Genomic DNA, 57,671 nt, shown 5'->3' with positions numbered 1-57,671 from the left:
CGCCCGCAGGCGCCGAGAAGGCATGGACGCGATCGTATCGATCAATCGCAACGACGGGGAGCCCGCGATGCGCGGACCCCACCCGACGGGGCCGTCAGGAGGCCGGCTGGGCCACCTCGCCGCCGGCGGTCTCGGCGAGGATCCGCTCGGCGACCTCCTTCATGGTCAGCCGGTGGTCCATCGCCGTGCGCTGGATCCACTTGAACGCCTGCGGCTCGGTCATCCCGTAGGTGGTCATCAACGCGCCCTTGGCGCGCTCCACGGTCTTGCGGATCTCCAGCCGGTCGGTCAGGCCGGCGACCTCGGCCTCCAGCGCGGCGACCTCCGAGTACCGGGACAGCGCGATCTCCACCGCCGGCACCAGGTCGCTCTTCTGGAACGGCTTCACCAGGTACGCCATAGCGCCGGCCGCCCGGGCCCGCTCCACCAGGTCACGCTGGCTGAACGCGGTCAGGATGATCACCGGGGCGATCCGGGCGCCGGCGATCCGCTCGGCGGCGGCCAGCCCGTCCATGATCGGCATTTTGATGTCGAGGATGACCAGGTCGGGCTTCAGTTCCTCGGCGAGGCGGACCGCGGTCTCGCCGTCGCCGGCCTCGCCGACGACGTCGTAGCCCTCCTCGACCAGCATCTCGGCCAGGTCCAGCCGGATGAGCGCCTCGTCCTCGGCGATCAATACCCGCCTGCGCTCGGCATCCGTCTGCGTCTCGGCCACGAGCCACTCCCACCAGTCTGTGCCCGACACCGCCGTGCCGGGTGTCGCCGCCCCTAGCGTAGTGGGTAGTCTGTCAGGGCCGAACCACGGAAGCCCCTGTACTCCAACCGGAAGAGAGACGGAGCTCAAACCTCCGACAGTGTGGGTTCGAGTCCCACCGGGGGCACAGAAGTTGTCATACAGGCGTTCGAAGATGGGTGGGTGCATCCACCTGAGATCCGAGCGCGCGCCCGCCGCCTCTACCTCTCCGGGGCCACGGTTGCCGAAACCGCCCGCAGTGTCGGCCTCGCCTACGCGACGGTCCGTCAGTGGTGCAGGCATCGTCCTGAGCCGAAGCAGCAAGGCACCGCCTTCCGCTGTTTTCGCTGCGGTCCCGGTATCGGCAATTCGACAGACCCACATGCCTATGCCTATCTCCTGGGGCTTTACCTCGGAGATGGGCACCTCACCACCTCGAGTCGGGTTCCGGTCCTGAGGATCTCGTGCAGCAACGTGTGGCCGGGCCTTATCGAGGCTTGCGACTCCGCCATGCGAGCGGTCTTGGCGGCAAAAGTGCAACGGGTTCAGCAGCAGGGGTGCGTCAGCGTGCAGAGCTACGGCGTGCACTGGCCCTGCCTGCTGCCGCAGCACGGGCCGGGCAAAAAGCACGAGCGGCCCATCGTCCTCGCCGACTGGCAGCGCGAGATCGTCACCGCCCACCCCGGCGACTTCGTTCGCGGCCTCTTCCACTCCGACGGCTGCCGGTTCGCCAACCGGGTGACCGTGCGCGGCAAAGGCTACGTCTATCCCCGCTACATGTTCACCAACGAGTCGGCCGACATCATGGGGCTGTGCCAGTGGGCGCTGGGCCTGCTGGGCGTCGCCTGGCGGATGAGCCGCCGCAACTCGCTGTCGGTGGCCAGGCGCGAGGCGGTCGCCGCGCTGGACCGGCACGTCGGCCCGAAGTCCTGACCCCGCTGGGCGGGACCGCCGCCCGACCCGAGCACCCGTCGGTCAGGCGAGCGCGGCGAGCGCCTGCTCCAGGTCCGCCCGCAGGTCCTCCGGGTCCTCCAGGCCGACGGAGATCCGCAGCAGACCGCCGACCGGCTTGGCGTCGCCGGAGACCGGCCGGTGGGTGAGCGAGGCCGGGTGCTGGATGAGGGTGTCCACCCCGCCGAGGGAGACGGCGTGGGTGATCAGCCGGCACGCCCCGGCGACGGCTGCGGCGGCGGACGCGCCGCCGCGTACCTCGAAGGCGAGCAGGCTGCCGGTGCCGGCCATCTGCCGGCCGACGAGCCCGGCGGGGTCGTCGATGCCGGGGTGGTGCACGCGGGCTACGGCGGGGTGCCGGGCGAGCCAGCCGGCGAGCTTCTCGGCGCCGGCGGACTGGGCGCGGACCCGCACGGGCAGGGTCTGGAGGCCGCGGTGCAGCAGGTACGCGCCGAGGGGGTGCAGGATCGCGCCGGTGAGGGCGCGGACCTGGCGCAGCCGGGCGGCCCACTGGTCGTCGCAGGCGACGACGCCGGCGAGGACGTCGCCGTGGCCGCCGATGCTCTTGGTGGCACTGTGCAGGACGAGCGCGGCGCCGTGCCGGGCGGGTTGCTGGAGGACGGGGGTGGCGACGGTGTTGTCGACGAGCAGGGGCACGTCGCCGGCGGCGGTGGCGAGGGCGGCGATGTCGACGAGGTCGAGGGTGGGGTTGGCGGGGGTCTCGACGATGACGAGGGCGGTGTCGGGGCGGACGGCGGCGGCGACGCCGTCCGGGTGGGCCCAGGTGACCTCGGTGCCGAGCAGGCCGGTGGCGAGGACGTGGTCGGTGCCGCCGTAGAGGGGGCGGACGGCGACGATGTGGCGCTTCCCGTCCCGGGTGGCGGCGAGGACGGTGGCGGTGAGGGCGGCCATGCCGCTGGCGAAGGCGACGGCGGCGGCGGTGCCTTCGAGCTCGGCGAGGGCGGTCTCGAAGCGCGCGACGGTGGGGTTCCAGAGGCGTTGGTAGACGGCGCTGCCGCCGGGCGGGAGGGTGCCGCCGGTGGCGAGGAGCTCGTACGCGTCGCCGCCGTCGGTGACCGACGGCAGGGGGTTGGTGGTGGACAGGTCGATGGGTGGGACGTGGACGCCGAGGGCGGCCAGGTCGGCGCGGCCGGCGTGCACTGCTCTGGTGTCCACGGTCGTCATGCGGGAAGCGTCGAACATCAGAGCGAGAACCGGCAAGAGAATCGCAGAAGATTCTGTTTGGTGGTCTTTGACAACGCGATGATTCGGAGCAGGATGGTGGAATGCCCCTCGCACCGAATGATGTGCGGCCCTTCGCCGCCCTGGACGACGTCGATCGCGCGATCCTGACCGAGTTGGCCGTGGACGGCCGACTGCCGAACAACGCCCTGGCGGACCGGGTGGGGGTGGCGCCGTCGACATGCCTGACCCGGACCCGGTCGCTGCGGGAGTGCGGGGCGATCCGGGGGTTCCACGCGGAGGTGGACCCGGCGGCGGTGGGACTGCCGTTGCAGGCCCTGGTGTCGGTGCGGCTGACGGCGCACGAGCGGGCGGCGGTGGACGCGTTCCGGGCCCGGTCGGTGCGACTGCCCGGGGTGGTGTCGGTGTTCCACGTGGCGGGCGCGGAGGACTACGTGTTGCACGTGCGGGCGGCGTCCGGGGACGCGCTGCGGGACTTCGTGCTGGACCATCTCGCGGTGGACCCGGCGGTGCAGCACACCCAGACCAGCCTGATCTTCGAGCAGGCGCGCGGGATGGGTTGAGCCACACGTACCCGGCGAGGGGAACAATTCCGGCACGGGACGGGTTGGACGATCGCGTGATCAACGTACCGATGTCTGTTCTTGATCTTGCCCCGGTCGCGGCCGGCGCCACCGCCGGCGCGGCCCTGCGGCACACCACCGAGCTGGCCCGGCGCACGGAGGAGTTGGGCTACCGCCGGTTCTGGGTGGCCGAGCACCACAACATGCCGGCGATCGCGAGCTCCGCGCCGGCGGTGCTGCTCGCGCACCTGGCGGCGAACACCTCCACGATCCGACTGGGCTCGGGCGGGGTGATGCTGCCCAACCACGCCCCGCTGGTGGTGGCCGAGCAGTTCGGCACCCTCGAAGCGCTGCACCCGGGCCGGATCGACCTGGGGATCGGCCGGGCCCCGGGGACCGACCAGGTCACCGCGCTCGCGTTGCGCCGGACGATGGAGGGGCTGTCGGCCGAGGGGTTCCCCCGGGAACTGGCCGACCTGATGAACTACTTCTCCGGGGAGCGCCCGGGGCCGATCACGGCCACGCCGGGGCGGGGCCTGCAGCCCGCGGTCTGGCTGCTGGGGTCCAGCGGATTCAGCGCGCAGCTCGCCGGGCTGCTGGGGCTGCCGTTCTCGTTCGCGCACCACTTCAGCGCGCAGCACACGCTGCCGGCGCTGGCGCTGTACCGGCAGCACTTCCGGCCGTCGCGGTTCCTGGAGAAGCCGTACGCGATGGTGGCGGTGAACGCGGTCTGCGCGGACACCGACGAGCGGGCGGAGTGGCTGGCGGGGCCGAGCGTGCTGTCGTTCCTGAGGCTGCGCTCGGGGCGGCCGGAGCCCCTCGCCACGCCGGACGAGGCGGCGGCGTACCCGTACACGGAGGCGGAGCGGGAGTTCGCGCTCGCCCGGCGGGAGGGGCAGGCGCTGGGGTCGCCGGAGACGGTACGCCGGCAGCTCACCGGCCTGCTGGAGCGCACCGGCGCGGACGAGCTGATGCTGACCACGCTGGTGTACGACGTGGCCGACCGGGTGCGCTCGTACGAGCTGATCGCGGACAAGGTGGCGGGTGGACTGCGCCGGGCCGGGTGAAGCTGCGGGAAACGCCCGAAACACGGTCTTCATAACGGCGTCACCCCCGCGTCGCGGACGGCGCGTAACTTTGGTTCCGGTGGTGGTACGGCACTCCCCGGTCGGGACGGGTCGGGGGTGCCGCGGTGTGGTGCACCGGGCCGGAGCTGTGCGGATTCCGCGGCTGCGGCCCGGTGCCTGCCACCCGCCCTGCCGGTGTCCCCGGCGGGCAGGACGTCCAGCGCTCAGCGCAGGTAGATGTTCGGCACGGGCGGGGTTCCCATGCCGTCCCCGATGAAGAAGCCCGGGTGCGGCGGCTGGTTGTAGGCCGTGTTCTGCCACGCGATCGCGGTCCGGTACTGCGGGTCGTGCATCAGCGTGTGAATCCGGGTGCCGGTCGGGGTCGGGGTGCTGTAGATGCGCAGCGCGGTGCTGTCGCTGGTGCGCCAGACGACCTCCTCCCGCCAGTCGCCGAGGATGTCGCCGGACAGCGCCGGGGTCGACTTGGTGCCGTTGTTGGAGCTGACGCCGCTGCCGGTGAGCAGTCGGGTCTCGCCTGCGGTGCCGTACTTGTCGACCTTCGTGCCGTCGAGGAGTTCACGCACCGGGTCGCCGTCCCACCAGGCGAGGAAGTTCGCCGAGGACGGCTTACGGCCGACGTTCTGGCCCCTGGTGTCGGCGAGGCCGCCGACGGCGGAGGACCAGGACTCGGCGCCGGGGCTGCCGGCCCAGATGTCGGCGCAGACGCCCCGGCCGTTGTCGCCGGAGGCAGGGGTGGACCAGATGATCTGCCCGGTGCGGGCGTCGGCGAACCAGGAGCTGGGCTTGCTGGCGTCCTCGTCGACCTTGAAGATCTCCAGGCCGGCGCGGCCGGGGTCGAGGTCGCCGACGTGCAGGGCGTCGCCGTGGCCGTTGCCGGTGGAGTAGAGCAGCCGGCCGTTGTCGTCGATGGTGGCCGCGCCGTAGACGATCTCCTGCCGGCCGTCGGCGTCGACGTCGGCGACGGAGAGCTGGTGGTTGCCCTGGCCGGCGGCGGCGGAGTTGCCGGAGGCGTTGGAGTCGAACGTCCACCGCCTGGTGAGGGTGCCGTCGCGGAAGTCCCAGGCGGCGATGACGGCGCGGGTGTAGTAGCCCCGGGCCATGATCAGTGAGGGGCGCTGGCCGTCGAGGTAGGCGGTGCCGGCGAGGAACCGGTCGACCCGGTTGCCGTAGCTGTCGCCCCAGGAGGAGACGGTGCCGCGCGGCGGGTCGTAGTTGACGGTGGACAGGATCGCGCCGGTCCGGCCGTCGAACATGGTCAGGTACTCGGGGCCGGACAGGACGTACCCGCTGGAGTTGCGGTGGTCCGCCGAGGATGAGCCGACGAGCTGACCGGTGCCGGAGCGGGTGCCGTCGGCGGTCTTCATGGCCACCTCGGCCCGGCCGTCGCCGTCGTAGTCGTACACCTGGAACTGGGTGTAGTGGGCGCCGGCCCGGATGTTGCGCCCGAGGTCGATGCGCCACAGCCGGGCGCCGGTCAGGGTGTACGCGTCGACGAAGACGTTGCCCGTGTAGCCGGACTGGGAGTTGTCCTTGGCGTTGGACGGGTCCCACTTGAGCACAATCTCGTAGCGGCCGTCGCCGTCGAGGTCGCCGACGCTGGCGTCGTTGGCGGCGTAGGTGTACGCCTCCCCGGTCGGGGTGGTGCCCCCGGCCGGCGGCTGGATCGGCACGTCGAGGTAGCCGCCCGCGAACTGGAGCGCCGGCCCCGACGCCGCCTGCTCAACGCCGTTCACCACGGCCCGCACCGTGTACGCCGACCCGGCGGCGGCCCCGCTGTCGAGGTGGTTGGTGGCACCGGCGATCGGGCTGCCGTTGACCCTGGTCGAGCCCCGGTAGAGGTTGAACGACACCCCGGAGGTCTCGGTGCCCAGCAGCCGCCAGGAGACGAGGTTCCCGCTGCCGGAACGGACGCTGATCAGGCCCCGGTCGAGGTCCTCGACCTGCTTCGCCCCGGCGGGCGGGGTGGTGGGGGGCGGCGTGGTGGGCGGCGGCGCGGTGGTGGGCGGGGTGGTGGTGGGCGGGGTGGTCGTCGGGGTGGTCGTCGGGGTGGTCGTCGGGGTGGTGGCGCCGGTGCAGGTCGTGCCGTTCAGCGCGAAGCTCGCCGGGACGGGGTTGCTTGCGTCGTTCCACGAGGCGTTGAAGCCGAAGTTCGCGGTGCCGCCGGTGCCGATGGCGGCGTTGTAGCCGGCGTCGCGGGCGGTGACCTGGGCACCGGACTGGGTGACGGTGGCGTTCCACGCCTGGGCGACCTGCTGACCGGCGGCGTAGGACCAGGTGAGGGTCCAGCCGTTGACCGGGTCGCCGAGGTTGGTGACGGTGACATCGGCGCCGAAGCCGCCGCCCCACTGGTTGATGATCTTGTAATCGACGCGGCAGCCGGCGGCGGCCGAGGCCGCCACGGCGCCGAGGGTGCCGGCGGTCAGGGTGGTGGCGGTGAGGGCGGTGGCCGTCGCCGCGGCGAGCAGGACGGCGCGGCGACGGGATCTGCTGGGGTGCACGGGCGTGCCTCCGGGGAGGTCGGGCGCGCGGCGACGCGATGCCCGTCGGCCTGCCCTGGGCCGGCGGTGGCGGTGCGCCGCGCTGGGGTGGTGGGCGGACGCATTGACGTCCGTAGTTCGACTCCGCGCTGCACGAATGCTAGGACAACGCTTTCCGGCAGGCAACAGCCGTGCCCTTCCCGCCTGCCGGAAGCGCCCCCGAGCGGGCCTTGCCCTCGGCGGCGGGATTTGATCAACTCGGCGGATGGCTGAGCACATGGACCCCGAGGAGTTCCGCCGGGCCGGGCACGCGGCGGTGGACTGGATCGCCGACTACTGGGCGACGCTCGGGCAGCGCCCGGTCACCTCGCACGCCCCGCCGGGGACGCTGGCAGCCGCGCTGCCGACCGGCCCGACCACGCACGGCGAGCCGGTCGAGGCCCTGCTCGCCGACCTGGACGACCTGGTCACCCCGCACCTGACCCACTGGCAGCACCCGGGCTTCTTCGGCTACTTCCCGGCGAACACCTCCGGCCCGAGCGTGCTGGGCGACCTGATCAGCTCCGGGCTCGGCGTGCAGGGCATGCTGTGGGCGACCAGCCCGGCCTGCACCGAGCTGGAGACGGTGGTGCTGGACTGGCTGGCCGGGCTGCTCGACCTGCCGCAGCGATTCCGCTCCACCGGCAGCGGCGGCGGCGTGATCCAGGACTCCGCCTCCTCGGCGACCCTGGTGGCCACCCTCGCCGCGCTGCACCGGGCCGGCGGAGGCCGATGGCGGGCCGCCGGGATCGACCGCCGCTACCGCGCCTACACCTCCAGCCAGGGCCACTCGTCCATCGAGAAGGCGGCCCGGATCGCCGGGCTGGGCCTCGACGGGGTACGGGTGATCGACGTCGACCCGGAGACCCTGGCCATGCGCCCGGACGCGCTGCGCGAGGCGATCCGGGCGGACCTGGCCGCCGGCGACGTGCCCGCGATCGTGGTGGCCACGATCGGCACGACCTCCACCACCGCCGTCGACCCGCTGCCGGAGATCGGCGCGATCTGCGCGGAGCTCGGTGTCTGGCTGCACGTCGACGCCGCGTACGCCGGGGCGGCGGCGGTCTGCCCGGAGCTGCGCTGGTCGCACGTCGGTCTGGAGTACGCCGACTCGTACTGCTTCGACCCGCACAAGTGGCTGCTCACCGGCTTCGACTGCGACGCGTTCTGGGTGGCCGACTCCGGTGAGCTGATCGAGGCGCTGACGGTGCTGCCGGAGTACCTGCACAACGCGGCGACCGAGACCGGCGCGGTGATCGACTACCGGGACTGGCAGGTGCCGCTGGGGCGTCGGTTCCGCGCCCTGAAGCTGTGGTTCGTGCTGCGCTGGTACGGGGTGGAGGGGCTGCGGGCGCACATCCGCTCCGGGGTGGCCCTCGCCGACAGGTTCGCCGCCCGCGTCCGCGCCGACGACCGGTTCACGCTCGCCGCGCCGCACCCGTTCTCGCTGGTCTGCTTCCGGCTCACCGCCGGCGACGAGGCCGGCGTCGAACTGCTGTCCCGGGTCAACGCCACGGGCCGGGTGTTGCTCACCCACACCCGGGTCGCCGGCCGGTACACCCTGCGCCTTGCGGTCGGCTCGCCACTGACCACACAGGCGCACGTGGACGAGGCATGGGAGCTGCTCTCCACCATCGCGGGGACGATGCTGGAGGAGCCCGGAGCCAGCCGCTGAAGATCCGCGACAGCCTGACGGCACGCCGGGGGTGATACGCCTTCCAGGCGCTATGGAGCTGCCCGCACCAACGGGGCATCTTCGCGTCACGGTGGGCAGCGTCGGCCGAGGACATGCGCTACCGGTAGCGCAGACGGGGCAGCTCCATAGGCAGCCCGACAGCCCATGCAGCTGCCCTCCCATGGTCCTGAGGCACAGGGCAACGTCGAGGAGCGCCGGGCGACGCTTCGGCTCCACAGCCCGGCGAGGCGTACCCCCAGCTCTGCCGGACCGCCTCAGCGACCAGCGACCAGCGACCCTGAGTCCAGGGCCCAGGGCCCTCCGACCGTCAGCCCTCGGCGGTGGCGGTCACCGGGACGGGCCGCGACGGGGCGTCGTCCGCCACCGGGGCAGCCGAAGCAGCGACGGCGGCCTCGACCGTGGCGCGGGCGTCGCGGACGCGGCGCAGCGCGCGGACGGCCAGGACGATCGCGACGAGCCAGCCGGCGGCGAGGAGCCCGTAGACCAGCCACTGGGCCCCGCCGGGGAGGCCGCCGACGCGGATCAGGGTGCGGGCGTTGGTCAGCACGATCACGCCGCCGATGGTGGCGCCGAGGAGCTGGGCGGGGACGATCCGGACCAGCCAGGCGGCGATCGGGGCGGCGATCAGGCCGCCGATCAGCAGGGCTGCGACGGTCGGCAGCAGGAAACCCTCGGTGCCGAGGCCGATCAGGAAGCCGACGCTGGCCGCGCCCGCCACCACGAACTCGGCGGTGTCGACCGAGCCGATGACCTTGCGGGGCTCCATCCGGCCGGAGACCAGCAACGCCGGGGTGGCGACCGGACCCCATCCTCCGCCGCCGGTCGCGTCGACGAAGCCGGCGACCAGGCCGAGCGGGCCGAGGAACCGGCCGCGCAGCCCACCGGCGGCGCGGTTGACGCGCAGCGGTCGGGAGAAGCGCACCAGCAGGTACGCGCCGAGGGTGAACAGGATCGCGGCCATCCACGGCGCGGCGGCCTCGGTGGAGATGGAGCTGAGGACGGTGGCACCGGCGAACGCGCCGAGCGCGCCGGGAACGGCGATGCGGGAGACCACCCGCCAGTCGACGTTGCCGAACCGCCAGTGGGCCACCCCGGCGGCGAGCGTGGTGCCGATCTCGGCCAGGTGCACCGAGGCCGACGCGGCGGCCGGGGCGACCCCCGCGACGAGCAGCAGGGTGGACGAGGTCAGCCCGTAGGCCATGCCGAGCGAACCGTCGATCAGTTGCGCGACGAGCCCGACCAGGGCAAGGACCAGCAGCTTGCGCACGAGCGCCCCCTGACTTTGCGGCATATCCTATCGACTTGGTCGACAATGCGGCACGCGTCGACCCGGGTCAAGTCCCCGATCGGCTGATGGGACGCGCCGGACGGCCGCCACCGGTGGCGCGACCGGCGATCCGTGGCGGTGGCGGGTGCGCGGGTGGCGCCGGTCAGCTCCAGGCGCGCGGGTCGGCGGCCAGCTCGTTGACCCGCGCGGGGAGCGTTCCGTTGGCCACGTCCGCGACGGTGACCAGTTCGAGGATCTCCCGCTCGCTGGCCCGCAGGGCGATCCACACGTCCTGCAACGCCCGGGCGGCGCCGAGGTAGCCGAGCTGCTCCGGGCGCTGCCCCCGGACGTGTGCCAGTGGCCCGTCGATCACCCGGATCACCTCCGCCAGGGAAATGTCGGCGGCCGGCCGGGCCAGCCAGTACCCGCCCTCGGGGCCGCGCTGGGCGTGCACGATCCCGCCGCGGCGAAGTTGCAGCAGGATGCTCTCCAGGAACTTCGGCGGGATCTCCTGCGTCTTGGCGATCTGCTCGGCCGTCACCGGGCGGGCCCGGCCGGCGCCGGCACCGTCGGCGACGGCCGCGAGTTCGGCGGCCGCGCGGAGGGCGTAGTCGACCCGAGCGGAGAGGCGCATGTCGGTCAGGTTAGTCGGCGAGCCGGCCGGCCAGGCTGCCGCCCCTCGGCCGAACGGCCGAACCACCGTCGTCCCACCGCCCGGCCGGGCGGCTCTCGTCGGTGGCGCGGTCGTGGCACCATACCGATGTCGTCGCGCGACGGGGACCCGACGGCGCACCAGCGCGCAGAGCGGAAGACAGCCAGGCCGATAGGGGCAGCGACAGCGATGCCGGACATGACACCGCTGGGTCCGCGGGATCCGGACCGGGCGGGCCCCTACGAACTGCTCGGCCGCCTCGGTGCGGGCGGCCAGGGCGTGGTCTACCTGGGCCGCGAACAGCAGGGCGGGTTCGTCGCCGTCAAGATGATCAACCTCGACCTGCACCACAACCCGCGCGCCAAGGCCCAGTTCGCCAAGGAGATCGCCGCCGCCCGGCGGGTGGCGCCGTTCTGCACCGCGCAGATCCTCTTCGCGGACGTGGACAACGACCCGCCGTACGTGGTGAGCGAGTACATCGAGGGCCCGACCCTGCAACGGCACGTCCGCGAGTACGGCCCGGTCACCGGCAACGCCCTGCACCGGCTGGCCGTGGGCACCGCCACCGCGCTCGCCGCGATCCACCAGTCCGACGTGGTGCACTGCGACCTCAAGCCGGACAACGTCGTCCTCGGCGCGGACGGCGCCCGGGTCATCGACTTCGGCATCGCCCGGGCCCTCGACGTCACCGAGACGATGACCAGCAGGATCATGGGCACCGCACCGTACATGGCGCCGGAGCGGTTCCGCGACGACGAGGTGGGCCCGGCCAGCGACGTGTTCGCCTGGGCGGCGACCATCGCGTTCGCCGCGGCGGGCCGACCGCCGTTCGGCACCGGGACGGTCGTTGCGGTGATGAACCGGGTGCTGCACGACCCGCCGGATCTGGCCGGCCTCTCCGGCCCGCTGGCCGAGCTGGTCGGGCAGTGCCTGGACAAGGACCACCGGGCCCGGCCGCCGGCCGAGCAGGTCCTGCTGCGCCTGCTGGGGCACACCCCGCACGCCGGGGCGCCGGTGCCGATCCAGACGGCGCTGCGGGCGGGCACCGACGCGGCGGCCACCCAGTTGGTTCCCCGCCAGCCGGCGACGCACGAGCCGACCGGGTACCCACCGACGACGTACGGGCCGGCGGCACCCCCGCCGACGACGTACGGGCCGACGGCACCCCCGCCGACGACGTACGGGCCGACGGCACCCCCACCGACGACCTACGGGCCGACGGCTCCCCCACCGACGACGTACGGGCCGACGGCGCGCGGGCCGGCGCGGGACACGTGGTCGCGGCGGGTGCGCCGGCAGTACGCCGATGCCTGGGGGATCTCGGCCGCCATCTTCCTGGGCGCGGCCGGCGGGGCCGCCGGGTACGTGGCGACCACCGCCGCGGGCACCGCCGCCGCCGTGGGGGCGGTGACCTTCGTCGTGGTCTACGGTGTCCGTCTGCTCGTCGCCACCGCGCTGCCAGGAGCCCCCGCACCGGACGCCGCCGCACCGGACGGCCCCGCACCGGACAGGTCCGGGGCGCCAACGTCCGACCGGGGCGGCCCCGCGGCCTACCCCGGTGCCTGAACCCGAACCCCTGGAGGATCCGATGGCCACCGGTCAGCCTTCCGCCCGGCCGTGGTTGCCGTTGACGGTGGCCGTCGTCGCCGGGCTCGCGGTCATCGCCGCGGCGTACGTGATCGTGCGGCCGGACTCCGGCGCGGACCGCTCCTCGTGCGTGGCGCTGGAGGTGAACTCGTCGACGGAGAAGGACCAGTTGCTCGGCCAGCTCGCCGCGAAGTACAACGACAGCGACCGGCGCTTCGGCGGGCGCTGCGCCCAGGTGACCGTGCACGGGCTCAACTCGGGCAAGGCGATGGAGGCGCTGGCGGGCGGCTGGGCCAGGCAGCAGCCGGCGGTCCCGGCGCCGCAGGTGTGGCTGCCGACGTCGTCGCTGTGGACCGGTCGGCTGCGGCTGCTCGACGAGAAGGCCGGCCGGCCGGTGCAGACCCCCGACCTGTACCCGTCGATCGCGAACAGCCCGCTGGTCATCGCCATGCCCAGGGAGAAGGGCGAGCTGGTGCAGCAGCGCGGCCCCCTCGGCTGGGCGGACGTCCTCGGGCTGTCCGGGGATCAGGGCTGGGCGGCCTTCGGCCGCCCCGAGTGGGGCCGGTTCACCTTCGGCAAGGACAACCCCAACCTGTCCACGTCGGGGCTGGCGGCCACCATCGCGACCTACTACGCGGCGGTGCAGCGCTCCAGTGACCTGACCGAGCCCGACCTGGCGCAGCCCGCGGTGACCCGGTTCGTCCGCGAGATCGAGGCGAACGTCTCGCACTACAGCGACGACTCGGTGGACCTGCTGCGTGACCTCGCCGAGGCGGACCTGGGCGCGGCCGGTGACGCGCGGACGCGGGACATGAGCGCGGTCGTGGTGCAGGAGGAGCTGGTCTACCAGTACAACCAGGGGCAGCTCAGCCCCACTCCGGGCCAGAAGCCCCGGGTTCCGCTGGTGGCGGTGCACCCGAAGGAGGGCACCTTCAACCTCGACCACCCGTACGTGGTGCTGCCCTCGGCCGACGAGACGCAGCGCGCGGCGGCGCAGGACTTCCTGCTCTTCCTCCAGGCCGACGCGCAGCAGCGCAGCTTCGCCGAGCTCGGCTTCCGCGACCACGAACGCCAGCCCTCGGACGAGCTGGTCGCCGCCGTGCGGGGCGGGCCCGCCGGGAATCTCAACTACTTCGCTCCGCCGGAGCCGGAGGTGGTGGACGCGATCCTGCGCGGGTGGAGCACGCTGCGCAAGAAGGCGAACATCCTGTTCGCCGTGGACGTCTCCGGCTCGATGACCAAGAAGGTCGCCGGCCGGTCCCGGCTCCAGGTCGCCACCGACGCCGCGGGCAAGGCGGTGCGCCTGCTCAACTCGGCCGACCAGGTCGCGCTCTGGTCGTTCTCCTCGGAGACGGAGCAACGGCCGAAGACGCCGTACAGCGAGGAGGTCCGGCTCGCGCCGTTCAACCAGGCCGGATTCACCCGCAAGCTCGCCGGCCTGCGGGCCGCCGGCAACACGGCGCTGTACGCGACGGTCCGCGCGGCGCACCGCCGGCTCCTCGCCAGTTACGACCCGGACCGGATCAACGCGGTGGTGGTCCTCACCGACGGCAAGAACGAGTACCCGAAGGACAGCGACCTCGCCCGGCTGCTGAAGGACATCGCGCTGGACCCGGAGCGGCCGGTGAAGGTCTTCTGCGTCGCCTTCGATCAGGAATCCGACTTCGCCACCCTCGACAGGATCGCCAAGGCCAGCGCCGGCAAGGCGTTCGACGCCAGAGACCCGGCGACGATCGACGAGGCGTTCGTGAAGCTGGTCAGCAGCTTCTGATCAGGTGCCGACCCGGCGCAGCAGGCCCTCCTGCACGGCGCTGGCGACGTGCCGGCCGTCGATGGTGAACATCCGGCCGGTGGCCAGCCCGCGCGCGCCGGAGGCGGACGGGCTGCCGCAGTCGTACAGGAACCACTCGTCGGCCCGGAACGGCCGGTGGAACCACAGGGCGTGGTCGAGGCTGGCCCCGACCACGCCGCCGGGCCCCCACACCTCGCCGTGCACCGACAGCACCGAGTCCAGCAGGGTCAGGTCGGAGGCGTACGTCACGGCGCAGGCGTGCAGCAGCGGGTCGTCGGGCAGCTTGCCGTCGAAGCGCATCCAGACCCGCTGGTGCGGGTCGGCGGGCCGGTCGCCGGGGCGGACCCAGCCGGGCTCGCCGACGTAGCGCACGTCGATCGGGCGCGGGATCTGCCCCCAGATGCCCAGCCGCTCCGGGTAGCGGGACAGCCGGTCGGTCATCGTGGGCACGTCGTCCGGCGCGGGCACGTCCGGCGGGGTGGGGGCCTGGTGGTCCAGGCCCTCCTCGGCCCGCTGGAACGACGCCGACATGAAGAAGATCGGCTGGTCGTGCTGGAGCGCCACCGAGCGGCGCACGGAGAACGACCGGCCGTCGCGGACGTTCTCCACCTGGTACTCGATGGGCTCGGACGGGTCGCCGGGCCGGACGAAGTAGCCGTGCAGCGAGTGCACGAACCGCTCCGGGTCGACGGTGCGGCCGGCGGCGACAAGGGCCTGGCCGGCGACCTGGCCGCCGTACACCCGCTGCGGACCGACCGGGGGGCTCACCCCCCGGAAGGTCATCCTGTCGGTCTGCTCCAGGTCGAGGACCTCGAGGAGCTGGTCGACGGCAGCCTGGCCGACGGCGACCGGGTCGGTCACTGCAACGCCCGCGCGGACGCCGCGTCGACCAGCGAGCCGAGCTGGTGCACCCGCAGGGTGTTGGTGGAGCCGGGGGTGCCGGGCGGGCTGCCGGCGACGATCACCACGTAGTCGCCGGGGTTGGCCCGGTCGAGCCCGAGCAGCGCCTGGTCGACCTGGCGGAACATCTCGTCGGTGTGCTCGACGAACGGCATCAGGAACGTCTCCACGCCCCAGCAGAGGGCGAGCTGACTGCGCACCTCGGGCACCGGGGTGAAGGCCAGCAGCGGCAGGTCGCAGTGCAGCCGGCTGAGCCGCTTGACGGTGTCGCCGGTCTGCGAGAAGGCCACCAGGGCCTTCGCGCCGATGGCCCGGGCGATCGAGGACGCGGCGACGGTGAGCGCCCCGCCGTGGGTGCGGGGGTCGTGCTGGAGCCGGGGCACCCCGATCGAGCCGGCCTCGGTGGTGGTGATGATCTTGGCCATGGTGCTGACCGTGAGCACCGGGTACTTGCCGACGCTGGTCTCGCCGGACAGCATCACCGCGTCGGCGCCGTCGAGGACCGCGTTGGCCACGTCGGAGGCCTCGGCGCGGGTCGGCCGCGAGCTCTCGATCATCGAGTCGAGCATCTGGGTGGCCACGATGACCGGCTTGGCGTTCTCCCGGCAGAGCTGCACGGCGCGCTTCTGCACCAGGGGGACCTGGTCCAGCGGCATCTCGACGCCGAGATCACCGCGGGCGACCATGACACCGTCGAAGGCCAGCACGATCGCCTCGAGGTGGTCGACCGCCTCGGGCTTCTCGACCTTGGCCAGCACCGGCCGGTACACGCCCTCCTCGGCCATGATGTTGTGCACGAGCTTGATGTCCTCCGCCGAGCGGACGAAGGAGAGCGCGATCATGTCGACGCCGAGGCCGAGGGCGAAGCGCAGGTCCTCGGCGTCCTTGTCCGACAGGGCCGGGACGCTGACGGCCACGTTGGGCAGCGAGACGCCCTTGTTGTTGGAGACCGGGCCGCCCTCGGTGACCAGGCAGCGGATGTCGTTGCCGACCACGTCGCTGACCTCGACGGCCACCCGGCCGTCGTCGATCAGCAGCCGGTCGCCGGCCTTCACCTCCTGCGGGAGCTTGCGGTAGGTGCAGGAGACCCGCTCCTTGGTGCCGAGGATCTCGTCCCCGGTGATCACCACGGAGTCGCCGGTGCGCCACTCGTGCGGGCCGTCGGCGAACCGGCCGAGCCGGATCTTCGGGCCTTGGAGGTCGGCGAGCAGGGCCACCGGGCGGCCGGCGGCGTCGGAGGCCTCGCGGACGAGTCGGTAGACCGCCTCGTGGTCCGCGTGGCTGCCGTGGCTGAAGTTGAGTCTCGCCACGTTCATGCCCGCCTCGACGAGCCCCCGGATCCGCTCCGGGGACGAGGTGGCGGGGCCAAGAGTGCAGACGATCTTCGCGCGGCGTGTCACGCCCATCAGGCTAGTCTCTCCTCCGGGTCGGTCTACGGGCCGACCCCTTTCGGATTGCGGAACAGTTCTGCGACGACGCGTCGCACCCGCGCACCCGGCGGGCGGACTCACATCCGGAACCATCGTCCGGAATCGTCGTGTCGGCGGGCATCGGCGACCGCGCGCCGGGAATCGTACCGCCCGGCGTCACCTCCCTCGGGCGCGCTCCCCGCCACCGGGCGACGGTATCAGCGCACGGGCCGCGACCGCCGTCACGATGCCGACACCCCGCCGGCCGCCGAGCGGTCAGCTCTCCGTCTTGGCCAGGGGAAACTCCACCGCGCCGGCCGGGCAGAGGAACGTCAGCACGTCCACCCGGTAGAGCCCGGCCTGCACCGCCGGGTCGGCCTCCATGACGCCGCGCACGTCGTCCACCGAGCCGGTGCGGGCCAGCCCGAAGCCGATCGGCGGGTCGGGCTCGCGGGCGGGGCCGTCGATCGAACCGGCGACCAGCACGATGCCCCGTCGTTGCAGCGCCCGCATGTGTTCGGTGTGCTCGGCCTGCAACCGCTGGACCGTCTCGTCGGGCAGGGCCCGCCCGGCGGGGCCCGGGTAGAGCACGATGCACTCGTAGGTGTCGAGCGCGAAGTCGACCTGCGGCATCCCCGTCATGGCGCTCCTCCCCCTGGCCAGCGTCGCACGGGCGGGCCGGCGGCGGGGCCACTCGGCCCGATCCGCCACGCGGGGTGACCTGCCGGACGCGCGGGGCGACCCCGGCCTTTCCCCTCAGTGATCGGGCAACTACCTTCTGAGTGGTTCTCGTATCCGTCGAAGCGGGAGGCCCCGTGCAGGAGTACGACTACGTCGTGGTGGGCGCGGGCGCCGCCGGGTGCGTGTTGGCCAACCGGCTGAGCGAGGATCCGGCGACCCGGGTGCTGCTGGTCGAGGCGGGCGGCTGGGACCGCAGCCCCTTCGTACGGCTGCCGAAGGGGTTCAGCCGGCTGATGGACGACCGGCGCACCGCGTGGCACTACCCCGCGGAGGCGGCGCCCGCGCGGCGCGAGGTGTGGCAGCGCGGCCGGCTGGTCGGCGGGTCCAGCTCGATCAACGGCATGGTGTACGGCCGGGGCGACCGGGTCGACTGGGACGGGCTGGAGCGGCTGGGCAACCCGGGCTGGGGCTGGGACACCCTGCTGCCGATCTTCAAGCGGCTGGAGGATCACCCGCTGGGAGCCTCCGAGATGCGCGGCGCGGGCGGGCCGCTGCGGCTGTCCTCGGCGACCGGCACCGACGAGCTGTGCGAGGCGACGATCGGCGCCGGGGAGGCGCTGGGCTGGCGTCGGGTGGACGACCTGAACGCCGAGGACGGAGAGCGGATCGGCTACCTCACCGCGACGATCCGTGACGGTCGCCGGGTCAGCGCCGCCGACGCGTTCCTGCACCCGGTCCGGGACCGACCCAACCTGACCGTGGCCGTCGAGACGGAGGTGCTGCGGATCCTCGTCCACGCCGGCCGGGTCATCGGGGTACGGACCCGCCGCGCGGGACGGACGGTCGACTACGCCGCCTCGGCCGAGGTGATCCTCGCCGCCGGGGCGATCGCCAGCCCGCAACTGTTGCAGGTCTCCGGGATCGGGCCGGCGGACACGCTGCACCGGGCCGGGGTGAGCGTGCTGCTGGACCGGTCCCGGGTGGGACGCGGGCTGCGCGAGCACCGGTCGACGCCGGTGCAGTTCCGGCTGGCCGGCAACGGCGGCTACAACCACATGCTGGGCAGCCTGGTCGGGCAGGGGCTGGCCGCACTGCGGTACGCGCTGACCCGGCGCGGGCCGCTGAGCCTGCCCGTGCAGGACATCGGGGCGCACTTCCGCTCCACCCCCGACGTCGATCATCCGGACGCACAGTTGCTGGTCGCGCCCTTCTCAGCGGCGCCACGCCGCCCGGGTCACGCGCTGGAGCTGGAGTCCGAGCCGGGGATGATGGGGCTGTGCACGGTCACCCGGCCGGACAGCGAGGGCAGCCTCGCCATCACCTCGGCCGACCCGTCGGCCCCGCCCCGGATCGTCGCCAACTACCTCGACACCGCGCACGACCGGCGGATCGCCGTGAACGCCTTCCGGCGGATGCGGGAGCTGTTCGCGACGGACCCGGTCGCCCGGCGCATCGCGGTGGAGACCGTGCCCGGCCCGGAGGTGCGCGACGACCGGGAGATCGTCGAGGCGACGCTGGCGCTGGGCTACTGCGGGTACCACGCGGTGGGCACCTGCGCGATGGGGCCGGGCGACGAGCACGTCGTCGACCCCGAGCTGCGGGTGCGCGGGGTCGACGGGCTGCGGGTGGTGGACGCCTCGGTGCTGCCGGTGCTGGTGTCGGGTTATCTGAACGCCCCGGTGATGGCGCTGGCCTGGCACGCGGCGGACCTGATCCTGGGCCAGGTGCCGCAGCCGACGGGGGTCGGACCGGCGGCATAGCTCCCTGGGCGTGGGAACCGTTCCGGCACGCCCACCCCGACCACGTGCCCGCTCCCCTGCACCTGCGGCCCTGACCCGGGGTCGCCGGGCACACCCCGCGATCGGCTTGCGGGCCGCGATCCGGGGAATGCCACCGCAGGACGTCGGGGTCCGCCGACGACGGCGCACAGGAATTGGGGTGCTCTCATGGGCAACGACGCTGGCAGGCAGCCCGCGAAGGCATCCGGCACGTACCGGATCGGCGGCGACCTCCAGGTCGACCGGCTCGGCTACGGGGCGATGCAGCTCACCGGGCCGGGCGTCTGGGGCGATCCGTTGGACCCGGCCGAGGCGGTGCGGGTGCTGCGCCGGGCGTACGAGCTGGGCGTCACCTTCATCGACACCGCGGACTCGTACGGCCCGTTCGTCTCGGAGATGCTGATCAGGGAGGCGCTGCACCCGTACGCCGACGACCTGGTCATCGCGACCAAGGCCGGGCTGACCCGCGCCGGCCCGGGCGACTGGCGGCCGGTGGGCCGGCCGGAGTACCTGCGCCAGCAGTGCGAGCTGAGCCTGCGCCACCTCGGCCTGGAGTCCATCGGGCTGTACCAGCTGCACCGGATCGACGCCCAGGTGCCGCTGGCCGACCAGCTCGGCGAGCTGGCGTTGCTCAGGCAGGAGGGCAAGATCCGGCACATCGGGCTCTCCGAGGTGACCGTGGATGAGATCGAGGCAGCCCGGGAGATCACCCCGATCGTGTCGGTGCAGAACCTCTACAACCTGGCCGACCGCAGCGCCGAGGGCGTCCTCGACTTCTGCGAACGCAACGACCTGGCGTTCATTCCGTGGTTCCCGATGGCCACCGGCAACCTGGCGAAGCCGGGCGGGCCGCTGGACGCGATCTCCACCGGGCACGGGGCGACGCCCGCGCAGCTCGCGCTCGCCTGGCTGCTGCGCCGCTCGCCGGTCCTGCTCCCCATCCCGGGCACGTCGTCGGTGGCGCATTTGGAGGAGAACGTGGCCGCCGCCGAGGTGCGGCTCACCGCCGACGAGTACGAGGCCCTGGCGAAGGCCACCTGAGCGCCGGGCGACCCCGCACCGGGCCCCACGGCCGGGCCGGCGGTCGTTACCCTCCGATGGGGACGCAGGGGGCGTACCGCGAGGGCGAGGAGGCGACGGCATGGCCGCACCGGAGCAGGGCGAGACGATCGAGGAGAGCCCGGTCGGCTGGGTGGCCAAGCACGTACGGCGGTACGTGGCGACCGACGGCGCCGAGGGGGCCAGGTACCAGGGCTACGACGCGCTGCTGGTCACCACCCGGGGCCGCAGGTCCGGCACCCTGCGGCGGACGGCGTTGTACTACGGCCGGGACGGCGGCGACCGGATCGTGCTGGTCGCCTCCAACGGGGGCGCGGCGGCGCACCCGAACTGGTACCTGAACCTCGCCGCCGACCCGGAGGTGGAGGTGCAGATCGGCCCCGAGCGCTTCCGGGGCCGGGCCCGGACGGTCTCCGGCGAGGAGCGGACCCGGCTGTTCGAGCTGATGACGAAGGTCTTCCCCCGGTACGCCGGTTACCAGCGCGACACCGACCGGGAGATCCCGGTCGTGGTGATCGAGCGGGCCTGACCGCCGGTCTCCCGGTCGTGCCACGCGGGCGGGGCCCCGTCCGGGCCGCCCGTGCGGGAGATGCGCGCCCCGCACGGGCGGGGCGGGGCCGTCGGAGCCCGCTCGGTTCGTCGGTCAGGCGGCCGGGCCGGCCCCCTCCGGGCCAGCCGGCGGGAGCGCCCGCCCGTCCTCGGGCGGCAGTGCCCGGTCATCTGCCGCCGGGAGCGCCCGGTCGACCTCGGAGCCGGCCTGGTCGGCCACTGCTCCCCCGGCCTGCCGCAGCGCCCGGGTCGCCTGGTCGATCAGCTTCGTGGCGTCCGTGCGGCCGTTGACCTGGATCTCCACTTCGGACTCCCCCACCTGCACCCGCACGGTGACCTCGGTGCGCTGCTGGTCGACCCAGCTCTGCAACAGGCCGAACAGCCCCGGCAGCAGCGCCTGGGCCACCACCGCGATGACCACCGCGTCGCTGAACCCGGGTCGCCCGCCTGTCCGCCCTCCGGAGTCCCGCACCCCGGCACGGAACTCGGGGCGCTGGTGCAGCCAGGTCAGCAGCGGCACCCGGGGTGGCCGGGCGGTGCGCGGCACGAGCACCAGCCGCACCGGCTGCCGGGCCCCGTTCGGGGTCTCGGTCACGTCGTCCCTCTCCTTCACTCGTCCACTCCCCCGGCCACCCGCGAGCGGGCGGTTCCCGTCATCGCCGGCCGGCCTCACTCGCCGGGCTGGAACGTCAGCCTGCCGTCCACCACCGACAGGACGCCGGTGACACCGAACGTGTCGTCCTCGGTGAACGGGCTGGTTCCGTAGAAGCCCTCGGTGGTGCCGGTTGCCCGGGCCGTTCCCTGCGCCTCGTACGGCGTCGAGACCTGCGCCGTGGTGGGGCCGGTCAGCGTCAGCTCCACCTTCGGGTACTCCGTGATCCTCCAGGCGATCTTCTTGACCGTCTCCCCGGGGTAGTAGCGGAACGGGCAGTTCTCCGGCGCGGCCACCTGCTTCGCGGCGCAGGCGTCCAGGTACTTCCGTACCTCCTGATCGGCCGTCGACCGGGCGGTCGGCGTCAGGGTCGGCTCCAGCCGCACGTCGCCGATCTGCTCCTGCCCGGGTACGGCCAGGACGACCTGCGGCGGGGTCTCGGCGAGCGGGTTGGACTGCCCGCCCACCGTGTAGCCGCCGGGCAGCAGCGAGATGCCCCTCCCCTGCGGTCCGGCCGGCACCGACACCCCGTTGATCGTCAGGCCCGCCTGCCCGGCCGGCAGGCCGAGCCACGGGGAACTCTCGCTGATCCCCCAGCCGTGGAAGACCCCCAGGGTGGCGGACTCCTCCCGCTCCAGGTGCAGCTTCGCGGTCGTCTTCCGGCCGGCGAGGGTGAAGTCGACCGTGGCGACCGCCTCGTCGCCGTCCCGCTCGATCGACGTCACGTCGACGTCCTCGGGCGGCTGGTAGTCCTTCGCCTCGACCAGCGCGGCGAGCAGCTCCAGGTCGCCGCCGGACGGTCGCACGCCGGGGGCCAGCGACTCCAGGGCCGCGCGGGCGTCGTGGTCGGCCAGCCCCGAGAAGTACCCGTCGACCACCGTCGCCGGCCGGAAGAACGCCCACTGCGCCGCCCCGAGCAGGGTTCCGCCGAGGCCGCAGGCCAGCGCCAGCACGCCGGCCACCAGCACCGCCCGCGGGGACGCGATCGCCCCCGGGCGCCCGAACAGGTCCTCGGCGGTGACCGGGGCGACGTCCCCGGCGGGCCGCTCGACACCGTCGACCGCGTCGGCCGCCGGGGCGAGCAGCTCCAGCCGGTCCAGCCGCAGTTCGGACGCGGGGTGGGTGGCGCAGACCGCCTCGTCCCAGCCGCTGCGCCCGCTCTCGAAGGACTTCCGCCGCTCCAGCATGTCCCGCATGCCCCGGGCGTGGCCGGCGAGCACGGCACCGGCATCGGCACGGTACTCGGCGGCCCGGACGTCCCGGGAGTGCGGCGGCAGCACCACGTACTTCATGGTGAGCAGCACGGGCCAGAAGAACACGAACACCACGAGGTTGGTGGCCGGGTGCGGGAAGGTCCGCATCAGCCACGCCGGCACCGCGTGCACCAGCACCAGCGGCAGCGCCACCCCCCGGACGAACGCGCCGGTCACCTCGTCGCCGGTGTGCCAGTGCACCAGCTCGTGGCTGAGCAGCGCGGCGATGTCCTCGTCGGACTCGTCGAGCAGACTGGTGGTGACCACCACGTGCCGGGCGTACGCGCGGGCGTTGGTGAGCACCGGGTCGTCCTCGATGAGCAGCCGGGGCACGTTGGGCAGGCCGAGGGCGCTCGCGCAGTCGTACAGGACGGGTCGGAGCCGTGCGGCCTCGCGGCGGCTGAGCTGACGCGCCCCCGAGACGGTCAGCAGCCAGGGTTCCCACAGCACCCGGTAGAGGGTGTACAGCACGCCGACCAGCGCGGCGGCCGCCACCATCCCGGCCAGGCCGGTGAACAGGTTCGCCGGCTCGTCGAACGCGTCGCGCCACGGCAGCACCAGCACCACGAGGAAGCCGGCCAGGAAGCCGATCGCGAAGCCGGCGAAGCCGCCGAGCACTCCGCCGGACCGGTTGAGGAAGGCGTCGAGCAGGGCACCCACCAGGGGCGCGTCGCGCAGCACCGACGGCACGGCGTCGGCGAACCCGCTGCCGCCGGCGACCAGGCCGTAGGCGGCGAGGCCGACTCCGCCCCAGACCGCGAGGAGCAGGGCCACGGGTACGTAGAACCAGGTGGCCAGGAACGCGCCCAGCACGCCGCGCCAGTCGCGCAGGATGCCGGCGCGCAGCCAGACCAGGGCGTTGGGGTAGCCGAGGGGACGGTTGGCGAAGCTCCTGCCGAGCCGGGAGCCGTCGGCCGGCTCGGTGGCAGGCTCGGGGTCGGTGGGTGTCTCCACGGCGGCGGGCCTGACCTGCCGATCAGTTTCCGGGTCGCGCACGGCGGCTCCTCGACTCGGCCGCCACCGGGGCGGGTGGCGAGCGGGGACGGTTCACGGGCACGGCGTATCGGACGGGCGGCTCGGCCGACCGTCGGAGGAATTGCGCAGGTACGGAGAATGGCGTCGTCCCGCTGACAGGAATCGACGTCGGCACATTACCTGTCCCGAATGGATCTCGCTACCGGTATTCCAACAGCGCCTCGCGACAGACGTAAGGTTGACAAAGCGCGACCGTGGCAGTTCCACGAAGGTGAGACTGCCTCGCCATTCCCCAAGGCGAACACCGATGCCGCTCGAAGTACCGCCAGCCGCGCCCGACCGAGGACGACACGCCGGGCTGACCGGGCACCGCCGCACCGCTGGCAGATCGGGCTCAGATCATCCCGCAGGGGACAGCTTCCCGCTCTCGCCGAGCATCTCCTGCGCTACTCGGCGGGACCGCTCACGCAAGGGAAGCCCGACGGCCCGGAGTCCACCTCTGCTCCACCCGGGCGTGCGGCGCCTTGGCACGAGCACACCCTCGACGGCGAGGGTCATGCCACGCCAGGAGAGTCCGGCAGCGATACGCCAACCGCCGCCCCACGACCTCATCACCGCCGTGACCAGTAGTTACCCGACTACGCAATGGCCCTGCCTCACCGCCACCCAACGCACATCATGCTTGCCGACGTCCACTCAATCCCGATGATCAAATCGTCCGGCAGGCGACAGTTCAGCGACATCCGGATGCCCTAATCTTCGATCATCATTTCTCGCATTCGGAGGTAGCATGCTGCGAAATCTGCGCCGCAGTCTCATCGTGATCACAACGTTCACGGTGGCCGTGGCCTCGGCAGCGGGGCCGGCCAACGCGGTCGGCTCCTCGTCGTCGCAGCTAAGGCAGGCGGCCGGGACCTCGGCCCAGCTCAGCCCAGATGTGGCCCGGAAGGTTAAAGGCACCGGCCCCGCCGCCCGTAACCGGGCTCTAGCCGAGTACTGGACTCCGGAACGGATGCGCAACGCCCGCCCGGTGGAGACGGTGCTGCGTAAGACCATGGAGCCTGGCACCACCCTCCCGGCCGGGGTCGGGATCGATCGCGCCCAGGATCCTGTCATCGTTCCACCGGCCGCCCCGACGGTCGCACCCCCGGCGGAGGTCGCCACGACCAACGGGAACGCCGGCGTGACCCCCAACGCCATCCCGCCCAACGAGCCCCCTCCGGTCACCAGCCCCAACACCTACCTGCCCGACTACCCGACGGGTCACCAGGTGGCCCGGACCATGGGCAAGGTCTTCTTCACCATGGGAGGACAGGAAATGGTCTGCTCGGCCGGGGTGGTGACCAGCCCGGGCAAGGCGCTGGTGTGGACCGCCGGCCACTGCGTGCACGGGGGTGGCAGTAGTGGCACCTGGGCTCGCAACTGGATCTTCGTGCCGAACTACACCCTGAACTCTTCCGGAAATCCTGTCGCCCCCTACGGCATCTGGTATGCCGCTGCCTTGTTCGCCGCTCGTGACTGGATCGACTACAAGAGGCAGTACAGTGACCTCGGTGCAGTGATCATGCAGTTCCGCGGTGACAAGCTGCTCCAAAATGTGGTGGGCTCGCAGGGCATCGTCTTCAGCCTGCCCTACTACCCGTCTATCGCCGCTTTCGGATACCCGGCCGAAGCGCCGTTCAACGGGGAGCTTCTGTGGCGAGCAAATAGTCCGTCAGGCGACGCCGGAGCCAGCGTCAGCTACATGCTGAGCGGGATGAACGGTGGAAGCTCAGGCGGCTACTGGCTGGCTGACTTCAACGGCGTAACCGGCCTGGTGAACGGGCACAACGCCTTCACGGTGGACGGTGTTCGGGGACACATGTTTTCGCCCTACTACGGGATGAGCACGCGCGAATTCTACGACGAGGTCAAGAACTACACTCCGTCCTGATGATCTGATCGGAGCACCGCCACCGAGTTGGCGCGCAGTTCGGAAGAGTGCTGCCCGGTCGGACCGATTGGCCGGGCAGCCCGCCGTCTCACTCCGCCCTCAAGGGACGGCGATCAGTCCGTGTCGACTCGCGAGCCCGACGCGGCCCGGAACCTCTCGGTCTCCACCCGCTCCGACCGGTCCCTGCCCGGCAGCTGCTTGAGCAGCCGGCGGCGGATGGCCTCCCCCGCGCCGCCCTCGAAGAGCACGTTGTCCGGCAGGACGACCGCCGCCAGCCCGTCGACCTCCAGCAGCGCGGCGATGTGCTCCACCGCCGAGGGCGGGAAGGACGCGCTGGTTCCCACGCTGACCGCTCCGGAGAGCCCGGGCGACATCGGGAGATGCTGATGGGCTTCGAGGCGTTCCTGCTCGCCACCCCCGGCACCGGCGAGCGCTGATCCGCCGCCGGTGCCCATGCGCGGGCAGGGGTCAGGCTGAGCGGTGAACCTGCGTGAGCACGGCCCGCAGCTCCGCCTCCGGCACCCGCTCCGGGTCGGCCAGCACGTCGACCGCCACGCCCGGCTCGACCAGCCGGAACGCCTCACCGTCGCCGATCAGGCCGGTGACGTCGCCGTCGACGAACTCGGTGGGCCGCCACCGCGCCGCGTCCCGCTCGTGGTAGCCGGCGAGGAAGTCGCGCAGTTCGTCGAGGGTGCTTAGCCCGCCGCCGCGCAGGACGTGCACCCGCAGGTCGACCCGGTAGCCCTCCTCGACCTGCCGCTCCCACACCCGGGTGCGGAAGCGCACGTCCTCCCACTCGCTGGCGAAGTCGGACACCTCCGCGCCGATTCCCGCCGGCACGTACCCGATGACGAACCCGTCCAACTCGCCGCTCACCGGCACCTCCCCGTCGCTTGTTCCGGCCCGCCGCCGGACCTTGGACACCTATCGTCCACAGCAGACGCCAACTGTCCAAGGTCCGCGAATGCCGAGAGCGAATGCGGTATGTCGTGGCCGGGGCGGTCAGGCGTCGTCGAGGAGGGCGAGGAGGTGGTGGACGGCCGGGTTCGTGGTGTCCCGGGGCCAGGCCAGGCGTACGTCCACCGTCGGGGTCGGTGCGGTGAACCGGCGCAGCCGTACCCCCGGGACCTTCACCGCGCGGGCACGCCCGGCCGGCACCGCCGCGACCACGTCTCCCCCGGCGACCGCCCGGAGCAGTTGCTCGTCGTCCGGCTCCTGCCGGACGAGGCGGAAGCCGCCCTGCGGCCAGACCTGGGCGATGGTCCGGTCGAACATGCCGGGGCCGTTCTCGCGCGGCCACATCACCGCGGGCAGGTCGACCACCTCGGCCCGGCTGATCCGGCGGCGGCCGGCGGCCAGCGGATGCCCGGCCGGCAGGGCGAGCAGCAGTTCCTCGGTGTCGACGAGCCGGCACCTCAGGCCCGGCTCCTCGACCGGCGTGCGGACGAACGCCGCGTCGAGCCGGCCGGCGAGCAGGCCGGCGACGTTCGGGGCGGTCCAGGCGGTCTCGGCGACCACCTCCACGTCGGGGTGGGCGGCCCGGAACCTGGTCACCAGGGCGTCCACCCGGCCGCCCCGGGCCGAGCGGGTGTACGCCAGCCGGAGCCGGCCCTCCCGGCCCCGCACCAGGTCTCGGATGCGGTCGGTGCCGGCGTCGACCTCGGCGAGCAGCCGGCCGGCCTCGGCGGCGACCTGTTGCCCCACCTCGGTCAGGACACAGCCCCGGCTGGTGCGGTGCACGAGGGGGACGCCGAGCTGGCGTTCCAGGGCGCGGATCTGCTGGCTGAGCGCCGGCTGGGCGATGTGCAGGCGGGCGGCGGCCCGGGTGAAGTGCAGCTCCTCGGCGAGCACCGCGAAGTATCGCAGCCGGCGCAGGTCCCACCAGGGGTCCCGGGTCGAGGAGTCGGGCATGCTGCCATCATAAGCGCCGCTTATCGCCAGCTCCAGTTTCCGTCTTGGACGGCGCACCGCCCGCCCGGGCACGATCCGAAGTCACGGCATGACAGAGCGCGACGCTACGGCCGTGGACGACAGGTAGCGAACGACAGCCACGGCGTCGACGGCCGTGGACGACCGGAGGGAACGGGCGATGACGGAGAAGACGACGGACGTGGTGGTGGTCGGCGGCGGGGTGATCGGGCTGACTGCCGCCGTGGCGCTTCAGGAGCGGGGCGCGCGGGTGACGGTGTGGGCCGCGGACGATCCGGCCGACATCGTGTCGACGGTGGCCGCCGCGGTCTGGTACCCGAGCCACACCGACGAGGACCCCCGGGTGCTGCGCTGGGCCCGGGAGACCCACGCGGAACTGAGCCGCCAGGCGGCCGACGGGGTGCCGGGGGTGGTGGCCCGGGCGACCCGGATGCTGCTGCGCCACCCCGACGCGGGCACGCCGTGGTGGGCGGATGCGACCGGGGACCTGACGGTCGAGCCGGCCGCCGCGCCGTACACGACGCTGCTGCGGTTCACCGCGCCCACGGTGGAGATGACGCCGTACCTGGCGTGGCTGACCGAGCGGGTCGAGGCGGGCGGGGGGCGGCTGCTGCGCCGCCGGGTGCAGCGGCTGGACGAGGCCTTCGAGGCGGCCCCCACCGTGGTGAACGCGACCGGGCTGGCGGCCGGCCGGCTCGCCGCCGACCCTGCGGTGCATCCGGTGCGCGGGCACGTGGTGCTGGTCGCGAACCCGGGCCTGACCACCTCGTTCCGCGACGAGGACGACCCGGCCGGGATCACCTACGTGCACCCGCGCCGGCACGACGTGGTGCTCGGCGGCACGTTCCAGCCGGGGGTGGGGGACACCGGGCCGGACCCGGAGACGGCGGCGGCGATCCGGCGCCGCTGCGTGGCGCTGGTGCCGGAGCTGGCCGAGGCGCCGGTGCTCGGCGAGCGGGTCGGGCTCCGCCCGGCCCGGCACGGCGGCCCCCGGGTGGAGGTGCAGCCGGCCGGACCGGGCGGCGGCCGGCTCGTGCACGCGTACGGGCACGGCGGCGCGGGGGTCACCCTCTCCTGGGGCTGCGCCGCCGAGGTCGCTCGCCTCGCCCTGGACGGCTGACCCCGCCCGGTGGCCGGCGGTCAGCGCACGAGGCGGAACAGCAACAGGTAGCCGCAGTAGGCGAGGGGCACGAGCAGCACACAGGTGACGAAGCCGAGCGGGACGAACCGGGGCGGCTGTTCCGAACCCAGCGCCGGCCGCCCCCACCGGCCCAGCACCAGGTACCCGGCGACGAAGGAGAGCACCGGCAGCCCGGCGCAGGTGGCGGCGTAGAGGGCACCGAGGCCCACCATCGCCAGGTCGGCGGCCACCACCATGATCAGCATCAGCACCACCCCGGCCGCCGCGCAGCCGGCGTACACGGCCAGGGCCCGGGCCAGCGGCGACCAGGTCGGCAGCAGCGGCGGTTGCCGGGCGACGGCCTCGCTGACCTGGACCAGCCGGTCGGTCTCGTCGGCGAGCCGCCGGGCCTCGGCCAGCTCGGCGGCCGGGTCGGCAACCCCGGCGCGGGGCGCGGGCACCCCGGCCGCCGTCGGCAGCGCCACCACCGCCCCGCCCGGGGCACCCGGTGGGTACGCCCCGACGCCCGGCCGCCCCGGCGCGGCGGCTGCGCCGCCGTCGGGCACCGCCCCCGCCCCGGGGGTCCCGCCGGACGACGTCGCCGCGGCGACGGTCGCCCCGGGGGCGCTGCTTCCGGGGGCGGTCGGCCCGGAGCGGTCTCCCCCGGCGGCGGGTGGCGGGTCGGCGGGCAGGCCGATGGCGTGGCCGAGCTGGCCGAGGCGGTGGGACTGGGCGGCGAGGCGCCGGGTGAGCTGGTCGAGCGTGGTGTGCAGGGCGCGGCGGCGGCCGGCCTCGGCGGCGGCGTCCTGGTCGGTCTCGCGGCGCTGGTCGGCGAGCTGCCGGGCCAGGGCGGCGTACTCGGAGAAGGTGGACACCGTCAGCTCTCCTCGTCCCGCTCGTGCCCGGCCCACGCGAACGGCACGATCAGTCGGGTGCGCTGGTCGTGCCGGTCCACCAGCAGCGCCCGGTCGGCGCGCGGGGTGTGGGCGAGGTCGTGCTCGCCCAGGTGCAGCCCCAGCTCCGCACCCGGGACGTTCAGCGCGACGAGGCAGGCGGCGTCGTCACGGTGGTGCGATCCGCCGAGGTCGTCGGCGAGCCGGCGCAGCCCTCGCCACCAGCCGAGCAGGTGCACCCCGCGGGCCGGGCCCTCGCGCAGCAGGGCGCGCAGGTCGTCGTGGCCGGAGCGGAAGGTGACCGGGTCGGTGCCGGCGAGGGTGGCCGACGCCGCGTCCGCACCGAACAGCACCAGGTAGGTCCGGCCGACGGCCGACCCGACAGCAGGCGCGGCAGTGGCGGGCGCGGCGGGTGGGATGGCGGCCAGGGCTGCGAGCCGGTCCCGCAGGGCGGCCTGGTCGAGGCGCTCGACCGGGTGGCCGGCGGCGGCGAGCGCGGCGGCGGTGTCGTCGGCCGCCGGGCCCGCGGCGGCGACCAGCGGGGCGAGCAGGAACCGGGCCCCGCCGGGCGCGTGCTGCCGGGCGAGGCTGAGGGCGGCGGCCCGCAGCACGTCCGCGCCGGCGGTCCAGGTGCCGACCACGGCCAGGTGCCGGCCCGGGGTGGCGTCCAGGGTGAACGACGCGGTACTGCCGGCCACGTCGACCGTGCGGCCGACCAGGGCCACCGGGGGCCCGACACCGGGGCGCAGCCCGGCGAAGGTGGGATCGTCCTCCAGCCGCGCGGGCTCGTACCCCCGGAAGACGGCCGGGGGGCCGTCGCCGGCCGGCCGGTCCCGCCACAGCTCGTGGCGCAGCCGGGCCAGGTCGGCGCGGGCGGCGTACGCGTCGGGGAAGCGGACCACGGTGTCGGCGCCGGCCGCCCCGGCGGCGGTGTTCAACACGGCCGCGCCGATCGGCAGCGCGTTGGCGGCGCCGTTGAGCGGGTCGAGCGCCCCCGCGCCGCCAGGCAGCGCCACCCGCAGCGGGAACTGCCCGAAGATCGCCTCGGCGCGTCCGTACAGCGACTCGATGCCGGTGGTGGCCTGGCTGGCCAGCACCAGGTGCACCCCGTACGAGCGGCCCTTGCGGGCCAACTCCTCCAGCAGGTCGACGGCCTCCCGCGCCACGGCGTCGGTGCCGGCGACCAGCACCTGGAACTCGTCGACGACCGCCACGATCCGGGGCACCGCCGCGCCGCCGGGCAGGTCGGCGAGCTTGGTGACGCCGTGCCGCTTCAGCACGCCCGCCCGCCGGTTCAGTTCTCGGCGCAGCTCGCGCAGCACGGCGAGGCCGTACTCCCGATCGGATTCGATGCCGACGGCGCGGGCGTGCGGCAGCCAGGACGGATCCCGCTCGGTGGGGACGAACTCGGTGAAGCTGACGCCCTCCTTGAAGTCGAGCAGCCAGAGCTGGAGCTGTGCCGGGGAGTAGCGGGCGGCCAGCCCGTAGAGGACGTCGAGCAGGAAGACGGTCTTGCCGGCGCCGGTGCGCCCGGCGACCAGCCAGTGCGGGGTGGCGTCGTCGAAGGCGACGGTGACCGGCTGCCGCCCGGCCCGGCCGACCACGGTGGACAGCCCGTCGGCGCTCGACCCGGCCCAACGTCGGGCGGGCAGCAGGTCGGCGAAGGTGGGCGGGGCGTCGCGGCGCACGGCCGGGCCGAGATGCCCGGCGAGGGCGGCCACGGTGGCCGGCGGCAGGTCTCCGTCGAGCACGACGGGGGCGGCCAGCCCGGAGCCGTCGCCGCTGAACGGATGCCCGGGCGGGTCGCCGACATGGGCGTACCGCTGCATGAGCCGCAGCGCGGTGGTCGCGCCCAGCGGCGGCGGGTCGGCCGCGCCGGCCTGCGGGTGACCCGCGAGCAGTACGCAGACCGCGGCGGACGGGCCGGCGTGGGTGAGCGCGGCGAGCCTGGCCAGCTCCGGGGGCGGGGGCGCGGCGGCGGCGACCAGCACCAGCAGCTCCCGGGCGGCCGGGGCGGCGTGCTGCGCCGCCCGGGCGTGCCGCTCGGCCTCGTCGAGCAGCGTGGCGACCTCGGCGGCGGTGGTGGCGGGCGGGGCGAGCACCCCGGCGTCGAGCAGCGGGCGCAGCGGCAGGAAGGTGGCCCCGAAGGCCACCGTGTCGATCCCGGCGACCCGGACCGTGCCGGCCGGGGCGGTGGCGAGCAGCCGCAGCACCAGCGCGCGCAGCAACTCACCGACGCGGGGATCGCGGGCGTCGACGTCGACGGTGAGGTGGCAGCCGCCGCCGAGCGGGACGAGCACCGGGAAGCCACCGTCCAGGGTGGCCGCCTCGCCGACCCGGACTCCGGCGGGCACCTCGGCCAGCGGGGTCGCGCCGGGGGTGGGCGCGGCGAGCCGCCCGCCGAGGCGGGCCAGCCGGGCGACGACCTCGGCGGCGCCGGTCACGGCCGCCGGTGGTGCGCCGAGGGCCAGCCGGGCCCGTTCCAACCGGTCCCGGGCCTGCCGATGGGCGGTGACCGCCTGGCCGTACGCCGCCGCGAGCCTGCCCACCCTTGTGCCCCCCACGCGATGGCCGTCCGGTCCAGCGAACCCTAACGGACGCGTGGCGGCGACGGACAGCCCCGCAGCCAGGACGGCGGCGGGGCTGGCCCGGGTCAGCCGGTGACGGCGGTCAACGCCGGCAGGTAGCCGTGGCGGTAGCCGTCAGCGTTCGGGTGGTACGCCTCGATGACGCCGCTGACGTCGCGGATCCACGGCGCGGCGGCGCAGACCCCGTGCCCGGCGAAGTACGGGCGGGTGTCGGCGAAGGTGGCCCTGGCCGCGGCGGCCCGGCCGGCGGTGACCGAGGCGAGCAGGTCGGCGGCCTCGTTGAGGATGGTGCGCTTGTAGGTGCTCATCGCGAGCAGCCCGCACGAGCCCGTCTCGAACAGTCGCGGGTAGCCGAGCACGATCAGCCGGGCGTTCGGGGCCCGGTCGCGGATCGCGGCGTAGGTGCGGTCGAGCCGACCGGGCAGCTCACCGGTGGCGAAGGCCTTCGCCTCGTTCACCGCGTCCGTGCAGCTGCTGGTGCTGCCGAACCGGCAGCTGGTGATGACGTCGGCGAAGCCGGCGTCGTTGCCGCCGATGGTGATGGTGACCAGGGTGGTGCCGGTGCTCAGCGCGCTCACCTGGCTGTCGATGACGTCGGCGGTGACCGCGCCGCCGCAGGCCGGGAACTTGAAGCTGGTCACCTGGTGGGCGGCGGCCCAGAGCGGGGCGTACGACTTCTCGCTGCGCAGACAGGTCGACAGGTCGTACGGGCCGGCGCCGACGCCGGAGGAGTACGAGTCGCCGAGGGCCACGTAGTTGACGGCTGCGGCGGCCTGGGCGGCACCCGGGACGGCCACCGCCCCGACGGCGGCGGTGAGGACGGCGACCAGCGCGGTCAGGGCGCTGGCCAGCGGGCGTTGGGGCATGGAGAACCTCCACGGGACAGGGGTGGTGGATCCTCGGGACCGCGCGCGTGGCCAAGGCTCATGGTTATTACTGGACGGTAATGCTATCGAAACATCTAGATGGAAGGAATAGATCGGGGAACTCGCCTGCGAGGACACACATGTTCACAACCGTCGATTAGCTTGAGTGTGCGTACATCCCGACGGAGGGAGTCCACCTCGTGCGACGCGTTCTCGCGGCGGCCATCGCCGCACTGACCGTCACCACCGCCGGCACGGCCGTGACCGGCGCCCCCGGCCAGGCCGCCGCCCGATCGGGCTGGGGCCGGCCGGTCCTCGCCCCCGCCGCGCCGACCCCCGGCAGCCCCGGCCTGGGCGACAGCTATTTCCCCGACTACGGCAACGGTGGCTACGACGTAGACCACTACGACATCCGGCTGCGTTACGAGCCGGCCACCGACCAACTCAGCGGCACCACCACGATCCTGGCCCGGGCCACCCAGGACCTGTCCCGGTTCAACCTGGACTTTGTGCTCGGCGTCGAGTCGGTGCGGGTCAACGGCTGGTCGGCCACCTTCGCCCGGGAGGGCGTCCACGAGTTGGCGATCACCGCGCCCCGGCCGATCGTCAAGGGCCAGTCCCTGACCATCGTGGTGAAGTACGCCGGCGTGCCGTCGACGACCCGGGTCAACGGCTACAGCGGCTGGACCCGCACGTCCGACGGTGGGCTCGCCGTGAACGAGCCCGAGTCTGCCTGGTGGTGGTACCCGAGCAACGACCACCCCCTCGACAAGGCGAACTGGGACGTGTCGGTGTCGGTGCCGGCCGGCGTCGAGGTCGTCAGCAACGGCGTGCAGCCGCGCCCGCCGCTGGCCGAGGCGGGCAACCGGCTGCGGTGGAGCTGGCGCAGCACCAGCCCCGGTGCGACGTACGAGTCGTTCCTGGCCGTCGGGCAGTACGACATCGTCACCGACACCGCCCCCAACGGGCAGCCGGTGGTCAACGCGTACAGCACCACGCTGGGCCCACTCGCACCCGCGGCGCGGGCCAGCATCGAGCGGACCGCCGAGATCGTCGACTGGGGCAGCACGATCTTCGGGCCGTACCCGTTCGAGGCGCAGGGCGGCGTGGCCGGGCCGGTCGACGGAATCGGCTTCGCCCTGGAGACGCAGACCCGCCCGGTGTACGGGCCGGGCTTCTGGCGGCGCGGGTCGAACACCTACGTGATCGTCCACGAGAACGCCCATCAGTGGTTCGGGGCCTCGGTCTCGGTGGCGGACTGGCGGCACATCTGGCTCAACGAGGGCTTCGCCTCGTACGCCGAGTGGCTGTGGTCGGAGGAGCAGGGCGAGGGCACGGCGCAGGAGTTGTTCGACTTCACCTACGCCACCTACCCGGCCGACGACGACTTCTGGCAGGTCCCGCCGGGTGACCCGGGCGCGAACGACGTCTTCGACGGCGCGGTCTACGACCGGGGCGCGATGGCCCTGCACCAGATCCGGCTGGCCGTCGGCGACGACGCCTTCTTCCGGATCCTGCCGCAGTGGACCGCCGCCCACCGGCACGGCAACGGCACGGTCGAGCAGTTCCAGGCCCTCGCCGAGCAGGTCTCCGGCCAGGACCTGGACGCGGTGTTCACCACCTGGCTGTTCACCAGGGGCCGCCCGGAGCTGTCCGGGGCCACGGCGCCGGCCGCCGCGCCCGCCGAACCGAAGTCGTGGGCCAAGATCCGCGAGTCCCACCACGCCCGCTGACCCACCCCGATCGGGCGCCACGGCGGCGCCATGGCGGCTTCGCACCACCTCGGATGCCGCCATGGCGCCGCCGTCGCGTACGGCCCAGACGGTTTATGCGCTTGTCGCCACGCGGGGGCAGGCCCATGATTGCGGCCATGGCCGCGACAGGACGAGCCGACCACGGGTCACCGGCGCCGGCGGCCCGGCGGCCCCGCCCGGTGCCCACGCCAGCCGACGACCGGGGCACCCCCATGGATGAGGCCAGCCGCCGTGAGCTGGCCCGCAGGGCGCTCGACGGTTACCTCAGTGGCCCGGGCGCCCCGGCCGTGGCCACCGCCCACGCCCTGGCGAAGGTCCACGATGCCACGGCCGTGGTGCTGGTCGAGGGCATCAGCGACCAGATCGCCGTGGAGACCGCCGCCGCCGGGCGCGGCCGGGATCTCGGGGCGGAGCGGGTGGTGGTCGTGCCGATCGGCGGGGCGCACGCGACCGGCCGCGTCCTGGCGGGGTTGGGCCCCCTGGGCGCCGGGGTAAGCCTCGCCGGCCTCTACGACCGGCGCGAGGAGGAGATAGTCCGGCGCGGGCTGGTCTCGGCCGGGGCCGGCTCGCCCCGCACCCGCGCCGACCTGGAGCGCCTCGGGTTCCACGTCTGCGTCGACGACCTGGAGGACGAGCTGATCCGCGCCGTGGGGGTCGCGGAGGTCGAGGCGCTCCTCGACGCGCAGGGCGACCTCAGCTCGCTCCGCTCGTTGCAGGGCCAGCCCGCCTGGCGTGGCCGGGAACCCGAGGCGCAGCTGCGGCGGTTCCTGGGCAGCGGCTCGCGCCGCAAACTGCGCTACGCGCGGCTGCTCGTCGAGGCGGCGGTCGGCCGGGACACGCTGCCCCGACCGCTCGACGCGCTGCTCGCCACCGTCTGACCCGCCCCGCCCGGCCCCCACACCCCGCCCCGCGCGCCGCCGCCGGGCCCGCCTAGGCCCCGCCGTCCGGCCCCCGGACCGTGGACGGTTCGCGTCAGCCCGCGACGCGAAGTGTCCACGGTCTACGCGCGCGGGGCCGGCGGGCCGGGACGCGGGTCCCGGCCCGACAAGCGAGCTCCGTCAGCGGGCGGCCAGGGGCTGCCGCGCGGGGTCGACCGGGGCGGGCAGCTCGCCCACCCCGCCGAGGTACGCGTGGATCGCGGCGGCCGCCGCACGCCCCTCGGCGATCGCCCAGACGATCAGCGAGGCGCCCCGGTGCATGTCGCCGGCGACGAAGACGCCGTCGGCGTCGGTCTGCCAGTCCGGCCGGGCGTCGATCGCGCCCCGACCGTTGCGGGCCACCCCGAACTGCTCCAGCAGCGGCTGTCGCTCGGTGCCCTCGAAGCCGATCGCCAGCAGCACCAGATCCGCCGGGAGTTCCCGCTCCGAGCCGGGCAGCGGGGTGACGATCCGTCGGCCGTCGCGTTTCTCGACGGTCACCTCGGCGATCCGCACCGCCCGTACCTGGCCGGTGCCGTCGTCGACGAACTCCTGCACGGCGGCGGCGAACACCCGGTCGCCGCCCTCCTCGTGGGCGGGGTAGTTGCGCAGCAGCCACGGCCAGGTCGGCCACGGGTCCCGGTCGGCGTCGCGGGAGTGCGGCGGCTCCGGGTACAGGTCGAGCTGATGCACCCCGGCCGTGCCCTGGCGGTGGGCCACGCCGAGGCAGTCCGCCGCGGTGTCGCCGCCGCCGATGATCACCACGTGCTTGCCGGCCGCGTCGATCGGGGTGCCGTCGGGCAGCACGGCGAGCGCCGCCTTGCCCTCGCCGGCCGCCGCGACCACCCGGTTCGCCGCGACCAGGTGCGTCATCGCCTGGTGGACGCCGCGCAGTTCCCGCCCCGGGGTCTCGGGGGTGTCCCGGCCCTGGAGCGCGCCGCAGGCGAGCAGCACCGCGTCGTGCGCCTCGCGTAGCTGCTCGGCGGTCACGTCGACGCCGACGTTCACCCCCGTGCGGAACCGCACGCCCTCGGCCGCCAACTGGGCCTGCCGCCGGTCGACGTGCTGCTTCTCCAGCTTGAAGTCGGGGATGCCGTACCGGAGCAGGCCGCCGATCGCGTCGTCGCGCTCGTACACGGTCACGGCGTGGCCGGCGCGGGCGAGCTGCTGGGCGGCGGCCAGGCCGGCGGGACCGGAGCCGACCACGGCGACCGACCGGCCGGTCGGGGCCGCCGGCGGGCGGGGTTCCAGCCCGCCCCGGTTCACCGCCGCGTCGGCGATCTCCACCTCGACCTGCTTGATGGTGACCGGGTCGCCGCCACCGATGCCGAGTACGCAGGCGGCCTCGCACGGGGCCGGACAGAGCCGGCCGGTGAACTCGGGGAAGTTGTTGGTGGCGTGCAGCGACTCCACCGCCGCGTCCCAGCTACCGGTCCGGACCAGGTCGTTCCAGTCCGGGATGCGGTTGCCCAGCGGGCAGCCGTCGTGGCAGAACGGGATGCCGCAGTCCATGCACCGGGTGGCCTGCTCGCGGACGAGGTCCTCGCCGGCCGGCGGGTACACCTCCCGCCAGTCGCTGATCCGCACCGGCACCGGGCGGCGTGCGGGCAACCGCCGGTTGTAACGCAGGAAACCGTTCGGGTCAGGCACGAGCCACCTCCTGGGCGACCGCCCGCGGGGCGGGCGGCATGGACGCATCGGAAGGCGCCGACGGGGCGGCTGTCGCCGCCAGCGCGCTCATCACCGCGTCGTCGACGTCACGGCCGGCGGCTTCGGCGGTCCGCATGATCTCCAGCACCCGGCGGTAGTCCCGGGGCACCACGGCGGTGAACTCCTCCACCGCCTCCGGCCAGCGCTTCAGCAGCGCCTCGGCGACCGCCGAGCCGGTCTCGGCGAAGTGCCGGTGCACCAGCTCGTGCAGCCGGTCCCGCTCCTCGTCGCGCAGCGGCGACAGCTCTACCAGCTCCGTGTTGATCCGACGCCGGTCGAGGTTCCAGACGAACGCGGTACCGCCGGACATGCCGGCGGCGAAGTTGCGCCCGGTCTCGCCGAGCACCACCACCGTGCCGCCGGTCATGTACTCGCAGCCGTGGTCGCCGACGCCCTCGACGACCGCCACCGCGCCGGAGTTGCGCACCGCGAACCGCTCACCGACCCGGCCGCGCAGGAAGACCTCGCCCGCGGTGGCCCCGTACAGGATGGTGTTGCCGGCGATGATCTGGTCCTCGGCGCGCTCGCCCGGCATGGCCTCGCCCTCGACGAACGGCGCGGCGGCGTCCGGGCGGACGACGATCCGGCCGCCGGACAGGCCCTTGGCGACGTAGTCGTTGGCGTCGCCGTGCAGGCGCAGGGTGACCCCGCTGGGCAGGAACGCGCCGAACGACTGCCCGGCGGTGCCGCGCAGCAGGAACTCGACGGTGTCGGCGGGCAGGCCGGCCCCGCCGAAGCGGCGGGTGACCTCGCCGCCGAGCATCGCGCCGACGCTGCGGTGCTCGTTGCGCACCGCCACCTCGACCCGCACCGGCGTGCCGTCGGTGAGCGCCGGCCCAGCGAGGGCGATCAGCTCGTTGTCCAGCGCCAGCTCCAGGCCGTGGTCCTGGGCCCGCACGCCGCGCCGGGCGGCGCCGGGTGGCAGCTCCGGCAGGTGCAGGACGCGGCCGAGGTCGAGGTCCCGGGCCTTCCAGTGGTCGACGGCGTCGACGACGTCGAGCAGCTCGGTCTGGCCGATGGCCTCCTCAATGGTGCGCAGGCCCAGTTCGGCGAGGTATCCCCGGACCTCCTCGGCGAGGAAGAGGAAGAAGTTCTCCACGAACTCCGGCTTGCCGGTGAACCGCTCGCGCAGCACCGGGTTCTGGGTGGCGATGCCGACCGGGCAGGTGTCCAGGTGGCAGACCCGCATCATCACGCAGCCCTCGACGATCAGCGGGGCGGTGGCGAAGCCGAACTCCTCGGCACCGAGCAGCGCCGCGACCAGCACGTCCCGGCCGGTCTTGAGCTGGCCGTCGACCTGCACGGTGACCCGGTCGCGGAGCTTGTTGAGCAGCAGGGTCTGCTGCGCCTCGGCCAGCCCCAGCTCCCACGGGGTGCCGGCGTGCTTGAGCGAGTTCAGCGGGGACGCCCCGGTGCCGCCGTCGTGGCCGGAGATCAGGATGACGTCGGCCTTGAGCTTGGCCACGCCGGCCGCGACCGTGCCGACGCCGACCTCGCTGACCAGCTTGACGTGCACCCGGGCGGCCGGGTTGACGCACTTGAGGTCGTGGACGAGCTGGGCCAGGTCCTCGATCGAGTAGATGTCGTGGTGCGGCGGCGGGGAGATCAGGCCGACGCCCGGGGTGGCGTGCCGGGTCCGGGCGATCCACGGCCAGACCTTGTTGCCGGGGAGCTGTCCGCCCTCGCCGGGCTTCGCGCCCTGGGCCATCTTGATCTGGAGGTCGTCGGCGTTGACCAGATATTCGCTGGTCACGCCGAACCGGCCGCTGGCGATCTGCTTCACCGCGGAGCGGCGCCGCGGGTCGTGCAGGCGCTCGACGTCCTCGCCGCCCTCGCCGGTGTTGGACTTGCCGCCGAGGCGGTTCATGGCGATGGCGAGGGTCTCGTGCGCCTCGGCCGAGATGGACCCGTACGACATGGCGCCGGTGGCGAACCGCTTGACGATCTCGGTGGCCGGCTCGACCTCGTCCAGCGGCACCGGCGGGTAAACCCCGGTGCGCAGGGTGAACAGGCCACGCAGCGAGCCGGCCTTCGCGGCCAGCTCGTCGACCTTCGCCGTGTACTGGCGGAACACGTCGTACTGGCGGCTGCGGGTGGCGTGCTGGAGCAGGAAGACCGTCTCCGGGTTGAACAGGTGCAGCTCTCCCTCGCGGCGCCACTGGTACTCGCCGCCGACCTCCAGCCGGTCGGACGCCACGGCGCCCGGCGGCGGCCAGGCCAGCGAGTGCCGGGCGGCCACCTCGGCGTGGATGCCGTCCAGCCCGACGCCGCCGATGGTGCTCGGGGTGCCCCGGAAGTACCGCTGGACGAAGCGGGTGTCCAGGCCGACCGCCTCGAACACCTGCGCCCCGCAGTACGACGAGACGGTCGAGATGCCCATCTTCGACATGATCTTCAGGACGCCCTTGCCGAGCCCCTTGACGTAGTTGCGCACCGCCTTCACCGGGTCCACGCCGACGAGGGCGCCGGTGGCGATCATGTCCTCCACCGACTCGAAGGCCAGGTAAGGGTTGACGGCCGCGGCGCCGTACCCGATCAGCACGGCCGCGTGGTGCACCTCGCGGCAGTCGCCGGACTCGACGATCAGGGCCACCTGGGTGCGGGTCTGCTCGCGGACCAGGTGCTGGTGCACGGCGGCGGTGAGCAGCAGCGACGGGATCGGGGCGAGGTCGGCGTTGGAGTCCCGGTCGGAGAGCACCAGGATGCGTACGCCGTCCTCGATCGCCTCGGAGACGTGCCGGCAGATCTCGATGAGCCGGGCCTTGATGCCGGGCCCGCCGTCGCGGACCCGGTACAGCCCGGAGACCCGCACGGCCTTGAAGCCGGGCAGGTCGCCGTCCTCGTCGATGGAGAGGATCTTGGCCAGCTCGTCGTTGTCGATCACCGGGTGCGGCAGCACGATCTGCCGGCAGCTCGCCGCGCCCGGGTCGAGCAGGTTGCCCTCCGCGCCGATGGTGTGCTGGAGGCTGGTCACCAACTCCTCGCGGATGGCGTCCAGCGGCGGGTTCGTGACCTGGGCGAAGAGCTGGTGGAAGTAGTCGTAGAGCAGCCGGGGCCGGGTGGACAGCGGGGCGATCGGGGTGTCGGTGCCCATCGAGCCGAGCGGCTCGGCACCGGTGCGGGCCATCGGCGCGAGGAGGATCTTCAGCTCCTCCTCCGTGTACCCGAAGGTCTGCTGGCGGCGGCGCACCGAGTCGTGGGTGTAGACGGTGTGCTCGCGCGGCGGCAGGTCGGTCAGGTCGATCAGCCCGGCGTGCAGCCACTCGTCGTACGGCTGCTCGGCGGCCAGCTCCGCCTTGATCTCGTCGTCGGAGACGATCCGGCCGGCGACGGTGTCGACCAGGAACATCTTGCCCGGCTGGAGCCGCCCCTTGGCGACCACGGTGGCCGGGTCGAGGTCGAGCACGCCGGCCTCGCTGCCGAGCACCACCAGCCCGTCGGAGGTGCGCCACCAGCGGCCCGGGCGCAGGCCGTTGCGGTCCAGCACCGCCCCGACGATCTCGCCGTCGGTGAACGCGACCGACGCCGGCCCGTCCCACGGCTCCATCAGGCTGGCGTGGAACCGGTAGAAGGCGCGCTTGTCGGCGCGCATGTCCGGGTCGTTCTCCCACGCCTCGGGGATCATCATCAGCACCGCGTGCGGCAGGCTGCGCCCGGCCAGGTGCAGCAGCTCCAGGACCTCGTCGAAGTTCGCCGAGTCGGAGGCGGCAGGCGTGCAGACCGGGAAGACCCGGCGGATGTTGCCCGGGATGTTCGGGCTGCGCAGCAGCGCCTCGCGGGCCTGCATCCAGTTCCGGTTGCCGCGGATCGTGTTGATCTCGCCGTTGTGGGCGATGATCCGGTACGGGTGGGCCAGCGGCCAGGACGGGAACGTGTTGGTGGAGAACCGGGAGTGCACCAGCGCGATGGCGCTGTCGACCCGCTCGTCGGTCAGGTCGGGGAAGAACTCGGGAAGCTGGTCGGGGGTGAGCATCCCCTTGAACACCATGGTCCGGCCGGACAGCGACGGGAAGTACGCCGGCACGCCCCGCTCGGCGGTCTCCCGCTCGGCCTGCTTGCGCACGCAGAAGGCCACCCGGTCCAGGTCGAGGCCGGACAGCGGGGAGCCGGCCGGGCCGGCCGGGGTGTCGGTGAGCCGGCGCGCGGCGAGGAAGACCTGCCGGACCCGGGGCATCGCCGCGAGCGCGGTCTCGCCGAGACCGCTCGGGTCGGTCGGCACGTCCCGCCAGCCCAGAATCTCCGCGCCCTCGACCAGGGCGTACTTCTCCAGCACCCGGCGGGCGCGGGCCTCGCCGGCGTCATCGGTCGGCAGGAAGACCAGGCCGGTGGCGTACTCGCCGGCGGGCGGCAACGGGAAGTCGACCACGGCGCGCAGATACGCGTCCGGTACCTGGATCATGATGCCGGCGCCGTCGCCGGTGTTGTGCTCCGCGCCCCGGGCGCCCCGGTGGTCCAGCCGAAGCAGGGCGCCGAGACCGTTGGCCACTACCGCGTGGGAGCGCCGGCCGTGGAGGTCCGCCACGAAGGCCACCCCGCACGCGTCGTGCTCGTGCGCGGGGTCGTAGAGCCCGGTCGCGCGCGGGGCCGACTGCTGGCTGGAAGGGTACGGAAAGGCCACCGGGCCTCCTGTCGTCACTCAGGTTGGATCATGGTCGGGACGACGTCGGCCCTTATGGGTTTATTGAGTCTACGTTAGGGGTTGCGGCGCAAGGCCAGTTCAGATTGATCACACTTCCAGATGCTGAGAACGATAGTCTCGCGCGGTGGATCACGTACGTGTTGATACGACTGCGACGTTCGACCGGCTGGAGCACTTCTACGACGCGGTGCCCCGGGACTCCGCCCGGGCCGAGGAATACGGCCCCCTGGTGCTGTTCGTCCGGGAAGGGGCGGGTTGGCCGTTCTACGCCCGCCCCCGCCTGGACGCCACCGAGCCGCCCTCGCTGGCCGACGTGACCGCCGTACGGGAGCGGCAGCGGGAGCTCGGTATGCCGGAGGCGTTCGAGTGGGTGCACGAGCGCAGCCCGGGCCTGCTGACGGTGGCCCGCTCGGCGGGGCTGGCCGTGCTGGAGGCCCCGCTGATGCTGCTCGACCCGGCCGCGCTGGCCGTTCCCGAGGAGTTCACCGACGTACCGGTGCGGCTGCTGGACCCCGCCGCGCCCGGCTTCGCCGCCGACGTGGCCGCCCGCCGGGCGGTCGCCGCGGTCGGTTTCTCCGCCGCCGGCACCGCCCGGGGCGAGGCCGGCCCGGCGCAGCGGGACGCCGCGGTCACCGAGCTGGACGTGGCGGCGCTGGAGGAGGAGCGGGCCCGGGTCGCCGACGGCCGCCGGCTGTCCGCGCTCGCCGGGACGCCCGCCGAGGGTCCGCTGGCCAGCGGGATGGCGATGCGGGTCGGGGAGGTGGCCGAGATCGCCGGGGTCGCCACCCTGCCGGCGGCCCGCCGCCGGGGCCTCGGCGCGGCGGTCACCGCCGCCCTCGCCCAGGCGTTGCGCGCCGCCGGCACCGACCTGGTGTTCCTCTCCGCCGGCAGCGAGGAGATCGCCCGGGTCTACGTCCGGGTCGGCTTCCGCCGGGTCGGCACCGCCTGCATCGCGGAGCCCGCCGCGCTCATCTGAGCGCACCCCGCCGCCCGGTTGGCCGGCGCCCGCCGCCCGACCGGGGCCCGGGCGGGTGACCGGTCAGGACGGGGGACGCCACTGGGCGGCGACGGAGGCCGCGGTGGAGAGCAGGCGGGGGCTGATGGTGCCCAGGGCGGCGTCCCGGGCCCGCAGGGCGAGCCGGCCCCTGGCCTGGAGCACCGCCGACATCCGCCGGGTCTGCCGGACCACGGTCGCCGCCCGGGGCCGGCGCAGCCGGTCGTAGGTGGCGACGGCGTCCGGGAGGCGGGCCTCGCGCAGCAGCGAGGCGAGGGTGGCGGCGTCCTCGAAGGCCAGGCAGGCGCCCTGGCCCAGGTGCGGGGGCATGGCGTGGGCGGCGTCGCCCAGCAGCACCACCCCGCCCGGCCCGGCCGGGAAAGCGTAGGCGCGGGGCAGTGGGCGCAGCTCGCGGATCTCCTGCTGGACCACGTCGGCCGGGTCGGTGGCGTCGAGCAGCTCGCCGATCGGGGCGGGCCAGCCGGCGTACCAGCGGCGGAGCAGCGCGAGCTGGGTCTCCTGGGACTCCGGCCGGGGCGCGCCGGCCGCGGTGGCCACCCAGTAGATGCCGCCCCGGCTCGACCCGCCGGACGAACCGCGCTCGCCCAGCGAGGCGGCCACGAACCGGTACCCGGCGCCCAGGGTCTCCCCGGCGACCGGTTGGTCCGCCGGCAGCCGGGGCGCCCGGTACCAGGGGATGACCGCCCGCCACGCGGCGCAGCCGGAGCTGACCACCCTCGCCTCGGGGGCCAACTGCCGGCGGATCTCGCTGTCGGTGCCGTCCGCACCGACCACCAGGTCGGCCTCGAAGCGCTGCCGGCCGTCGCCGATCGAGGGCCGCTCACCGGGCTCGGCCCGGACGGTGCGCACCGTCACGCCGGTGCGCAGCTCCACCCGCTCGCCGAGGCCCGCGATCAGCGCGTCGTGCAGATCCTCCTGGTGCACCACCACCGGCATCCGGTCGGCCGGGGTGGGGCGGGGCTGCACCAGCCAGTGCCCGTCGGGCCGGCGTATCCCGCCGTCGGGCAGCGGGGTGGCGATCGCGTCCAGGCCCGCGCCGAGGCCGAGGGCCCGCAGCGCGCGTACCCCGTTGGGCCAGAGCACGACGGCCGTCGGGTCCGGGCGGACCCGGTCGGCGCGCTCCAGCAGGGTGACCTGCCACCCGGACCGGGCGAGCGCGCCGGCGACCGCGAGGCCGCCGATCCCGGCCCCGACCACCACCGCCGTACGCATGCCGCCCCTCCCCCGCTCAGCTCTCCCGGTCGGTGGCGCGCGGGCCGGTCGTGCCGGCCCGCTCGTCGCCCGCCGGCACGTCGCCCGCCTCGCGGTCGTCCGGCGCGGCGTCCCCGGTCGCCCGGGGGTCCGGCGCGGCGGCGTCGTCCGCAGCCGCATCGGGCCCGGCGGGGCCCGGCGTGTCGTCGTCCGCAGCCGCGTCGGGCCCGTCGGGGACCACGCCCGTGTCCTGGTACGCGCGGAACTGTTCCTCGCCCACCACCCGGTACCCCTCCGGGGCCGTCGCCTGCGCACCGGCCTCGCGCTGGGACAGGTCGACCTGGGAGACGTCGCCACCGGTGGCGGCCGGGGCGGGGGTGGGCCCGCCGATCGGGACCAGGTATTCCCGGGGACCACGGACCCGCAGGAAGTAGATCAACGCGCCGACGAAGACCAGGGCGGACGTGAAGACGTTGAGCCGGACGCCGAGGATGTGGGTGGCCTCGTCGGTGCGCATCAGCTCGATCCAGAACCGGCCGGCGGTGTAGCCCATCACGTAGAGCGCGAACGCCCGCCCCTTGCCGAGGCGCAGCTTCCGGTCGAGGAGGAGGACCAGGGCGGCGACGCCGACGTTCCACAGCGCCTCGTAGAGGAAGGTCGGGTGGTACAGCCCGGGGAGCAGCACCGGCTCGCCGTCGACGACCTTCGCGTGGCCGGGGTTGCTCGGGTCCATGTCGTGCACCCGCAGCCCCCAGGGCAGGGTCGTCAGGCCGCCGTAGAGCTCGTTGTTGAACCAGTTGCCGAGCCGGCCCACCGCCTGGGCGAGCGGCAGCCCCGGGGCGAGCGCGTCAGCCACGACGGTGAACGGGATGCCGAGCTGGCGGGCGGCGATCCAGGCGCCGAGCGCCCCGCCGGCCACCGCGCCCCAGATGCCCAGGCCGCCCTCCCAGATGGCGAACGCCTTGAGCGGCTCGCCGCCGTCGCCGAAGTACTTCTCCGGGGAGGTGATCACGTGGTAGATCCGGGCGCCGATGATGCCGGTCGGCACCGCCCAGACGGCGATGTCGAGGACCGCGCCGGGGGCCACGCCGCGCCGGCGCAGCCTCCGCTCGGTGACCACGCAGGCCACCACGATGCCGGCGATGATGCAGAGCGCGTACGCCCGCAGCGGCAGCGGGCCGAGCTGCCAGACGGCCGTGCTGGGGCTCGGCAGGGCCGCCTGGGGAATCGTCGAGGCGAGGGTCACGGGTGCACACGCTACCGCTGTGCACTGCCCCAGCGGCACCCCGGTCGGGTCAGCGACGCGGGTTGCGCACCCCGTCGGCGAGTTCGGCGCTCAGGGCGCGCAGGGCGGCCAGGCCGGCGGCCGGGTCGGGCGCGTCGAGCAGGCAGCGGATCAACGCGCTGCCGACGATCACCCCGTCGGCGTACCCGGCGACCGTGCCGGCCTGCGCGCCGGTGCCGACGCCGAGCCCCACGCCGACCGGCAGGTCGGTGACCTCGCGCAGTCGGGAGACCAGGACGGGGGCCGCGTCGGAGGTCTGCGCCCGGGCGCCGGTGACCCCCATGATCGCGGTGGCGTAGACGAAGCCCCGGCAGTGCTCCACGGTCATCCTCAGCCGCGCGTCCGTGGACGACGGGGAGACCAGGAAGGTGCGGTCCAGCCCGTGCGCGTCCGAGGCGGCCAGCCACTCGTCGGCCTCGTCGGGGATCAGGTCGGGGGTGATCAGGCCCGTGCCGCCGGCCGCGGCCAGGTCCCGGGCGAACGCGTCGACGCCGTACTGCTCGATCGGGTTCCAGTAGGTCATGGTGACCACCGGGGCGCCGGTGGCCGCGACCGCCTCGATGATGCGCAGCGTGTCGGCGACACGGACGCCGCCGGCCAGGGCCATGTCGCTGGCCTTCTGGATCACCGGGCCGTCCATCACCGGGTCGGAGTACGGGATCTCCACCTCGATGACGTCCACCCCCGCGGAGACCATGGCGGTCATCGCGGCGATGCTGCCCTCGACCGTGGGGAAACCGGCCGGCATGCAGCCCACCAGCACGGCCCGCCCGTCGGCCCGGGCCTTGTCGAACGCCACCCCGATGCGGCTCACGTTCTCACTGCTCCTTGTCGAGGATGCCGAAGTACTCGCCGGCGGTGTGCACGTCCTTGTCGCCCCGGCCGGAGAGGTTGACCACGATGACCGGCTCCCGGCCCAGCTCGGCGGCGAGCCCCGGGGCGATCTTCAGCGCGCCGGCGAGCGCGTGCGCGCTCTCGATCGCCGGGATGATGCCCTCGGTGCGGCAGAGCAGCTCGAACGCGGCCATCGCCTCGCGGTCGGTCACCGGCGTGTACGTCGCCCGGCCGCTGTCGTGCAGCCACGCGTGCTCCGGGCCGACGCCCGGGTAGTCCAGGCCGGCCGAGATCGAGTGCGACTCGATCGTCTGCCCGTCGGAGTCCTGGAGCACGTACGTGCGGGTGCCGTGCAGCACCCCGGAGGAGCCGCCGGTGATGCTGGCCGCGTGCCGCCCGGTCTCCATGCCCTCGCCGCCGGCCTCGAAGCCGAACAGCCGCACGCCGGGGTCGCCGACGAAGGCGTGGAAGATGCCCAGCGCGTTGGAGCCGCCGCCGACGCAGGCCGCGACCGCGTCCGGCAGCGCGCCGGTCAGGTCGAGGCACTGCGCGCGGGCCTCCTCGCCGATGCCCCGGACGAAGTCCCGGACCATCTCGGGGAACGGGTGCGGGCCCGCGGCGGTGCCGATCAGGTAGTGGGTGTCGTCGACGTTGGCGACCCAGTCGCGCATCGCCTCGTTCATCGCGTCCTTGAGGGTGCGCGAGCCGGTGGTCACCGGGACGACGGTCGCGCCGAGCATCCGCATCCGCGCCACGTTGAGCGCCTGCCGCCGCGTGTCGACCTCGCCCATGTAGACCACGCAGTCGAGGTCGAACAGGGCGGCGGCGGTCGCGGTGGCCACGCCGTGCTGGCCGGCTCCGGTCTCGGCGATCACCCGCCGCTTGCCCATCCGCTTGGTCAGCAGCGCCTGACCGAGCACGTTGCGCACCTTGTGCGCCCCGGTGTGGTTGAGGTCCTCCCGCTTGAGCAGCACCCGGGCGCCGATCTTCGCCGAGAACCGCTCGGCCGGGTAGAGCAGCGAGGGGGTGCCGGCGTAGCCGCGCAGCAGCCCGTCGAACTCGGCCAGGAACTCCTCGTCGCCCATCGCCTTGCGGTACGCCGCGTCCAGCTCGTCGAGCGCCGCGACGAGCGCCTCCGGGACGAACCGGCCGCCGAACCGGCCGAAGTGACCGGCGGCGTCGGGGAGCCGGCCGGGGGCGGGGGCGTCGGCGCTCATCGCGGTGTCCTCTCGCTGCTGCTTGTAGCCCCGGGCGCGGGTCAGCGCGCCGGGCGGGGCGTGGCCGGGTGGTTGCCGGCGTTGACCAGTCCGGCCACCGCCTCGCGGGGGCTGGACTGGGTGACCAGGCCCTCGCCGACCAGCACGGCGTCGGCGCCGGCCGAGGCGTACCGGATCAGGTCGTGCGGGCCGCGCACGCCGGACTCGGCGATCTTGACGACGCTGCTGGGCAGGCCGGGGGCGATCCGCTCGAACACCGAGCGATCGACCTCCAGCGTACGCAGGTCACGGGCGTTGACCCCGATCACCTGGGCGCCGGCCTCCATGGCCCGGTCGGCCTCCTCCTCGGTGTGCACCTCGACCAGCCCGGTCATCCCGAGGGACTCGATCCGCTCCAGCAGCCCGACCAGGGCGTTCTGCTCCAGCGCGGCGACGATCAGCAGGACCAGGTCGGCGCCGTGCGCGCGGGCCTCGTGTACCTGGTAGCTGGAGACCACGAAGTCCTTGCGCAGTACGGGGACTTTCACCGCGGCCCGGACGGCGGCCAGGTCGTCCAGCGACCCGCCGAACCAGCGCCCCTCGGTGAGCACGCTGATCGCCCGGGCGCCACCGGCCGCGTACTCCGCGGCCAGCTCGGCCGGGTCGGCGATCTCGGCCAGCTGTCCCCTGGACGGCGACGAGCGCTTCACCTCGGCGATCACGGCCACGCCGGGCCGGCGCAGGGCCGCGTACGCGTCCAGCGGCGGGGGCGCGGCGGCGGCCAGTTCGCGGATCCGCTCCAGCGGAACCTGCGCCTGCCGCCGGGCGACGTCCTCTCGGACACCGGCCAGGATCTCGTCGAGCACGCTTCCGGACGCTGCCGGACCGGCCCCGTCCCCCTCCGCGTGCGCATGGTCAGCAGTCACCAACGGACTCCCCTCTCCGGGTGTCATGGGCCGATGCTAGGGGGCGCCACCTGGGACCGGATGCCGGGGGGTATGGCGCTCCTCACGAAATGGGCTGCGGCATAATGCCCGACTTCCGGTGAACGCCGCGTCACACAGCGCCACCACTCCCGTCGATCGCGGTGACCCCGCGGCCGGCGGGTGCGCCGGTCGGCCCATCGACGGGTACCCATTCCCATTCGACCATTGTCGGCCCGCGTCCGCCCTCCGCGCATCTCGGTGGGTGCTGTGACGAAGGTCAAGGCGGAACGGCCCTGTCCAGGTCGCCCGCTCCGGGGGAGAGTTGACGCGCCGGTGACCGGGGCGAAACGTGAGCCGGGCATCGTCTTTCTCGGGCAGACTCGATCACGAGCCTGCCCGGGGCGTCGGGCGACGCGGCGACGCGCAGCCCGAGACCGTCGGAACGATCTTCGTGCGGGGTGACCATGAGCAACGTCGAGCCCAACCCGACCATCCGACTGACCACCATCTCCCGTACCGTCGCGTCGCTCGCCGTCGGGGTGGTGCACACCCTGGAGCGCGCCGTGGTGGGGGACGGCCGGGTCCGTACCGCGCGCGGCAACGCCTGGGAGGCGGTCTGCGCCGACCGGGCCCGCGCCGACCAGCGCGCCGAGCTGGACCGCCTGGTGGCCGAGCTGGTCGCCACCCGGGCCGCCGCCCGCGAGCGCCAGCCGGTCGGCTGACCGCCCGTCAGCCGGCCGTCGGGTCCTCGCCGCGGTCCAGCGCGTCCCACGCCTCGGTGGTGCGCCGCCCGGTCACCGGTCCGGCCGCCGGCCCCGGATCGACGGCGACCCGCCGGGCCGGTCGGTCGTAGCGGGCCCCCATCGCCGGCCAGCCCGCGCCGCGCAGTGCGGTGAGCGCCCCGCCGGCACCGGCGAGCAGCCCGCCGGCCAGGCAGAGCGCCGGCCACTGCCGGCTGACCTCGCCGTCGAACGCGGCGACCAGGCCGTACCCTCCGCCGGCCGCCACGGCGACGCCGAGCGCCAGCAGCAGCACGCCGATCAGCCGGCGCAACACCCCCCGGGTGGCCAGCACCGCGCCGCCGCCGGCCAGCCCGACCACGGCCAGCGCCGACAGCCAGGGCAGCAGCCCCGCCCCGGTGCGCGCCTCGCGCACCGGCGGCAGCGGCGTGGGCCGGACGGTCAGCTCGACCGACCAGGTCCGGGTCGACGCCCACAGCGCCAGGCCCGCCCCGGCCAGGCAGAGCAGCACCGCGTACGTCATCTCGCGCCGGCCCCGCGCGGCCGGTGCGCCCGCCCCGCCGGTGCCCGCTGCGGTTGTCGGGTCAGGTACCGGGCCGGTCACCGGGCCGGCCGGAGGGTCTCGGCGGCGGCGATGGCGGCCAGCACGGCGGCGGCCTTGTTGCGGGTCTCCTGGTCCTCGGCGGCCGGGTCGGAGTCGGCCACCACCCCGGCGCCGGCCTGCACGTACGCCCGGCCGTCGCGGATCAGCGCGGTGCGGATCGCGATCGCCATGTCCAGGTCCCCGCCGAAGTCGAAGTACCCGACGGTGCCGCCGTACAGGCCGCGCCGGACCGGCTCCAGCTGCTCGATGATCTCCATGGCCCGGACCTTCGGCGCACCGGACAGGGTGCCGGCGGGGAAGGTCGCCGCGAGCGCGTCGAAGGCCGTCCGGTCCTCCCGCAGCGTGCCGACCACGGTCGAGACGATGTGCATGACGTGGCTGTACCGCTCGATGGTGGCGAACTCGGACACCTCGACGGTTCCCGGCCGGCAGACCCGGCCCAGGTCGTTGCGGCCCAGGTCGACGAGCATCACGTGCTCGGAGCGCTCCTTCGGGTCGGCGAGCAGTTCGGCGGCGAGCCGGGCGTCCTCCTCCGGGTCGTCGCCGCGCGGGCGGGTGCCGGCGATCGGGTGCAGCAGCGCCCGGCGCTGCCCGTCCGGGCCGGCGCTCACCTTCAGGTGCGCCTCCGGCGACGAGCCGACGACGTCGAAGCCGTCGAAGCGCAGCAGGTACATGTAGGGGCTGGGGTTGGTGGTGCGCAGCACCCGGTACACGTCCAGCGGGTCGGCGTGGGTCGGCCGCTCGAAGCGCTGGGCGAGGACGATCTGGAAGCACTCGCCGGCCCGGATCGCCTCCTTGGCCGCATCGACGGCCTTCGGGTAGCCGCCCTCCTCGGTGCGGCTGACCACGTCGCCGGCCGCCGGCCGGTCGACCGTGGAGATCATCGGCGGGATGGGCCGGGACAGCGCGGTGGTCATCGCGTCCAGCCGCCCCACCGCGTGGTGGTACGCGGCGGAGACCAGGGCCTCGCGGTCCGGCTCGTCCGGCGGCGGGAGCACCGCGTTGGCGATCAGGATCGCCGAGCCGTCGTAGTGGTCGAGGACCACCAGGTCGGTGGCGAGCATCATGCCCAACTCGGGCACGCCGAGGTCGTCCTCGGTCAGCTCGGGCAGCCGCTCGAAGCGGCGGATCAGGTCGTACCCCAGGAAGCCGACCATGCCGCCGGTGAGCGGCGGCATGCCGCTGGCCGGGTCCCAGGCCGGGCCGGCCAGGGCGTTGACCGTCTCGCGCAGCACCCGGACCGGGTCGCCCCCGGTGGGCAGCCCGGTGGGCGGCTGGCCGGTCCAGTACGCGGTCCCGTCCCGCTCCGTGAGCGTCGCGCTGCTGCGCACCCCGATGAACGAGTACCGCGACCAGGCCGACCCGGCCGGGCCGGCGCCCTGCTCGGCGGACTCCAGCAGGAACGTGCCCGGCCCGCCGGCCAGCTTCCGGTACACCCCGACCGGGGTCTCCGCGTCGGCGAGCAGCCGACGGGTGACCGGGACGACCCGCCAGCGGGCCGCCAGGTCGGCGAAGGTGACCCGGTCCGGGCTGACGGATCCGTCGGTCATGAGGGGTCTCCCGGGGTTGAGGTGACCGGAAGCTCCGTGAAGAAGCAGGTCCGCTCGCCGGTGTGGCAGGCCGCGCCCACCTGATCGACGCTGACCAGCAGCGCGTCGCCGTCGCAGTCGAGGGCGACGGAGCGGACGTGCTGGTGGTGGCCGGAGGTGGCGCCCTTGACCCAGTACTCCTGGCGGCTGCGCGACCAGTAGGTGGCCCGGCCGGTGGTGAGGGTGCGGTGCAACGCCTCGTCGTCCATCCAGGCGACCATCAGCACCTCGCCCGTGTCGTGCTGGCGGACCACCGCAGCCACCAGGCCGTCGGGGTTGCGGCGCAGCCGGGCGGCGACGGCCGGGTCGAGCCGGGACGGGCCGGCCGGCGCACCGGCCGCCGACGGGTTCGCAGGGGCGTTGGCGCCGGTCGGCGGCGCGTCAGGTACGGGCACAGTGAGCAATTGTCCCGCACGCGGCGCGGGCACCGGCGACGGCTCCCGTCGCGGCCGTGGTACGGCCGTCGCGACGCCGGTGAGCTGGGCGAGGTAGCGGTCCAGCCGCCCGTCGGCGAGGGCGGCGGCCAGGTCCGCGCCGGCCACCGCGGCGATCTCGTCGGCGTACGGGCGGACCAGCGGGACGGTGCCGGTGACCAGCCGCGCGGCGGCGGCCCAGAGCTGCCCGGTGGAGCCGGGCCGCCCGCCGAGGCAGAGCAGCATGTCGTCGCGGTACCCGGGCGGGGCGACCGGCAGGTCGAGGGCGGCGGCGAACGCGGCCCGCCGGGACACCACCCGCACCGACGGGTTGGCCAGCCGGAGCACGGACGGGCAGAGCCGGGCCAGGTCGGCGGCGGCGAGCCGGACGCCGAGGTGGTCCTCTCGGGCCCGGGCCCCGGCGACCTTACCGAGAGTGGCGATCAGGTCCTCCAGCCGCGGCTCGTCGGCGGGCTGGCAGAGCACCGTCAGGTCGATCCGGTCGCGCCAGTGCTCGTCGGCCCACAGCAGCCGGGTGGGCGTGGTGACCGGCAGCCCGAACGCCCAGTCGGCCGGCTGGGCCAGCCGGGCCAGCCAGGAGCGGACGTCCCGGACCGCCACCGAGACGTGGGTCAGCCGACCGCCGGATTCGGCGAGGTAGGCGCGGCGGGCGGCGTACGGGGCGTTGATCGGCGGGACGGCCGACCGGGGCGGTGCCCCGTCGGTGACGAGCACGTCGAGGTCGACGTCGCTGTGCGCCGTGGCGGCTCGTCGGGCGTGGCTGCCGCGCAACAGGATGCCGACGACGGGCCGCTCGGCCCCCTGCCGCAGCCGCGCGGCCCAGTCGTCGAGGAACCCACTTTCAGGTGACGCAGCGTGACCCACCGCGCCATCGTGCCGTACGCCCGTTCGGGGCGCAATGCCCGATGGCGGACTGGCTGTCCGGATCAGAAGGCTAGTGCCCGGTCCGAAGGCTAGTGCCCGGTCGTTCTCATTCCTGCCCCGGGGCCCCTTTCGCCGGCCACGGGCCGGGGCGCCACGCGGAGCGCGATGCCGCTGGGAACGCGTGCGCGGCCGACCCCGGTTGTGCGTGGGGAGCAATTCATCTAGCGTTGATTTCATTAGGTGATGAAATCTGGAGGTGACGATGGACCACGCGATCGCAGTCCGCGACCTGGTCGTGGACCGTGGCCGGCGGCGGGTGCTGCACGGCGTGAGCTGCGCGGTGCCGCGCGGCTCGGTGACCGGGCTGCTCGGGCCGAGCGGCAGCGGCAAGACCACCCTGATGCGGGCCGTCGTCGGCGTGCAGACCGTCCGCTCCGGCTCGGTGACCGTGCTCGGCCGCCCGGCCGGCTCGGCGCCGCTGCGCAGCCGGGTCGGCTACCTGACCCAGGCGCCCAGCGTGTACGCCGACCTCACCGTCCGGGAGAACGCCCGCTACTTCGCCGTCCTGCAGGGCCGGGGCCGGGCCGAGGCGGACCGGTCGGTGGCCGACGTCGGGCTGGCGGAGGCGGCCGGGCAGCTCGTCGGCACCCTCTCCGGCGGCCAGCGCAGCCGGGCGTCGCTGGCCTGCGCCCTGGTCGGCGAGCCGGAGCTGATCGTCCTCGACGAGCCGACCGTCGGGCAGGACCCGGTGCTGCGCGCCGACCTGTGGGCCCGGTTCCACGCCCTCGCCGCGGCCGGGACGACCCTGCTGGTGTCCAGCCACGTGATGGACGAGGCGGCCCGTTGCGACCGGCTGCTGCTGATCCGCGAGGGCCGGCTGATCGCCGACGACACCCCGGACGCGGTCCGCGCCGCCACCGGGGTCGACGACCTCGACGAGGCGTTCCTGCGCCTGATCCGGGCCGGCGGCACGGCCGGGACCACGGCCGACCGCACGAGCCGTTCCACCGGCCCGGACGGGGACACGTCGCGGCCGGGCGGCCCGGACGGGGGTGCGTCGTGAGCCCGCGCATCCTGGCCGCCACCACCGGGCGCATCCTGCGCCAGCTCCGGCACGACCGGCGCACCGTCGCCCTGCTCGTGGTGGTGCCGGCGCTGCTGCTCACCCTCGTCCACTTCATGTATGCCGATCAGCCCACCCCACCCGGCGGGCCGAGCATGTTCGACCGGGTGGCGCTGGTGCTGCTCGGCATCTTCCCGTTCGTGATCATGTTCCTGGTGACCAGCATCGCGATGCTGCGCGAGCGCACCTCCGGCACCCTGGAGCGGCTGCTCACCACCCCGCTCGGCCGGCTCGACCTGCTGTTCGGCTACGGCATCGCGTTCGGCGTCGCCGCCGCCGGGCAGGCCGCGATCGCCGCGGCCGTGGCGTACTGGGTGTTCGGGCTGACCACCGCCGGCAGCAGCGCCCTGGTCATCGGGATCGCGGTGGTCAACGCGGTGCTCGGGGTGGCCCTCGGGCTGTTCTGCAGCGCGTTCGCCCGCACCGAGTTCCAGGCCGTACAGTTCATGCCGGTCGTGGTGATCCCCCAGCTGCTGCTCTGCGGGCTCTTCGTCGCCCGCGACGAGATGGCCGGCTGGCTCCAGGCGGTCAGCTACGCCCTCCCCCTGTCGTACGCGGTCGAGGCGTTGCAGGAGGTCGGCGCGCACGCCGAACCGACCGGCACGATGTGGCGGGACCTCGGGGTGGTGGCCGGCGCGGTGGTGCTGGCGCTGGTGCTCGCCGCGGCCACCCTGCGCCGGCGCAGCGGCTGAGCCGCCGGGGGCGGACGGCACGACGACGGACGAGGGAAGGGCGGCGATGGCGCGGCGGACCGGTCGACGACCCGGCAACCCGGACACCCGGGAGGCGATCCTCGACGCGGCCCGGGCCGCATTCGCGGAGCGGGGCTTCGACGCGACCTCGATCCGGTCGATCGCCGGGGCGGCGGGGGTGGACCCGGCGCTGGTGCACCACTACTTCGGCACCAAGGACCAGCTCTTCCTGTCCTCGATGGACGCCCCGGTCGACCCCGGCGAGCTGTTCCCCCGGGTGCTCGGCGGGGACGCCGACGGCGTCGGCGAGCGGCTGGTCCGCACGTTCCTGGAGATCTGGGACTCCCCGGCGGGCGCCGGTGCCGTGGCCCTGCTGCGATCCGGGGTGAGCAACGAGTGGACCGCCCGGCTGCTGCGCGAGTTCCTGGTCACGCAGGTGCTGCGCCGGGTCCTGGACCACCTCGACGTCGACCCGGCCGAGCGCCCGCTGCGCGGGTCGCTGGTGGCCACCCAGATGATCGGGCTGGCCATGATGCGGCACGTGATCCGGCTGGAGCCGGTCGCCTCCGCGCCGGCGGAGACCCTGGTCGCCGCGATCGCCCCCACGGTCCAGCGATACCTGTGCGGCGACCTCTCGTAGGTCCCCGGTCGACGCCGCCGGCGGAGCTGGTCCCCCGCCCGCGCCGGGACGCGGGCGGTCACGGGTGCGGCGGTCACGGGTGCGGCGGTCGCGGCGGACTCGGGTGCGGCGGGCCGGTCAGGCGGGGCCGGTCGGGCGGGGTGACTCGGCGTGCCGGAAGAACACGGGGTGCAGCAGCCGGGCCAGCTCGCCGTGGTCGGCCACCGGGCTCGGGAACGCCAACCGGGCCCGTCGTCGCGCGCCGGGGGAACCGAAGGAGACCACCAGGCCGTACCGGTCGACCCGCACCACCCGGGGCGGGTCGACCCGGGCCGCGTCGACCAGGCCGAGCTGCCGCCGGACGTACGCCGTCATCTCCCGGCCGTGGTGCACGGTGAGCTCGGCCAGCAGCTCCGCCTCCACCGGGTGCAGCGGGTCCGGCTCGGCCTCCGCGTACGCCAGCGGGTCGATCCGGAGCAGTCCGTCGGGGCGCTCCAGGCGGGCCTCGGCCACCTCGAAGCGGTACAGCCGGAACCGGGTGCCGACGTCGAGCAGGTCTCCCGTCGGGTCCACCCCGGCGTAGTCCAGCGCGGCGCGGCGGGCGGCGTCGCCGTGCAGCGCGGCCGCCCAGCCGGAGACCCAGGCCCGACCGAGCGACGGGGCGCCGGCAGCCGGCGGCAGGTCCAGCACGTCGAGCGCCACGGCGACGTCGTCGCCCGGCGGCAGCGCCGCCGCGAGGTCGCTGTGCACCGGTACGAGCAGCAGCACCCGGCCCTCGGCGTCGGTGACGTGCCGGACGTGGAACGGGCCGGGCCGCTGGGCGAGGTAGGCCAGGCCCGGCAGCCGGCCGGCGGCCAGGGTCCGGACGATCTCGGCGGGACTGGGCCGCAGGGCGGTGCTGGGGCGCATGACCCACCTCCGAAGGTTAGGCTTACCTAAGTAGCACGGTAGACCACCCGCGCCCCCACGTCCACCGCCTTGCCGTTCCGGCCGGTCAGCGGGTCTGCTCCAGCCAGGAGGCGTAGAGCAGCCCGTAGACCGAGTCCGGCTCGCGGACCAGCTCGTCGTGCGGGCCGCGCTGCACGATCCGGCCCCGATCCACCACGATCACCTCGTCCGCGGCCTGCGCCGTGGAGAGCCGGTGCGCGATCGCGAGGGTGGTCCGGCCCCGGGTCACCGCGTCCAGGGCGCGCTGCAGGCGAACCTCGGTGGCCGGGTCGACCGCGCTGGTCGCCTCATCCAGCACCAACAGGTCAGGGTCGGCGACGTACGCCCGCGCCAGCGCCACGAGCTGCCGCTCCCCCACGCTCAACGCCTCGCCGCGCTCGCCGACCGGGGTGTCCAGCCCGGTGGGCAGCCCGTCCAGCCAGTCCACCAGCCCCAGCTCGGTGAAGGCTGCCGTCAGCTCGGCGTCGGTCAGCTCCGGCCGGGCGAACCGGACGTTCTCCCCGACAGTGGCGTCGAAGAGGAAGCCGTCCTGCGGGACCATCACCACCCGCGCGCGCAGCGAGGCGAACCGGACCTGCGGCAGCGGCACCCCGGACAGCAGCACCTCGCCACCGGTCGGATCCATCAGCCGGGTGAGCAGCTTGGCGAAGGTGGTCTTGCCGCTGCCCGTCTCCCCCACCACGGCCACCCGGCTCTTCGCCGAGATCTCCAGGCTGACGTCGTGCAGCACCGGCGGGCCACCCGGATAGGCGAAACCCACCCCGGCGAAGCGGATGTCCAGCGGGCCGGCCGGCAGCTCCCGCCCCCGCTCGCCCGGGTCGGCCACGTCCGGGACGACGTCCAGCACGTCGAGCACCCGCCGCCAGCCGGCGATCGCGTTCTGCGCCTCGTTGAGCACCTCGGTGGCGATCTGCACCGGCTGGATGAACAACGTCACCAGGAACAGGAACGCCGTGAGCTGACCGACCGACAGCGTGCCGTCCACCCCGAGGGTGACCCCGAGGACGACGACGCCGGCCAGCGCCAACCCGGCCGCCAGCTCCCCCACCGAGCTGCCCAGGATGCTGATCCGGATCGCCCGCTGCTGGGCCTGCCGCTGCCCCTCGATCGCCACGTCCAGCCGACGGGCCGTCCGCCCCGCGATCCCGTACGCCCGGATCACCGGCGCCCCCACCACGCTCTCGGCGATCGTCCCGAGCAGCGTCCCCATCCGCTGCCGGACCACCCCGTACGCCCCGGCGAGGCGGCGCTGGAGCAGCCGGATCACCAGCACCGCCGGCGCGAACGCGGCGAGCACCACCAGGGTGAGCTGCCACGAGTACGCCAGCATCACCGCCGTGGTCACCGCGAGCTGACCGAGGTTGACGATCAGGATCACCCCGCCCCACTGGAGGAACTGGGTGATCTGGTCGACGTCGCTGGTCACCCGGGAGACCAGGGAGCCGCGCCGCTCGGACTGCTGGTGCAGCATCGACAGGTCGTGCACGTGCCGGAACGCCCGGGTACGCACGTTGGCCAGGGCGGTCTCGCTGACCGTGAACAGCCGCCGCATCATCAGGTACCCGCAGGTGGTGGTCACCACCAACACGGCGGCGGCAACCGCCACCACCGTCCAGACCACATCCAGGTCGAGCCCACCGACGATGCCCTTGTCGATGCCCTGCTGCACGGCCACCGGCACGGCCACCCGGCCGACCATGTAGACCAGCGCCAGGGCGAGCGTGCCGGCCAGGCCGGCGCGCAGCTCCGGGGAGAGGGCCAGCCCTCGCCGCAGGGTCTGCCAGGTGCTCTCCCCCGCGGGGCTCGCGGGCTCACTCCTCGCGCTCACCCTGCCACCTTCGTTCGCGACTGCGGGGCTCGCAGGCTCACTCCTCGCGCTCACCCTGCCACCTTCGTTCGCGACTGCGGGGCTCGCAGGCTCACTCCTCGCGCTCACCCTGCCACCTTCGTTCGCGACA

46 protein-coding genes, 1 tRNA gene and 3 pseudogenes (1 of these 50 cut by a window edge) are annotated in these 57,671 nt (G+C 74.2%); 20 read left to right on the top strand and 30 right to left on the bottom strand.

Features of this window, described 5'->3' with window-relative positions; all coding sequences use genetic code 11:
* A protein-coding gene (locus ABT023_RS13605) for a hypothetical protein (protein ID WP_350885075.1) crosses the window boundary here: on the bottom strand, window positions 1-24 show its 5' portion. The gene continues 1,239 nt to the left of window position 1, outside the view; only the first 24 of its 1,263 coding nucleotides appear in the window; it begins with the start codon at window positions 22-24; its stop codon lies off the left edge, out of view.
* 70 nt (window positions 25-94) lie between these two features.
* On the bottom strand, window positions 95-715 hold the full coding sequence (locus ABT023_RS13600) for an ANTAR domain-containing response regulator (RefSeq protein WP_350885073.1): 621 nt from the start codon (window positions 713-715) through the stop codon (window positions 95-97).
* Window positions 716-807: 92 nt separating this feature from the next.
* Between ABT023_RS13600 and ABT023_RS13595 the strand changes: the two genes are divergently transcribed.
* The 3 genes and pseudogenes from ABT023_RS13595 to ABT023_RS13585 all read left to right on the top strand — a co-directional run bounded on the left by ABT023_RS13595 (window position 808) and on the right by ABT023_RS13585 (window position 1,666).
* Window positions 808-881 (top strand) — tRNA-Leu (locus tag ABT023_RS13595).
* Window positions 857-1,024: pseudogene (locus tag ABT023_RS13590) on the top strand (hypothetical protein); the annotation flags it as partial. The gene ABT023_RS13595 and the pseudogene ABT023_RS13590, both read left to right, overlap by 25 nt.
* A 276-nt stretch (window positions 1,025-1,300) precedes the next feature.
* Window positions 1,301-1,666 (top strand): hypothetical protein, encoded by a 366-nt coding sequence (locus ABT023_RS13585; protein ID WP_350885155.1) that lies wholly within the window; start codon window positions 1,301-1,303, stop codon window positions 1,664-1,666.
* A 42-nt stretch (window positions 1,667-1,708) separates the two neighbouring features.
* Here ABT023_RS13585 and ABT023_RS13580 read toward each other — a convergent pair whose 3' ends face one another.
* A complete protein-coding gene (locus ABT023_RS13580) occupies window positions 1,709-2,887 on the bottom strand; it encodes a trans-sulfuration enzyme family protein (protein WP_350885071.1) in 1,179 nt (392 codons plus the stop codon).
* An 83-nt stretch (window positions 2,888-2,970) separates the two neighbouring features.
* Between ABT023_RS13580 and ABT023_RS13575 the strand changes: the two genes are divergently transcribed.
* Both ABT023_RS13575 and ABT023_RS13570 read left to right on the top strand, forming a co-directional pair.
* Window positions 2,971-3,450, top strand: a complete 480-nt coding sequence (locus ABT023_RS13575) for an Lrp/AsnC family transcriptional regulator (protein ID WP_350885069.1) — start codon at window positions 2,971-2,973, stop codon at window positions 3,448-3,450.
* A 71-nt stretch (window positions 3,451-3,521) separates the two neighbouring features.
* Window positions 3,522-4,517, top strand: a complete 996-nt coding sequence (locus tag ABT023_RS13570) for an LLM class flavin-dependent oxidoreductase (RefSeq protein ID WP_350885068.1) — start codon at window positions 3,522-3,524, stop codon at window positions 4,515-4,517.
* Between the two features lie 224 nt (window positions 4,518-4,741).
* Here the strand turns inward: ABT023_RS13570 and ABT023_RS13565 are convergent, their stop codons facing one another.
* Window positions 4,742-7,036: a rhamnogalacturonan lyase family protein gene (locus tag ABT023_RS13565; protein ID WP_350885066.1), complete on the bottom strand. Its 2,295-nt coding sequence runs from the start codon at window positions 7,034-7,036 to the stop codon at window positions 4,742-4,744.
* Between the two features lie 244 nt (window positions 7,037-7,280).
* On the opposite strand from ABT023_RS13565, the gene ABT023_RS13560 reads away from it, so the two are divergent.
* Window positions 7,281-8,729 carry a pyridoxal-dependent decarboxylase gene (locus tag ABT023_RS13560; protein WP_350885064.1) on the top strand — a complete coding sequence of 483 codons (1,449 nt, stop codon included), beginning with the start codon at window positions 7,281-7,283 and terminating at the stop codon, window positions 8,727-8,729.
* 328 nt (window positions 8,730-9,057) lie between these two features.
* On the opposite strand, the gene ABT023_RS13555 is transcribed toward ABT023_RS13560, so the two are convergent.
* Entirely contained in the window at window positions 9,058-10,017 is a 960-nt protein-coding gene (locus ABT023_RS13555; RefSeq protein ID WP_350885062.1) for a sulfite exporter TauE/SafE family protein, read from the bottom strand.
* Window positions 10,018-10,180: 163 nt separating this feature from the next.
* Window positions 10,181-10,651 carry an RrF2 family transcriptional regulator gene (locus ABT023_RS13550; protein ID WP_350885060.1) on the bottom strand — a complete coding sequence of 157 codons (471 nt, stop codon included), beginning with the start codon at window positions 10,649-10,651 and terminating at the stop codon, window positions 10,181-10,183.
* 216 nt (window positions 10,652-10,867) lie between these two features.
* On the opposite strand from ABT023_RS13550, the gene ABT023_RS13545 reads away from it, so the two are divergent.
* Window positions 10,868-12,235: a serine/threonine-protein kinase gene (locus ABT023_RS13545; RefSeq protein ID WP_350885058.1), complete on the top strand. Its 1,368-nt coding sequence runs from the start codon at window positions 10,868-10,870 to the stop codon at window positions 12,233-12,235.
* Window positions 12,236-12,257: 22 nt separating this feature from the next.
* Entirely contained in the window at window positions 12,258-14,027 is a 1,770-nt protein-coding gene (locus ABT023_RS13540) for a vWA domain-containing protein (RefSeq protein WP_350885056.1), read from the top strand.
* Here the strand turns inward: ABT023_RS13540 and ABT023_RS13535 are convergent, their stop codons facing one another.
* The 3 genes from ABT023_RS13535 to ABT023_RS13525 all read right to left on the bottom strand — a co-directional run bounded on the left by ABT023_RS13535 (window position 14,028) and on the right by ABT023_RS13525 (window position 16,999).
* Window positions 14,028-14,909, bottom strand: coding sequence for an acyl-CoA thioesterase (locus ABT023_RS13535; protein WP_350885054.1), 882 nt, complete (start codon window positions 14,907-14,909; stop codon window positions 14,028-14,030). It abuts the gene before it with no gap.
* Complete coding sequence (pyk, locus tag ABT023_RS13530; RefSeq protein WP_350885052.1) at window positions 14,906-16,354, bottom strand: pyruvate kinase; 1,449 nt, start codon at window positions 16,352-16,354, stop codon at window positions 14,906-14,908. The genes ABT023_RS13535 and pyk overlap by 4 nt, the downstream gene beginning before the upstream one ends.
* 279 nt (window positions 16,355-16,633) lie before the next feature.
* Complete coding sequence (locus tag ABT023_RS13525; protein ID WP_350885050.1) at window positions 16,634-16,999, bottom strand: YciI family protein; 366 nt, start codon at window positions 16,997-16,999, stop codon at window positions 16,634-16,636.
* A gap of 173 nt (window positions 17,000-17,172) precedes the next feature.
* Between ABT023_RS13525 and ABT023_RS13520 the strand changes: the two genes are divergently transcribed.
* The 3 genes from ABT023_RS13520 (at window position 17,173) to ABT023_RS13510 (ending at window position 20,404) form a co-directional block, all read left to right on the top strand.
* Entirely contained in the window at window positions 17,173-18,798 is a 1,626-nt protein-coding gene (locus tag ABT023_RS13520; protein ID WP_350885048.1) for a GMC family oxidoreductase, read from the top strand.
* A gap of 186 nt (window positions 18,799-18,984) precedes the next feature.
* A complete protein-coding gene (locus ABT023_RS13515) occupies window positions 18,985-19,857 on the top strand; it encodes an aldo/keto reductase (protein ID WP_350885047.1) in 873 nt (290 codons plus the stop codon).
* A gap of 100 nt (window positions 19,858-19,957) precedes the next feature.
* Entirely contained in the window at window positions 19,958-20,404 is a 447-nt protein-coding gene (locus ABT023_RS13510) for a nitroreductase family deazaflavin-dependent oxidoreductase (protein WP_350885045.1), read from the top strand.
* A gap of 114 nt (window positions 20,405-20,518) precedes the next feature.
* Here ABT023_RS13510 and ABT023_RS13505 read toward each other — a convergent pair whose 3' ends face one another.
* Window positions 20,519-21,019: an effector-associated constant component EACC1 gene (locus ABT023_RS13505; protein ID WP_350885043.1), complete on the bottom strand. Its 501-nt coding sequence runs from the start codon at window positions 21,017-21,019 to the stop codon at window positions 20,519-20,521.
* Between the two features lie 74 nt (window positions 21,020-21,093).
* Complete coding sequence (locus tag ABT023_RS13500) at window positions 21,094-23,325, bottom strand: M48 family metalloprotease (RefSeq protein ID WP_350885041.1); 2,232 nt, start codon at window positions 23,323-23,325, stop codon at window positions 21,094-21,096.
* Between the two features lie 769 nt (window positions 23,326-24,094).
* Here ABT023_RS13500 and ABT023_RS13495 point away from each other — a divergent pair.
* Window positions 24,095-25,237 carry a trypsin-like serine peptidase gene (locus ABT023_RS13495; protein WP_350885039.1) on the top strand — a complete coding sequence of 381 codons (1,143 nt, stop codon included), beginning with the start codon at window positions 24,095-24,097 and terminating at the stop codon, window positions 25,235-25,237.
* A 113-nt stretch (window positions 25,238-25,350) separates the two neighbouring features.
* On the opposite strand, the gene ABT023_RS13490 is transcribed toward ABT023_RS13495, so the two are convergent.
* The 3 genes from ABT023_RS13490 to ABT023_RS13480 form a co-directional block, all read right to left on the bottom strand.
* Window positions 25,351-25,611 (bottom strand): N-6 DNA methylase, encoded by a 261-nt coding sequence (locus ABT023_RS13490; protein WP_350885037.1) that lies wholly within the window; start codon window positions 25,609-25,611, stop codon window positions 25,351-25,353.
* Window positions 25,612-25,705: 94 nt separating this feature from the next.
* Window positions 25,706-26,113 carry a hypothetical protein gene (locus ABT023_RS13485; RefSeq protein ID WP_350885035.1) on the bottom strand — a complete coding sequence of 136 codons (408 nt, stop codon included), beginning with the start codon at window positions 26,111-26,113 and terminating at the stop codon, window positions 25,706-25,708.
* A gap of 126 nt (window positions 26,114-26,239) precedes the next feature.
* Window positions 26,240-27,148, bottom strand: coding sequence for a LysR family transcriptional regulator (locus tag ABT023_RS13480; RefSeq protein ID WP_350885033.1), 909 nt, complete (start codon window positions 27,146-27,148; stop codon window positions 26,240-26,242).
* 178 nt (window positions 27,149-27,326) lie between these two features.
* On the opposite strand from ABT023_RS13480, the gene ABT023_RS13475 reads away from it, so the two are divergent.
* On the top strand, window positions 27,327-28,286 hold the full coding sequence (locus tag ABT023_RS13475; RefSeq protein ID WP_350885031.1) for an FAD-dependent oxidoreductase: 960 nt from the start codon (window positions 27,327-27,329) through the stop codon (window positions 28,284-28,286).
* Window positions 28,287-28,306: 20 nt separating this feature from the next.
* Here the strand turns inward: ABT023_RS13475 and ABT023_RS13470 are convergent, their stop codons facing one another.
* The 3 genes from ABT023_RS13470 to ABT023_RS13460 form a co-directional block, all read right to left on the bottom strand.
* A complete protein-coding gene (locus ABT023_RS13470) occupies window positions 28,307-29,161 on the bottom strand; it encodes a hypothetical protein (RefSeq protein ID WP_350885029.1) in 855 nt (284 codons plus the stop codon).
* 2 nt (window positions 29,162-29,163) lie between these two features.
* A complete protein-coding gene (locus tag ABT023_RS13465) occupies window positions 29,164-31,728 on the bottom strand; it encodes an FtsK/SpoIIIE domain-containing protein (RefSeq protein WP_350885027.1) in 2,565 nt (854 codons plus the stop codon).
* A 104-nt stretch (window positions 31,729-31,832) separates the two neighbouring features.
* On the bottom strand, window positions 31,833-32,633 hold the full coding sequence (locus tag ABT023_RS13460; RefSeq protein WP_350885025.1) for an SGNH/GDSL hydrolase family protein: 801 nt from the start codon (window positions 32,631-32,633) through the stop codon (window positions 31,833-31,835).
* A gap of 200 nt (window positions 32,634-32,833) precedes the next feature.
* Between ABT023_RS13460 and ABT023_RS13455 the strand changes: the two genes are divergently transcribed.
* A complete protein-coding gene (locus ABT023_RS13455) occupies window positions 32,834-34,366 on the top strand; it encodes a M1 family metallopeptidase (RefSeq protein WP_350885023.1) in 1,533 nt (510 codons plus the stop codon).
* Between the two features lie 233 nt (window positions 34,367-34,599).
* Window positions 34,600-35,265, top strand: coding sequence for a TOPRIM nucleotidyl transferase/hydrolase domain-containing protein (locus ABT023_RS13450; RefSeq protein WP_350885021.1), 666 nt, complete (start codon window positions 34,600-34,602; stop codon window positions 35,263-35,265).
* 180 nt (window positions 35,266-35,445) lie between these two features.
* On the opposite strand, the gene ABT023_RS13445 is transcribed toward ABT023_RS13450, so the two are convergent.
* A complete protein-coding gene (locus ABT023_RS13445; RefSeq protein ID WP_350885019.1) occupies window positions 35,446-36,954 on the bottom strand; it encodes a glutamate synthase subunit beta in 1,509 nt (502 codons plus the stop codon).
* On the bottom strand, window positions 36,947-41,632 hold the full coding sequence (gene gltB / locus ABT023_RS13440) for a glutamate synthase large subunit (protein WP_350885017.1): 4,686 nt from the start codon (window positions 41,630-41,632) through the stop codon (window positions 36,947-36,949). The genes ABT023_RS13445 and gltB overlap by 8 nt, the downstream gene beginning before the upstream one ends.
* Window positions 41,633-41,777: 145 nt before the next feature.
* Between gltB and ABT023_RS13435 the strand changes: the two genes are divergently transcribed.
* Complete coding sequence (locus ABT023_RS13435) at window positions 41,778-42,629, top strand: GNAT family N-acetyltransferase (RefSeq protein WP_350885014.1); 852 nt, start codon at window positions 41,778-41,780, stop codon at window positions 42,627-42,629.
* Between the two features lie 63 nt (window positions 42,630-42,692).
* On the opposite strand, the gene ABT023_RS13430 is transcribed toward ABT023_RS13435, so the two are convergent.
* From ABT023_RS13430 to trpC, 5 genes are read right to left on the bottom strand one after another with little or no spacing between them, the layout of a single operon-like run.
* Entirely contained in the window at window positions 42,693-43,880 is a 1,188-nt protein-coding gene (locus ABT023_RS13430; RefSeq protein ID WP_350885011.1) for an FAD-dependent oxidoreductase, read from the bottom strand.
* A gap of 16 nt (window positions 43,881-43,896) precedes the next feature.
* A complete protein-coding gene (gene lgt, locus ABT023_RS13425) occupies window positions 43,897-45,105 on the bottom strand; it encodes a prolipoprotein diacylglyceryl transferase (RefSeq protein WP_350885008.1) in 1,209 nt (402 codons plus the stop codon).
* 49 nt (window positions 45,106-45,154) lie between these two features.
* On the bottom strand, window positions 45,155-45,958 hold the full coding sequence (trpA, locus tag ABT023_RS13420) for a tryptophan synthase subunit alpha (RefSeq protein WP_350885006.1): 804 nt from the start codon (window positions 45,956-45,958) through the stop codon (window positions 45,155-45,157).
* A gap of 4 nt (window positions 45,959-45,962) precedes the next feature.
* Entirely contained in the window at window positions 45,963-47,195 is a 1,233-nt protein-coding gene (gene trpB, locus ABT023_RS13415) for a tryptophan synthase subunit beta (RefSeq protein WP_350885004.1), read from the bottom strand.
* Between the two features lie 41 nt (window positions 47,196-47,236).
* Window positions 47,237-48,040, bottom strand: a complete 804-nt coding sequence (trpC, locus tag ABT023_RS13410; protein ID WP_350885002.1) for an indole-3-glycerol phosphate synthase TrpC — start codon at window positions 48,038-48,040, stop codon at window positions 47,237-47,239.
* A 524-nt stretch (window positions 48,041-48,564) separates the two neighbouring features.
* Here trpC and ABT023_RS13405 point away from each other — a divergent pair.
* Window positions 48,565-48,822 carry a hypothetical protein gene (locus ABT023_RS13405; RefSeq protein ID WP_350885000.1) on the top strand — a complete coding sequence of 86 codons (258 nt, stop codon included), beginning with the start codon at window positions 48,565-48,567 and terminating at the stop codon, window positions 48,820-48,822.
* 7 nt (window positions 48,823-48,829) lie between these two features.
* Here the strand turns inward: ABT023_RS13405 and ABT023_RS13400 are convergent, their stop codons facing one another.
* The 4 genes and pseudogenes from ABT023_RS13400 to ABT023_RS13385 form a co-directional block, all read right to left on the bottom strand.
* Window positions 48,830-49,363, bottom strand: coding sequence for a Trp biosynthesis-associated membrane protein (locus tag ABT023_RS13400; protein ID WP_350885147.1), 534 nt, complete (start codon window positions 49,361-49,363; stop codon window positions 48,830-48,832).
* A 77-nt stretch (window positions 49,364-49,440) separates the two neighbouring features.
* Entirely contained in the window at window positions 49,441-50,994 is a 1,554-nt protein-coding gene (locus tag ABT023_RS13395) for an anthranilate synthase component I (RefSeq protein WP_350884998.1), read from the bottom strand.
* A complete protein-coding gene (hisI, locus tag ABT023_RS13390; protein ID WP_350885145.1) occupies window positions 50,991-51,428 on the bottom strand; it encodes a phosphoribosyl-AMP cyclohydrolase in 438 nt (145 codons plus the stop codon). The genes ABT023_RS13395 and hisI overlap by 4 nt, the downstream gene beginning before the upstream one ends.
* Window positions 51,429-51,614: 186 nt before the next feature.
* A pseudogene (locus ABT023_RS13385) lies at window positions 51,615-52,568 on the bottom strand (nucleotidyltransferase domain-containing protein); the annotation flags it as partial.
* A 25-nt stretch (window positions 52,569-52,593) separates the two neighbouring features.
* Between ABT023_RS13385 and ABT023_RS13380 the strand changes: the two are divergent.
* From ABT023_RS13380 to ABT023_RS13370, 3 genes and pseudogenes are all read left to right on the top strand, one after another.
* A pseudogene (locus ABT023_RS13380) lies at window positions 52,594-53,322 on the top strand (ABC transporter ATP-binding protein); the annotation flags it as partial.
* Between the two features lie 68 nt (window positions 53,323-53,390).
* A complete protein-coding gene (locus ABT023_RS13375; RefSeq protein WP_350884996.1) occupies window positions 53,391-54,146 on the top strand; it encodes an ABC transporter permease in 756 nt (251 codons plus the stop codon).
* Window positions 54,147-54,192: 46 nt separating this feature from the next.
* Entirely contained in the window at window positions 54,193-54,786 is a 594-nt protein-coding gene (locus ABT023_RS13370) for a TetR/AcrR family transcriptional regulator (RefSeq protein ID WP_350884993.1), read from the top strand.
* A 117-nt stretch (window positions 54,787-54,903) separates the two neighbouring features.
* On the opposite strand, the gene ABT023_RS13365 is transcribed toward ABT023_RS13370, so the two are convergent.
* Both ABT023_RS13365 and ABT023_RS13360 read right to left on the bottom strand, forming a co-directional pair.
* On the bottom strand, window positions 54,904-55,656 hold the full coding sequence (locus ABT023_RS13365; RefSeq protein WP_350885143.1) for a DUF2470 domain-containing protein: 753 nt from the start codon (window positions 55,654-55,656) through the stop codon (window positions 54,904-54,906).
* Window positions 55,657-55,759: 103 nt separating this feature from the next.
* Complete coding sequence (locus ABT023_RS13360; RefSeq protein WP_350884990.1) at window positions 55,760-57,541, bottom strand: ABC transporter ATP-binding protein; 1,782 nt, start codon at window positions 57,539-57,541, stop codon at window positions 55,760-55,762.
* Window positions 57,542-57,671 lie beyond the last annotated feature (130 nt).

This window comes from Micromonospora sp. NPDC002296 (genome assembly GCF_040296145.1).
GTDB lineage: Bacteria > Actinomycetota > Actinomycetes > Mycobacteriales > Micromonosporaceae > Micromonospora.
This window is presented reverse-complemented; position numbering and strand designations above follow the sequence as displayed.

Excerpts from the sequence above, each read along its gene's own strand:
- ABT023_RS13545 (WP_350885058.1), top strand. The coding sequence starts at position 10,868 with ATGACACCGCTGGGTCCGCGGGATCCGGACCGGGCGGGCCCCTACGAA.
- ABT023_RS13475 (WP_350885031.1), top strand. The coding sequence starts at position 27,327 with ATGACGGAGAAGACGACGGACGTGGTGGTGGTCGGCGGCGGGGTGATC.
- ABT023_RS13540 (WP_350885056.1), top strand. The coding sequence starts at position 12,258 with ATGGCCACCGGTCAGCCTTCCGCCCGGCCGTGGTTGCCGTTGACGGTG.
- ABT023_RS13460 (WP_350885025.1), bottom strand. The coding sequence starts at position 32,633 with ATGCCCCAACGCCCGCTGGCCAGCGCCCTGACCGCGCTGGTCGCCGTC.
- ABT023_RS13430 (WP_350885011.1), bottom strand. The coding sequence starts at position 43,880 with ATGCGTACGGCGGTGGTGGTCGGGGCCGGGATCGGCGGCCTCGCGGTC.
- pyk (WP_350885052.1), bottom strand. The coding sequence starts at position 16,354 with ATGGGCGTGACACGCCGCGCGAAGATCGTCTGCACTCTTGGCCCCGCC.
- ABT023_RS13395 (WP_350884998.1), bottom strand. The coding sequence starts at position 50,994 with ATGACCGACGGATCCGTCAGCCCGGACCGGGTCACCTTCGCCGACCTG.
- ABT023_RS13510 (WP_350885045.1), top strand. The coding sequence starts at position 19,958 with ATGGCCGCACCGGAGCAGGGCGAGACGATCGAGGAGAGCCCGGTCGGC.
- ABT023_RS13550 (WP_350885060.1), bottom strand. The coding sequence starts at position 10,651 with ATGCGCCTCTCCGCTCGGGTCGACTACGCCCTCCGCGCGGCCGCCGAA.
- ABT023_RS13490 (WP_350885037.1), bottom strand. The coding sequence starts at position 25,611 with ATGTCGCCCGGGCTCTCCGGAGCGGTCAGCGTGGGAACCAGCGCGTCC.
- ABT023_RS13560 (WP_350885064.1), top strand. The coding sequence starts at position 7,281 with ATGGCTGAGCACATGGACCCCGAGGAGTTCCGCCGGGCCGGGCACGCG.
- trpB (WP_350885004.1), bottom strand. The coding sequence starts at position 47,195 with ATGAGCGCCGACGCCCCCGCCCCCGGCCGGCTCCCCGACGCCGCCGGT.
- ABT023_RS13400 (WP_350885147.1), bottom strand. The coding sequence starts at position 49,363 with ATGACGTACGCGGTGCTGCTCTGCCTGGCCGGGGCGGGCCTGGCGCTG.
- ABT023_RS13495 (WP_350885039.1), top strand. The coding sequence starts at position 24,095 with ATGCTGCGAAATCTGCGCCGCAGTCTCATCGTGATCACAACGTTCACG.
- ABT023_RS13405 (WP_350885000.1), top strand. The coding sequence starts at position 48,565 with ATGAGCAACGTCGAGCCCAACCCGACCATCCGACTGACCACCATCTCC.
- ABT023_RS13480 (WP_350885033.1), bottom strand. The coding sequence starts at position 27,148 with ATGCCCGACTCCTCGACCCGGGACCCCTGGTGGGACCTGCGCCGGCTG.
- ABT023_RS13575 (WP_350885069.1), top strand. The coding sequence starts at position 2,971 with ATGCCCCTCGCACCGAATGATGTGCGGCCCTTCGCCGCCCTGGACGAC.
- ABT023_RS13580 (WP_350885071.1), bottom strand. The coding sequence starts at position 2,887 with ATGTTCGACGCTTCCCGCATGACGACCGTGGACACCAGAGCAGTGCAC.
- ABT023_RS13450 (WP_350885021.1), top strand. The coding sequence starts at position 34,600 with ATGGATGAGGCCAGCCGCCGTGAGCTGGCCCGCAGGGCGCTCGACGGT.
- ABT023_RS13525 (WP_350885050.1), bottom strand. The coding sequence starts at position 16,999 with ATGACGGGGATGCCGCAGGTCGACTTCGCGCTCGACACCTACGAGTGC.
- ABT023_RS13570 (WP_350885068.1), top strand. The coding sequence starts at position 3,522 with ATGTCTGTTCTTGATCTTGCCCCGGTCGCGGCCGGCGCCACCGCCGGC.
- ABT023_RS13515 (WP_350885047.1), top strand. The coding sequence starts at position 18,985 with ATGGGCAACGACGCTGGCAGGCAGCCCGCGAAGGCATCCGGCACGTAC.
- ABT023_RS13370 (WP_350884993.1), top strand. The coding sequence starts at position 54,193 with ATGGCGCGGCGGACCGGTCGACGACCCGGCAACCCGGACACCCGGGAG.